At 70.4% G+C, this 55,728-nt stretch carries 57 protein-coding genes (1 of these 57 only partly in view); 15 read left to right on the top strand and 42 right to left on the bottom strand.

Going from position 1 to position 55,728, the window contains the following annotated elements:
* Both ACIG87_RS21820 and ACIG87_RS21815 read left to right on the top strand, forming a co-directional pair.
* Positions 1 to 659 carry the 3' end of a cryptochrome/photolyase family protein gene (locus tag ACIG87_RS21820; protein WP_396852729.1) on the top strand. It extends 664 nt beyond the left edge of the window, so the window shows 659 of its 1,323 coding nt (coding positions 665-1,323); the start codon falls outside the window, past its left edge; its stop codon occupies positions 657 to 659.
* Positions 660 to 744: 85 nt separating this feature from the next.
* Positions 745 to 2,226: a dihydrolipoyl dehydrogenase family protein gene (locus ACIG87_RS21815; RefSeq protein ID WP_396852727.1), complete on the top strand. Its 1,482-nt coding sequence runs from the start codon at positions 745 to 747 to the stop codon at positions 2,224 to 2,226.
* 40 nt (positions 2,227 to 2,266) lie between these two features.
* On the opposite strand, the gene ACIG87_RS21810 is transcribed toward ACIG87_RS21815, so the two are convergent.
* Entirely contained in the window at positions 2,267 to 3,022 is a 756-nt protein-coding gene (locus tag ACIG87_RS21810; protein WP_396852725.1) for a crotonase/enoyl-CoA hydratase family protein, read from the bottom strand.
* A 111-nt stretch (positions 3,023 to 3,133) separates the two neighbouring features.
* Between ACIG87_RS21810 and bluB the strand changes: the two genes are divergently transcribed.
* A complete protein-coding gene (bluB, locus tag ACIG87_RS21805; RefSeq protein WP_396852723.1) occupies positions 3,134 to 3,760 on the top strand; it encodes a 5,6-dimethylbenzimidazole synthase in 627 nt (208 codons plus the stop codon).
* Positions 3,761 to 4,025: 265 nt separating this feature from the next.
* Here bluB and ACIG87_RS21800 read toward each other — a convergent pair whose 3' ends face one another.
* Together ACIG87_RS21800 and ACIG87_RS21795 are read right to left on the bottom strand one after the other, a co-directional pair.
* The gene (locus ACIG87_RS21800; RefSeq protein WP_396852721.1) at positions 4,026 to 4,217 is read right to left on the bottom strand and encodes a DUF397 domain-containing protein; all 192 of its coding nucleotides are present in this window, start codon (positions 4,215 to 4,217) and stop codon (positions 4,026 to 4,028) included.
* Positions 4,208 to 4,975: a Scr1 family TA system antitoxin-like transcriptional regulator gene (locus ACIG87_RS21795; RefSeq protein ID WP_396852719.1), complete on the bottom strand. Its 768-nt coding sequence runs from the start codon at positions 4,973 to 4,975 to the stop codon at positions 4,208 to 4,210. The genes ACIG87_RS21800 and ACIG87_RS21795 overlap by 10 nt, the downstream gene beginning before the upstream one ends.
* 294 nt (positions 4,976 to 5,269) lie before the next feature.
* Between ACIG87_RS21795 and ACIG87_RS21790 the strand changes: the two genes are divergently transcribed.
* Positions 5,270 to 5,536: a flavin reductase gene (locus ACIG87_RS21790; RefSeq protein ID WP_396852717.1), complete on the top strand. Its 267-nt coding sequence runs from the start codon at positions 5,270 to 5,272 to the stop codon at positions 5,534 to 5,536.
* Between the two features lie 268 nt (positions 5,537 to 5,804).
* Positions 5,805 to 6,656 (top strand): Rieske 2Fe-2S domain-containing protein, encoded by an 852-nt coding sequence (locus ACIG87_RS21785; protein ID WP_396852716.1) that lies wholly within the window; start codon positions 5,805 to 5,807, stop codon positions 6,654 to 6,656.
* 184 nt (positions 6,657 to 6,840) lie between these two features.
* Here the strand turns inward: ACIG87_RS21785 and ACIG87_RS21780 are convergent, their stop codons facing one another.
* The 12 genes from ACIG87_RS21780 to ACIG87_RS21725 form a co-directional block, all read right to left on the bottom strand.
* Entirely contained in the window at positions 6,841 to 8,118 is a 1,278-nt protein-coding gene (locus ACIG87_RS21780; protein ID WP_396852714.1) for a LysM peptidoglycan-binding domain-containing protein, read from the bottom strand.
* Positions 8,119 to 8,229: 111 nt separating this feature from the next.
* Positions 8,230 to 8,661, bottom strand: coding sequence for a hypothetical protein (locus ACIG87_RS21775; RefSeq protein WP_396852713.1), 432 nt, complete (start codon positions 8,659 to 8,661; stop codon positions 8,230 to 8,232).
* Positions 8,658 to 9,131, bottom strand: a complete 474-nt coding sequence (locus ACIG87_RS21770) for a TadE/TadG family type IV pilus assembly protein (protein ID WP_396852912.1) — start codon at positions 9,129 to 9,131, stop codon at positions 8,658 to 8,660. The genes ACIG87_RS21775 and ACIG87_RS21770 overlap by 4 nt, the downstream gene beginning before the upstream one ends.
* 113 nt (positions 9,132 to 9,244) lie before the next feature.
* Positions 9,245 to 9,730: a TadE/TadG family type IV pilus assembly protein gene (locus ACIG87_RS21765; RefSeq protein ID WP_396852910.1), complete on the bottom strand. Its 486-nt coding sequence runs from the start codon at positions 9,728 to 9,730 to the stop codon at positions 9,245 to 9,247.
* Between the two features lie 32 nt (positions 9,731 to 9,762).
* Complete coding sequence (locus ACIG87_RS21760; protein WP_396852712.1) at positions 9,763 to 9,954, bottom strand: hypothetical protein; 192 nt, start codon at positions 9,952 to 9,954, stop codon at positions 9,763 to 9,765.
* 28 nt (positions 9,955 to 9,982) lie between these two features.
* Positions 9,983 to 10,843: a type II secretion system F family protein gene (locus ACIG87_RS21755; protein WP_396852908.1), complete on the bottom strand. Its 861-nt coding sequence runs from the start codon at positions 10,841 to 10,843 to the stop codon at positions 9,983 to 9,985.
* The gene (locus ACIG87_RS21750; RefSeq protein WP_396852711.1) at positions 10,843 to 11,742 is read right to left on the bottom strand and encodes a type II secretion system F family protein; all 900 of its coding nucleotides are present in this window, start codon (positions 11,740 to 11,742) and stop codon (positions 10,843 to 10,845) included. The genes ACIG87_RS21755 and ACIG87_RS21750 overlap by 1 nt, the downstream gene beginning before the upstream one ends.
* Complete coding sequence (locus tag ACIG87_RS21745; RefSeq protein ID WP_396852709.1) at positions 11,739 to 13,280, bottom strand: CpaF family protein; 1,542 nt, start codon at positions 13,278 to 13,280, stop codon at positions 11,739 to 11,741. Before ACIG87_RS21745 ends, ACIG87_RS21750 begins: the two co-directional genes overlap by 4 nt.
* A complete protein-coding gene (locus tag ACIG87_RS21740) occupies positions 13,270 to 14,073 on the bottom strand; it encodes a CpaE family protein (protein ID WP_396852708.1) in 804 nt (267 codons plus the stop codon). The genes ACIG87_RS21745 and ACIG87_RS21740 overlap by 11 nt, the downstream gene beginning before the upstream one ends.
* 2 nt (positions 14,074 to 14,075) lie before the next feature.
* Positions 14,076 to 14,726, bottom strand: a complete 651-nt coding sequence (locus ACIG87_RS21735; RefSeq protein WP_396852706.1) for an SAF domain-containing protein — start codon at positions 14,724 to 14,726, stop codon at positions 14,076 to 14,078.
* Positions 14,727 to 14,899: 173 nt separating this feature from the next.
* Positions 14,900 to 15,856 (bottom strand): hypothetical protein, encoded by a 957-nt coding sequence (locus ACIG87_RS21730; protein WP_396852906.1) that lies wholly within the window; start codon positions 15,854 to 15,856, stop codon positions 14,900 to 14,902.
* 149 nt (positions 15,857 to 16,005) lie between these two features.
* Positions 16,006 to 16,569, bottom strand: a complete 564-nt coding sequence (locus ACIG87_RS21725; protein ID WP_396852705.1) for a hypothetical protein — start codon at positions 16,567 to 16,569, stop codon at positions 16,006 to 16,008.
* A gap of 566 nt (positions 16,570 to 17,135) precedes the next feature.
* Between ACIG87_RS21725 and ACIG87_RS21720 the strand changes: the two genes are divergently transcribed.
* On the top strand, positions 17,136 to 17,837 hold the full coding sequence (locus ACIG87_RS21720; RefSeq protein WP_396852905.1) for a prepilin peptidase: 702 nt from the start codon (positions 17,136 to 17,138) through the stop codon (positions 17,835 to 17,837).
* Positions 17,838 to 17,917: 80 nt separating this feature from the next.
* On the opposite strand, the gene ACIG87_RS21715 is transcribed toward ACIG87_RS21720, so the two are convergent.
* Both ACIG87_RS21715 and ACIG87_RS21710 read right to left on the bottom strand, forming a co-directional pair.
* The gene (locus ACIG87_RS21715) at positions 17,918 to 18,547 is read right to left on the bottom strand and encodes a phosphatase PAP2 family protein (protein WP_396852704.1); all 630 of its coding nucleotides are present in this window, start codon (positions 18,545 to 18,547) and stop codon (positions 17,918 to 17,920) included.
* 116 nt (positions 18,548 to 18,663) lie between these two features.
* The gene (locus ACIG87_RS21710; RefSeq protein ID WP_396852703.1) at positions 18,664 to 18,861 is read right to left on the bottom strand and encodes a hypothetical protein; all 198 of its coding nucleotides are present in this window, start codon (positions 18,859 to 18,861) and stop codon (positions 18,664 to 18,666) included.
* Here ACIG87_RS21710 and ACIG87_RS21705 point away from each other — a divergent pair.
* Positions 18,812 to 19,723 carry a glycosyl hydrolase family 65 protein gene (locus ACIG87_RS21705; protein WP_396852904.1) on the top strand — a complete coding sequence of 304 codons (912 nt, stop codon included), beginning with the start codon at positions 18,812 to 18,814 and terminating at the stop codon, positions 19,721 to 19,723. The genes ACIG87_RS21710 and ACIG87_RS21705 overlap by 50 nt on opposite strands.
* Here ACIG87_RS21705 and ACIG87_RS21700 read toward each other — a convergent pair.
* The gene (locus tag ACIG87_RS21700; protein ID WP_396852702.1) at positions 19,688 to 20,173 is read right to left on the bottom strand and encodes a hypothetical protein; all 486 of its coding nucleotides are present in this window, start codon (positions 20,171 to 20,173) and stop codon (positions 19,688 to 19,690) included. The genes ACIG87_RS21705 and ACIG87_RS21700 overlap by 36 nt on opposite strands.
* A 189-nt stretch (positions 20,174 to 20,362) precedes the next feature.
* Here ACIG87_RS21700 and ACIG87_RS21695 point away from each other — a divergent pair, with 189 nt between their 5' ends.
* A complete protein-coding gene (locus tag ACIG87_RS21695; protein WP_396852700.1) occupies positions 20,363 to 21,145 on the top strand; it encodes an SAM-dependent methyltransferase in 783 nt (260 codons plus the stop codon).
* 128 nt (positions 21,146 to 21,273) lie between these two features.
* Here the strand turns inward: ACIG87_RS21695 and ACIG87_RS21690 are convergent, their stop codons facing one another.
* Positions 21,274 to 22,500 (bottom strand): MFS transporter, encoded by a 1,227-nt coding sequence (locus tag ACIG87_RS21690; RefSeq protein WP_396852698.1) that lies wholly within the window; start codon positions 22,498 to 22,500, stop codon positions 21,274 to 21,276.
* A gap of 179 nt (positions 22,501 to 22,679) precedes the next feature.
* Entirely contained in the window at positions 22,680 to 23,153 is a 474-nt protein-coding gene (locus ACIG87_RS21685; RefSeq protein WP_396852697.1) for an RrF2 family transcriptional regulator, read from the bottom strand.
* Positions 23,154 to 23,590: 437 nt separating this feature from the next.
* On the opposite strand from ACIG87_RS21685, the gene ACIG87_RS21680 reads away from it, so the two are divergent.
* Positions 23,591 to 23,983, top strand: a complete 393-nt coding sequence (locus ACIG87_RS21680; protein ID WP_396852696.1) for a Fur family transcriptional regulator — start codon at positions 23,591 to 23,593, stop codon at positions 23,981 to 23,983.
* A gap of 112 nt (positions 23,984 to 24,095) precedes the next feature.
* On the opposite strand, the gene ACIG87_RS21675 is transcribed toward ACIG87_RS21680, so the two are convergent.
* The 10 genes from ACIG87_RS21675 to ACIG87_RS21630 form a co-directional block, all read right to left on the bottom strand.
* Positions 24,096 to 24,488 carry an SCO5389 family protein gene (locus tag ACIG87_RS21675; RefSeq protein WP_396852695.1) on the bottom strand — a complete coding sequence of 131 codons (393 nt, stop codon included), beginning with the start codon at positions 24,486 to 24,488 and terminating at the stop codon, positions 24,096 to 24,098.
* Positions 24,489 to 24,878: 390 nt separating this feature from the next.
* Entirely contained in the window at positions 24,879 to 25,439 is a 561-nt protein-coding gene (locus ACIG87_RS21670) for a carboxymuconolactone decarboxylase family protein (protein WP_396852694.1), read from the bottom strand.
* A 318-nt stretch (positions 25,440 to 25,757) separates the two neighbouring features.
* Positions 25,758 to 26,717, bottom strand: coding sequence for an electron transfer flavoprotein subunit alpha/FixB family protein (locus tag ACIG87_RS21665; RefSeq protein ID WP_396852693.1), 960 nt, complete (start codon positions 26,715 to 26,717; stop codon positions 25,758 to 25,760).
* An 11-nt stretch (positions 26,718 to 26,728) separates the two neighbouring features.
* Positions 26,729 to 27,508, bottom strand: a complete 780-nt coding sequence (locus tag ACIG87_RS21660) for an electron transfer flavoprotein subunit beta/FixA family protein (protein WP_396852692.1) — start codon at positions 27,506 to 27,508, stop codon at positions 26,729 to 26,731.
* Between the two features lie 97 nt (positions 27,509 to 27,605).
* Positions 27,606 to 29,075 (bottom strand): Re/Si-specific NAD(P)(+) transhydrogenase subunit beta, encoded by a 1,470-nt coding sequence (pntB, locus tag ACIG87_RS21655; RefSeq protein WP_396852691.1) that lies wholly within the window; start codon positions 29,073 to 29,075, stop codon positions 27,606 to 27,608.
* A 3-nt stretch (positions 29,076 to 29,078) separates the two neighbouring features.
* Entirely contained in the window at positions 29,079 to 30,620 is a 1,542-nt protein-coding gene (locus tag ACIG87_RS21650; RefSeq protein ID WP_396852690.1) for a Re/Si-specific NAD(P)(+) transhydrogenase subunit alpha, read from the bottom strand.
* Between the two features lie 143 nt (positions 30,621 to 30,763).
* Positions 30,764 to 31,540: an SDR family NAD(P)-dependent oxidoreductase gene (locus ACIG87_RS21645; protein ID WP_396852689.1), complete on the bottom strand. Its 777-nt coding sequence runs from the start codon at positions 31,538 to 31,540 to the stop codon at positions 30,764 to 30,766.
* 103 nt (positions 31,541 to 31,643) lie between these two features.
* The gene (hutI, locus tag ACIG87_RS21640) at positions 31,644 to 32,891 is read right to left on the bottom strand and encodes an imidazolonepropionase (RefSeq protein ID WP_396852687.1); all 1,248 of its coding nucleotides are present in this window, start codon (positions 32,889 to 32,891) and stop codon (positions 31,644 to 31,646) included.
* A 12-nt stretch (positions 32,892 to 32,903) separates the two neighbouring features.
* A complete protein-coding gene (locus ACIG87_RS21635; protein ID WP_396852685.1) occupies positions 32,904 to 34,208 on the bottom strand; it encodes an NAD(P)/FAD-dependent oxidoreductase in 1,305 nt (434 codons plus the stop codon).
* 54 nt (positions 34,209 to 34,262) lie between these two features.
* The gene (locus ACIG87_RS21630; protein WP_396852683.1) at positions 34,263 to 34,664 is read right to left on the bottom strand and encodes a nuclear transport factor 2 family protein; all 402 of its coding nucleotides are present in this window, start codon (positions 34,662 to 34,664) and stop codon (positions 34,263 to 34,265) included.
* A gap of 210 nt (positions 34,665 to 34,874) precedes the next feature.
* On the opposite strand from ACIG87_RS21630, the gene ACIG87_RS21625 reads away from it, so the two are divergent.
* From ACIG87_RS21625 to ACIG87_RS21615, 3 genes are all read left to right on the top strand, one after another.
* Positions 34,875 to 36,860 carry a flavin-containing monooxygenase gene (locus ACIG87_RS21625; RefSeq protein ID WP_396852682.1) on the top strand — a complete coding sequence of 662 codons (1,986 nt, stop codon included), beginning with the start codon at positions 34,875 to 34,877 and terminating at the stop codon, positions 36,858 to 36,860.
* A 61-nt stretch (positions 36,861 to 36,921) separates the two neighbouring features.
* Positions 36,922 to 37,806, top strand: a complete 885-nt coding sequence (locus ACIG87_RS21620; RefSeq protein WP_396852681.1) for an alpha/beta fold hydrolase — start codon at positions 36,922 to 36,924, stop codon at positions 37,804 to 37,806.
* Complete coding sequence (locus ACIG87_RS21615; protein WP_396852679.1) at positions 37,803 to 38,426, top strand: HutD family protein; 624 nt, start codon at positions 37,803 to 37,805, stop codon at positions 38,424 to 38,426. The genes ACIG87_RS21620 and ACIG87_RS21615 overlap by 4 nt, the downstream gene beginning before the upstream one ends.
* Before the next feature lie 55 nt (positions 38,427 to 38,481).
* Here ACIG87_RS21615 and ACIG87_RS21610 read toward each other — a convergent pair whose 3' ends face one another.
* The 7 genes from ACIG87_RS21610 to hutH all read right to left on the bottom strand — a co-directional run bounded on the left by ACIG87_RS21610 (position 38,482) and on the right by hutH (position 46,955).
* Positions 38,482 to 39,768 carry a formimidoylglutamate deiminase gene (locus ACIG87_RS21610; protein WP_396852678.1) on the bottom strand — a complete coding sequence of 429 codons (1,287 nt, stop codon included), beginning with the start codon at positions 39,766 to 39,768 and terminating at the stop codon, positions 38,482 to 38,484.
* Complete coding sequence (locus ACIG87_RS21605) at positions 39,765 to 40,976, bottom strand: allantoate amidohydrolase (RefSeq protein WP_396852676.1); 1,212 nt, start codon at positions 40,974 to 40,976, stop codon at positions 39,765 to 39,767. Before ACIG87_RS21605 ends, ACIG87_RS21610 begins: the two co-directional genes overlap by 4 nt.
* 259 nt (positions 40,977 to 41,235) lie before the next feature.
* On the bottom strand, positions 41,236 to 42,009 hold the full coding sequence (locus tag ACIG87_RS21600) for an alpha/beta fold hydrolase (RefSeq protein ID WP_396852674.1): 774 nt from the start codon (positions 42,007 to 42,009) through the stop codon (positions 41,236 to 41,238).
* A gap of 8 nt (positions 42,010 to 42,017) precedes the next feature.
* Positions 42,018 to 42,785, bottom strand: a complete 768-nt coding sequence (locus ACIG87_RS21595; protein ID WP_396852673.1) for an amino acid ABC transporter ATP-binding protein — start codon at positions 42,783 to 42,785, stop codon at positions 42,018 to 42,020.
* Complete coding sequence (locus ACIG87_RS21590; protein WP_396852671.1) at positions 42,782 to 43,576, bottom strand: amino acid ABC transporter permease; 795 nt, start codon at positions 43,574 to 43,576, stop codon at positions 42,782 to 42,784. The genes ACIG87_RS21595 and ACIG87_RS21590 overlap by 4 nt, the downstream gene beginning before the upstream one ends.
* 345 nt (positions 43,577 to 43,921) lie before the next feature.
* Complete coding sequence (locus ACIG87_RS21585; protein WP_396852670.1) at positions 43,922 to 44,839, bottom strand: ABC transporter substrate-binding protein; 918 nt, start codon at positions 44,837 to 44,839, stop codon at positions 43,922 to 43,924.
* Positions 44,840 to 45,425: 586 nt separating this feature from the next.
* Positions 45,426 to 46,955: a histidine ammonia-lyase gene (gene hutH / locus ACIG87_RS21580; protein WP_396852668.1), complete on the bottom strand. Its 1,530-nt coding sequence runs from the start codon at positions 46,953 to 46,955 to the stop codon at positions 45,426 to 45,428.
* A gap of 198 nt (positions 46,956 to 47,153) precedes the next feature.
* Between hutH and ACIG87_RS21575 the strand changes: the two genes are divergently transcribed.
* On the top strand, positions 47,154 to 48,200 hold the full coding sequence (locus tag ACIG87_RS21575; protein ID WP_396852667.1) for an NADP-dependent oxidoreductase: 1,047 nt from the start codon (positions 47,154 to 47,156) through the stop codon (positions 48,198 to 48,200).
* 60 nt (positions 48,201 to 48,260) lie between these two features.
* On the opposite strand, the gene ACIG87_RS21570 is transcribed toward ACIG87_RS21575, so the two are convergent.
* Entirely contained in the window at positions 48,261 to 49,118 is an 858-nt protein-coding gene (locus tag ACIG87_RS21570) for a MurR/RpiR family transcriptional regulator (protein WP_396852665.1), read from the bottom strand.
* 452 nt (positions 49,119 to 49,570) lie between these two features.
* Positions 49,571 to 50,557 (bottom strand): aldo/keto reductase, encoded by a 987-nt coding sequence (locus tag ACIG87_RS21565; protein WP_396852664.1) that lies wholly within the window; start codon positions 50,555 to 50,557, stop codon positions 49,571 to 49,573.
* A 129-nt stretch (positions 50,558 to 50,686) separates the two neighbouring features.
* On the opposite strand from ACIG87_RS21565, the gene ACIG87_RS21560 reads away from it, so the two are divergent.
* A complete protein-coding gene (locus ACIG87_RS21560; RefSeq protein ID WP_396852663.1) occupies positions 50,687 to 51,535 on the top strand; it encodes a helix-turn-helix transcriptional regulator in 849 nt (282 codons plus the stop codon).
* A gap of 773 nt (positions 51,536 to 52,308) precedes the next feature.
* On the opposite strand, the gene ACIG87_RS21555 is transcribed toward ACIG87_RS21560, so the two are convergent.
* Positions 52,309 to 52,629 carry a DUF5713 family protein gene (locus ACIG87_RS21555; protein WP_396852662.1) on the bottom strand — a complete coding sequence of 107 codons (321 nt, stop codon included), beginning with the start codon at positions 52,627 to 52,629 and terminating at the stop codon, positions 52,309 to 52,311.
* Positions 52,630 to 52,950: 321 nt separating this feature from the next.
* Positions 52,951 to 54,996 carry a hypothetical protein gene (locus ACIG87_RS21550; RefSeq protein WP_396852660.1) on the bottom strand — a complete coding sequence of 682 codons (2,046 nt, stop codon included), beginning with the start codon at positions 54,994 to 54,996 and terminating at the stop codon, positions 52,951 to 52,953.
* Between the two features lie 273 nt (positions 54,997 to 55,269).
* Between ACIG87_RS21550 and ACIG87_RS21545 the strand changes: the two genes are divergently transcribed.
* Positions 55,270 to 55,419, top strand: coding sequence for a hypothetical protein (locus ACIG87_RS21545; protein ID WP_396852658.1), 150 nt, complete (start codon positions 55,270 to 55,272; stop codon positions 55,417 to 55,419).
* Between the two features lie 113 nt (positions 55,420 to 55,532).
* Here ACIG87_RS21545 and ACIG87_RS21540 read toward each other — a convergent pair.
* On the bottom strand, positions 55,533 to 55,728 hold a 196-nt coding region (locus ACIG87_RS21540), incomplete at its 5' end, for a hypothetical protein (protein WP_396852657.1).

The raw sequence follows: 55,728 nt of genomic DNA, 5'->3' as shown, positions 1-55,728 counted from the left end.
GCGACGACACCTCCCGACTCAGCCCGTACCTGCGGTTCGGCTGCCTCTCCCCGCTGGCGGTGGCGAACCGGGCAGGTGACCGGGGTAGCCCGTTCGTCCGGCAACTCTGCTGGCGGGACTTCTACTACCAGGTCACCGCCGCCTTCCCGGAGATCTCCGGCAAGGCGTACCGGCGCGGGGCCACCGAGGACTGGCGGTACGACGCGGCGGCCCTGGCCGCCTGGACCGACGGGCGGACCGGCATGCCGATCGTGGACGCCGGCATGCGCCAACTGCACGCCGAGGGCTGGATGCACAACCGGGCCCGCCTGATCACCGCCGGCTACCTGACCAAGGTGCTCGGCCTGGACTGGCGATCCGGCCTTCAGGTCTTCGCCCGCTGGCTGCTCGACGGGGACGTGGCCAACAACTCCGGCAACTGGCAGTGGGTGGCCGGCACCGGCAACGACAGCCGCCCGTACCGGGGACTCAACCCGGTACGCCAGGCCGAACGCTACGACCCCGACGGCGGCTACGTCCGCCGCTGGGTGCCCGAGCTGGCGGCGGTGGCCGGCAAGGCGGTGCACCAGCCGTGGCGGCTGCCGCCCGAGGTGCGCCGTACGCTCGACTACCCGCCGCCGCTGGAGGTGCCCGGGGCCGACCCGGTCTGGCTGCGCTGACCCCGGCTGGGTGCGGACGGTCACCGGTGCGGGAATCCGGCGCGGAGCGGTGGCCGGGCCACGGGTGGTGCGGAATGCTGACGGGATGGCAGAGCCGGAGCTGGTGGACGTGGTCGTGGTCGGGCTCGGCGTGGGGGGCGAGGAGGTGGCCGGGCGGCTCGCCGAGGCCGGCCTCACCGTCGTCGGCGTCGAACGGGACCTGGTCGGCGGGGAGTGCCCGTACTGGGGCTGCATCCCCAGCAAGATGATGATCAGGGCGGGGAACACCCTGGCCGAGGCCCGGCGGGTCAACGGGTTGGCCGGGTCGGCGCAGGTCCGACCGGACTGGGCGTTGGTGGCGAAGCGGATCCGGGAGGAGGCCACCGACACCTGGAACGACCGGGCCGCGGTGGACCGGTTCACCGGTAAGGGCGGCCGGTTCCTGCGCGGCAGCGGCCGGCTGGACGGCCCCGGTCGAGTCCGCGTCGGTGAGCAGGTCTTCCAGGCCCGGCGTGGCATCGTCCTGGGCACCGGCACCCGTCCGTCGATCCCGCCGATCGACGGGCTGGCCGACACCCCGTACTGGACCAACCACCAGGCCATCGAGGTGGCGGAGCTGCCGACGAGCCTGCTGGTCCTCGGCGGTGGGGCGATCGGGGTGGAGTTGGCGCAGGTCTTCGCCCGGTTCGGGGTCCGGGTGACCGTGCTGGAGGCGTCCGGCCGGGTGCTCGCCCTCGAAGAGCCGGAGTCGTCCGGGGTGGTCGCCGCCGCGTTGCGCGCCGACGGGGTGGAGATCGCCACCGACGTCAAGGCCGAACGGGTCGACCACGACGGGGACACGTTCACCGTGCACGCCGGCGAACGCTCGTTCAATGCCGAGCAGCTGCTGGTGGTCACCGGCCGCCGGGCCCACCTGGACGAACTGGGGCTGGACACCATCGGGGTGGACGCCACCCAGCGCTATCTGCCGGTGGACGACCGGATGCACGTCACCGACGAGGTATGGGCGGTCGGTGACGTGACCGGCGAGGGGGCGTTCACCCACATCGCCATGTACCAGGCGTCGATCGTGGTCGCCGAGGTGCTCGACCACGCCCGGCGGGCCGAGGGCGGCCCCGATGCCAGCGGCACCGCCAGCGTGGTGGGCGGCGCGATGGGCGCGGCCAGCGCGGTCGGCGGCGCGCTGGGCGCGGTCGGCCCGAGCGCCGCCGGCACCGTCCCCCGCGCCGACTACCGGGCGCTGCCCCGGGTCACCTTCACCGACCCGGAGGTGGGCGCGGTCGGGCTCACCGAGCGGCAGGCCCGCGAGCGGGGCATCAACATGCAGGTCGGGTTCACCGAGCTGTCGTCGTCCACCCGGGGCTGGATCCACCGGACGGAGCCCGGCGGCTTCATCAAGCTGATCGCCGACGCCGACCAGGGTGTGCTGATCGGTGCGACCTCGGTCGGTCCGGCCGGTGGCGAGGTGCTCTCGGCGCTGGTCGTGGCGGTGCACGCGGCCGTCCCGGTCAGCCAGCTCCGGCACATGATCTACGCGTACCCGACGTTCCACCGGGCCATCGAGAGCGCCCTGGCCGACCTGAGCTGATCCGTCGCGCGGGCCGGCCCCATCCCCGGGCCGGCCCGGTTCACCTGCCGTGCCGGCCGGCGCCGGCGGCGAAGCGGGCCGCACCGGCCAGCGCGTCCGCCGCGAGCGAATCCATTCCGTAGGCGAGTTCGATGGCGAGCGCCTCCGGCTCGGGCCGGCCGCCGCCGGCTAGCACCGACGCGCGGTCGTTGCGCAGGCAGGTCTGCGGGTGGCCGGCGATCTCGGCGGCCAGCCGCTCGGCCTCCGTGCGCGCCTCACCCGGCGCGACCACCCGATTGACCAACCCCATCGTGTACGCCTCGTCGGCGGGCACCGGTCGGCCGGTGAGGATCAGGTCCATCGCCCGGCTCTGGCCGATCAGCCGGGGCAGCCGTACCGTGCCACCGTCGATCAGTGGTACCCCCCAGCGTCGGCAGAACACCCCGAGCACCGCGTCGGACTCGGCGACCCGCAGATCGCACCAGAGGGCCAGCTCCAGGCCACCGGCCACCGCGTACCCGGAGATCGCGGCGATGACCGGCTTGGACAGTGACATCCGGGTGGGGCCCATCGGGCCGTCGCCGTCGGGCTCCACCCGGTTGCCGCTGGGCGTACCGATGGCCTTGAGATCGGCACCCGCGCAGAACGTGCCGCCGGCCCCCCAGAGCACCGCCACCCGGGCGTCCGGATCGGCCTCGAAGGCGCGGAACGCGTCGGCGAGGGCCCGCGCGGTCGGCCCGTCGACGGCGTTGCGCGACGCCGCCCGGTCGAGGATCACCGTGGTCACCGGTCCGTCGCGCGTGACGTGTACGGCCATCCGGACAGCATGCCCCGGCCGGTCCGGCCGCCGCCAGTGCCACCGTCAGTGGCGGCGATGATCACGAGGGGTCCGCCCGTCCGGGGCGGCCGAGCGCAGCGGGAGCGTGTCGTGGACCTGTACACCGCCATTCACCGTCGCCGGGACGTCCGGGCCGAGTTCACCGGGGAGCCGGTGCCGGACGCGACCCTGCGCCGAATCCTCGACGCGGCGCACGCCGCACCCAGCGTCGGCTACACCCAACCGTGGGACTTCGTCCTGGTGCGGGATGCCGACCTGCGGCACCGCTTCCACCAGCACGTCCAGCGGGAACGGGACGTCTTTGCCGCCGGCCTGACCGGGGAGGCCGCCGAACGGTTCGCCCGTATCAAGATCGACGGAGTGTTGGAGTCGTCGCTGTCGATCGTGGTCAGCTACGACGGATCGCGGGGCGGCCCGGCAGTGCTCGGTCGGCACGCCATCGCCGATGCCGGCCTCTACTCGGTGTGCCTGGCCATCCAGAACCTGTGGCTGGCGGCCACCGCCGAGGGGCTCGGTGTCGGCTGGGTCTCCTTCTACCGGGAGCCGTTCCTGGCCGATCTGCTCGGCATCCCCGCCGGCATCCGGCCGGTCGCCTGGCTCTGCGTCGGCCCCGTGACACACCTGGAACCCGTGCCCGACCTGGCCCGGCACGGCTGGCGGCAGAAGCGCCCGTTGGCCGAAGCCCTGCACACCGACCGCTGGACACCCACCCAGTGACCCGCCTGTCCGCCCGCCCGCGCTGGAACTGTTCCTGGCCCGCTGGTCCGCCTGCATGCCTGCTCGCTGGCTCGCTCGCTTGCCTGCTCGTTGGCTTGCTGGTCCCGCTTGCTCGCTGGTCCGCCCGCTCGCGCTGGCCCGCCCGTCACGGTCCCGCCGGTTGCTGTGGCGGCCGACGTCGGTCCGGTGGGCCGGTGCCGGCGTGCGACTGGATCCGGGGAGGTGCGCCCGCCCTCGGGGCGAGGGCGGGCGCTGCGGGTGGGGCTCAGGGCTGGTCGGTGACCTGGGTGAGGAAGGTGCGCCAGGCGGTGGGGGTGAAGGTCAGGGCGGGCCCGTGGGGGTTCTTGGAGTCGCGGACGGCGACCACTTCGGGCAGGTTGTCGGCGACCTCGACGCAGTTTCCGCCGTTGCCGCTGCTGCGGGTGCTCTTGCGCCAGCGCGCGTCCTTCAGTTCCATGTCTGGGCCACCTTTGTGATCAGGTCGACTGACTGCCAGTGGGACAGCGCCTCGCCGCGCACGTTCTCCCACGCTCCCATCATGGCGGCGAGGTCGTCGACATCGCTAACTACTTGTCCCTGGAGTTGATTGTCGAGATAGCCGGCCACCCGGTGATCGGGGCTGGTGGCGATCACGAAGGGGCCGTTCAATCCGGCGTACTCGCCCACGGTGGCCGGCACGACGTGCACCCTGACGTGCGGTTGGACGCATGCCTCGGTCAGGCTGAGCAGTTGTTGGTGCATGGTCTGCCGGCCGCCGACCGGTCGTCGTAGGACCGTCTCGTCGAGGACGACCGTGAACTGGGGAGGATCGTCCCGCTTCAGGATGGACTGACGGGCGAGCCGGGCCGCGAGGTGTCGATCGACGTCCCCCCGGGGCAGGGTGCCGGCGCCGGTGAGGACGGCTCGGGCATACGACTCTGTCTGAAGCAGACCGGGGATCACTACGGACTCGAATGAGCGCAGTGACACCGCCTCGCGTTCGATCTCCTGCCAGGGGCGGAACCACACCGGCTCGCGACGTCTTGAAGTGTCCGGCCAGATGTCCACGATGTCCCGCCGAAGCGCCTCCGCTGCGGCCACCCGGTGTCGGGCGTGCGGAATCCGCCCCTCGCTCAGCCAGCGCCCTACCGTCTTCGGATCGACGCCGACCCGCTCGGCGAGGGACTCGGTGGTGTATCCGGTCTCGTTCAGCGCCGAGCGCAGCGCATCGTTCACGACCGCCTCCATTGGACGTCTCGAATTCCCGCTTACCATACGCTTACGCGGTGTATCTGTCTGACCACAAAGAGGGAGGCTTCGGTGTGGGGCGGCGCGACCGGTGGAGGTGAGAGAGCCCGGCGGTCGGCGTCCAGCACGGGGTCGTCCCGCCGAGGGCGGTGGGACGAACCCGATCCACCACGACCGATCCACAGTGAAGAGGAGACTCGCCGTGCGAAACCGCAACCTGCGCCGCAGGTCGGAGCTGACCCACCCACCGCACCGCCCGCACCGGCGTGCCCGGGTGCTGACATGAGCCGGCCGGCCCGACCGCACCTGCCGATGCGTCCGCTGTGGCGGTGCCGGGGTTGCGGCGCGGAGTGGCCGTGCCAACCGGCCCGGCTCGCCCTGCTGGTCGACTACCGCGAGGACCGAACCGCCCTGCTGATCTACCTGGGCACCCTGATGGTGGAGGCCGGCACGCAACTGTCCCAGCTCAACGGGCACGTCGTACCCGAGGACCTGGCCGGGCGCTTCCTCACCTGGGCCCGCGCGCGAGGGTCGGACGGCAGTTCGTGACGCCTTGCTCGACCAGGGTCGACCAGACATCAGGTCGAAGCCGGCGAACGGCCGAGCCGCCATCAGGTCGAGGTTGGCCCGGCCGAGCAGCACGTCAGGCCGAGGTTGGCCCGGCTGAGCTGCATGTCAGGCCGAACCTGGCCCGGCTGAGCAGCATGTCAGGTCGGACCTGGCCCGGCCGGGACTGCGGAGGCGGGCGGCCTGGCCGGAGGGCAGATTCGTCCCGGCCGCCCGGTTTGCCGCCGCTTCAACCGGGAAGTCGGGGAACGTGCGAGCGTTGATGACGAAAATCGAACAAACCGCCGCGTTGGACCGGGTCGGCGACCGGTTGCAGCGCGCCGTCCAGGCGACCCTGCGCCCGCAGCGGGTCCGTGACCTGCTGCACGGCGTCTTCCTGGGCCACCCGCTGCACCCGGCCATGGTGCAGGTGCCGGTGGGTGCCTGGATCAGCGCGGCGGTGGTCGACCTGCTTCCCGGCCAGCGTCGCGCGGCCACCACGCTTGTCGCGTTGGGCACCGTGAGCGCGGTGCCCGCCGCCGTGGCCGGGCTCAACGACTGGGCGGAACTCTCCCGGGACCAGCGTCGGGTGGGGCTGGTCCACGCCGCCGCCAACACCGTCGGCCTGACCCTCTACGCCGCTTCCCTCGCGGCCCGGCTGAACGGCCGGCACGGCGTCGGCCGGGCGCTGGCGTACCTGGGGCTGGGTGCGGCGAGTGCCGGGGCGTACCTCGGTGGGCACCTGGCGTACAAGCAGGGGGCGCAGGTCAGCCAGAGCGTGTCCGAGCTGCACCGGATGAGCGACGGGTGGCAGTCGGTGGCCGACCTGGCCGGACTGCCGCAGCGGAAGTTGGTGACCCGCGAGGTGGACGACGTCTCGGTCATCCTCTACCGGCACGGCGACGAGGTCACGGTGATGTTGGAGCGCTGCCCGCACCAGAGCGGCCCGCTCGGCGAGGGTGAGGTGCAGGAGATCGACGGACATGCCTGCGTGGTCTGCCCCTGGCACGGCTCGGCGTTCCGGCTCAACGGTGGCGAGGTCGTCCACGGCCCCGCCGCCACCGACCAGCAGATCCTCCCCACCCGAGTAGTGGACGGCACTCTCCAAACCCGCCTCCCCTAACCCACCTCCCCCACCCACCCACCCACCTCCCCCACCCACCCACCCCGCCTCCCACCCCTCGCTTCGCCCGGTGATCAAGAGGTTTACGTCAAATTCGATCTTCAGGCTGACGCAAACCTCTTGATCACCAGGCGGGGGCGGGGGCGCGGGCGGGGGCGCGGGCGGGGGGAGGGGAGGGAGGGGGTTAGTCGCGGCGGTGGCGGCCGGTTACCAGGTCTCGGGCGGCGGATGCGCGGCTGCCCATGGTGCGGCCCGAGGTGCGGCCGGGGGTGGTCCGGTTGGTGGACATGCGGGCGGCGGAGATCCTCGCGGCCGACGTGCGGCCGGCCACCACGCGGACGGGTCGGCGGCGCAGGCCGAGCACGGCACCGATCTGCGCGCCGACGATGCTCGCCACCGCCAGTACCGCCGACACGGCCAGCGGTCGGTTGATCACGTCGTCCTGGTTGACCCGGGAGGCCCCGGCGGCCATCGCCGGCGGCACCCCGACCGGCCGCTCGGCCGGCGGATGCGCGGGCGGTTGGGCGGTCTGTGGGGTGGCGGTCTGCGGGGTGGCCGGCCCGACCTTCCCGGTCGGCTTCGGAGTGGCGGGCCTAGCCGGATCGGCCGGCTTACCCGGGGTGGTCGGCGAGCCCGGGTGCGGGTCGGCCTGGCCGCCCGGCGTGGTGACCGGCGGGTGCGGGGACGGCTTGCGGGGCGTGGCGGGGACCAGGTGACCGCTGGCGTGCCGGCGGGCGCCGGCGTCGTCGGCCTCGGCGGGCAGCTTGATGAGCTGACCCGGCCGGATGCGGTCGGCGTCGCGCAGGTGGTTGAGCCGAGCCACCTCCGGATAGCGGTCGAAGTCGTCCAGGTAGCGCTCCGCCACCTCACCCAGGTAGTCGCCCCGGGCCACCCGGTACACCGGCTTCGCCGCCGGCTGCTCAGCACCGGGGGCGGCACCGAGGGCGGCGCCACCGAGACCAGCACTGGGGGTAGCGCCCAGGGTGGTACCGGAGGTGTGCGGCGCGGTCAGCGTGGTCGCCACACCGGTACCGGCGGCGGCCGGCAACGGCTGGGTCAGCGTCACCGCCGCACTGGCCGCCGGACTGGCCGCGATGATCAGTGCGACCGAGCCCACCAGGGCCGCCGCCGCCCGCTGCTGCCGGCTCATCCCGGGCAGCCGGGGCGTCTGTCGGCGGGTCGCCTGGGCAGCCAGCTCCACCAGCACCGAGAAGGCGAACGTCGCCCAACCGAACCAGCCGACCAGCGCCAGCGCCCGGAGGAAGAGCTGGCCGTCGTCCCGACTGGTCAGCACGGTGCCGACCTCGGTGAGGGTGGGCAGGTGGTCCGGCAGCGGGTTGCCGGCGAAGGCGAGCAGCGCCACCGGTGCGCCGACCAGTAACGCCACCAGGACGACCAGCGACCCGAAGCCGGTGAACAACTGCCCGGTACGTCGGGCCGCGGAACCACGCGGTGCGGTCATGACGCCCTCCTTCCTACGGTCTGTCGGTGAGTGGGCTAACGGGTTCTGCCGGGTGAGCGGGCTTACGGTCTGTCGGGTGAGCGGGTCTACCAGGTCTCAGGTGAGCGGGGTCTACGGTCTGTCGGTGAGTGTCCGGGCGGTCGCCTCGGCCGAGACGGTGACGGTGCGGTCCATGCCGATCAGACCGAGCATGTGCCGGCGGTAGACGACGGTGACCCGTACCCGGATCTGCTTCTCTCCGGCCACCACCGGGAAGCTCACCTGCTGGCCGGTCACGTCGGAGTTGCCCCTCAGGTACTGGGCGACGGCGGTACGGGCACCCTGCTCGTCGATCACCTTGGGCCGCCCCTCGATCGCGGCGGCCCGGTCGATCACCTGCCCGCCACTGCGAGCCGCCTCGGCGGCCAGGTCGTCGGCGCGTTGCAGGCTGCGCAGCTGACCCGCCCCGTCGTACGCGGCGCCGATGATCGCCAGTACGCCGAGCATGGTGACGGCGAGGAAGAGGCTGATCCGGCCCTCGTCGCCGACCGGGCGCGGGGTCATCGCCGGCTCCGGTAACGGTCCAGCGGGGAGGCGAAGGTCGCCTCGACCCGCTTGTCGCCCATCGGCAGCCCGGGGAAGCGCATGCCGGCGAAGGAGACCGTGCAGCTCACCCGTACCCAGATGCTCACCGGCTCGCCCAACGGGCGGTTGAACGCCGTGCTCAGCGACGTGTGGTCGGAGTTGCGCGTCGAGCCCCAGACCGTCACCTGGGGTGCGGTGGCGCAGTTGAGGCCCCGCCAGTCGAGCTGCCGCCGGGCGGCCGACCGGGCGGCGCTCTCCGCCGTGCCGGCGCTGCGGGCGATCGAGGCGGCCCGCGCGGCGTCGTGGGCCGCCGCCTCCACCGCCTCGTCGGCCACCGCGACCCGGCCGGCCACCCCGGCCAGCATCAGCAGCGCCAGGAACGCCGGGGCCAGCACCGCCACCTCCACCGACACCGACCCCCGGGTACGCCCTCCGGCACCGCCGGTCAGGGCGTCCAGCCGGTCAGCACGGTCACCGCGACCGCTCGACACGTCGTGCCAGATGCGCCGTGCGGTGTGGACGGTCAGCGCGTCCCGCCAGGGACTCCGGGGCGGACGGGCGGTCACGGGTTCGTCCACCGCTCGACCGTGCCGTGGGCGGTCTGCCGTACCTCGAACCGGACGGCCGGGATGACGCTCAGGGACTTCCCGGTGACCGTGCAGCTGACCTCCGTGGCGGTGGTGGCGCAGGTGGTCTTCGCCCCGACCAGCCAGTCTCCGGCGGCGCTCAGGAAACGCCCGGCCCTGGCCTCGCCCGCCCCGGCCGGCGCCTGGAGGACCCGCTGCGCGTTCACCCCGCTCTGGGCGGCGTGCATCGCCGTCGACCGGGCCACGAACCAGGTGGCGATCTGGACGGAGCCGAAGAGCAGCAGCAGCACCGCCGGCATCACCACGGCCAGCTCGACGGGGTTGGCCCCCCGGTCCGTACCCCCGACGGTGAGCCTGCGGTGGACGGCCCGGCCGGCGGCGCGGAGCCGGGCCGGTCCGGTCCGCTCGGCATCGGGCGCGCGTGAGGGCTCACACCGAGACCGGACGGCGGGGGCCGTCAGATCCCGGCGTGGACTGGCCGGGGGGATGTGGATCACTTGCTCGGGATGGCGTTGATCCAGCCCTCGGCCTTCTCCTTGACCAGAAGGGTGACTGCGATGCCGGCCGTGACCAGGCCGGCGATGATCACGGCGGTGGGGACCGGGCTGTCGCCCCGCTCCGCCTCGCGGCGTAGCTCGGACAGCCGGGTCACCGTGGCGACGTACAGGAAGTTGACGAGTTGCATGGCGGGCTCCTTCTCGGGTTCGGTCTACTCAGAGGCGGGCGATGAACGGATAGAGGACGAACGCCAGCAGCACGAAGACCAGCAGCGAGCCGGGAATGTCCAGCCGGCTGGTGATGCCCTCGGCGCGGGCCAGGTTGTCGGTGCGGATCTGGTCCCGGAGCGACTCGGCGCGGCTGCGCAGCGTCTCGTGCACCTGGGCGCCCTCGCTGCCGGAGGACCGCATGATCGCCCCGACGTCACCCAGCTCCGGAATGCCGATCTTCTCGGCCAGCTCCTGAAGCTCGTCCCAGGGCGAGTGCATCTGCATCTGGGCGATCCGCAGCGACTCGCGGATGCGGGCGAAGACCCAGCCGTCGCAGACCGTCGCCGCGCGTTCCAGCGACTGCACCGGTCCGTGCGCCGCCGACAGTTGCAACGCCACCAGGTCCAGGTAGGTGCAGACCGCCGCCCGGAACTCCTCCCGAGCGGCGTCCGCCTTGGTCAGCACCGCGCGATGCGCGAGCAGCGCGCAGATCAGCGCCAACCCGAGACTGCCCAGCACCGGTACGACCACCGGTATGCCCACCCCCGCCAGGAAGAGCAGCGCCCCCGCGACCGTCGGGGTGGCCAACCCGACCAGGGCGGAGAGCAGGATCGACATGGTGTACTGCTCGGGGGTCTGGTCGAGCAGGGCGAGCTGGCGGTGCGGCGGGCTGAGCCAGCGGGAGAAGCCGCCCAGCCAGTCCGGTCCCCGTCCGGTGGCGACTGTGGTGCCGGGCGGTTGGTGCAGCCGGCGCAGCGCGGGGCCGAGTGCCGGGGAGGCCGGCAATGCCTCCCGGACCAGCAGGAACAGGCCGAGCCCGATGGCCGCCCCGCCGAGCACTGCGATGGCGAGTTGCCAGTTGAGGATCACGGGACCACCTCCGCCGGGTCGGGCGTCGGCAGGAACCGGGGCGGCGGTGGGGGCTGGCTCATCGACCGCACCCAGACCAGCAGGGCGATGAACGCCGCCCCGAGCATCGCCATCAGCACCTGACCGAAGAACGTCCCGTACGGCCGGACGTACTCGGTGTTGACCAGCCCGTACGCCAGCACGGCCAGGGTCATTCCGGTGAGGAAGCGGACCGCGAACCGGGGCTGGGTGCGTTTGGCCTCCACCTCGCGCCGGGTGGCCACCTCGGCGGAGGCGGCCGAGGCGATCGAGCCGAGCACGTCACCGAGGCGCTCACCCCGGTCGGTCAGGTGCAGGATCAACGCGGCGACCACCTGGTCGCAGACCGGGTCACCGATCTCGTCGGCGAACGCCAGCAACGCGGACCGGGCCGTCCAGCCGGCCTGGAGCCGGGCGGCGAGCACCCGTACCTCCTCCTGGATCTCGTCCGGGACGGTGGCGATGGTCGCGATGATCGCCTGCTGGAGGCCCTGCCCGGTGTTGGAGACGTCCTTGAGTCGGCGGGTCCACTCGCCGACCGCCTCGATCCGGGCGATGGCCCGCTCCTCGGCCCGGCCCACCGCGAACAGCCAGGGCACACCCGGCACCGCCACCGCCACGATCAGCCCCACCACCGGCAGCCCGGTCAGCAGGAACGCCAGCGCGCCCGCCACCGCTGCCACGCCCAGCGTGACCTGGTGGGACCGCTGGTCCCGGCGGCTCGTCCCCGAGCCGAGCCAGAGCCGGCGCAGCCCGTTGCCGGCGGCGGGGGCCGGGCGGGTGGGCTTGGTGGTGCCGAACAGCGCCACCACGGCCAGCACCAGCCCGCCGACGCAGGCCGCCCCGGAGACCACCGCGAGCAGTTCGATGGTGCTCATCGGCGCACCACCGGAGCGAGCCGGCTGTGCCGGGGACGACGCCACGCGCCCGCGCCGGCCTCGATGAAGCGGGACAGCAGCCGGGCGTCGTAGCCGACCCGCAACAGTTGACCGCGTACCCGTTCCGGCAGGTGGCGGGGGATGGCCCGGCCGTCCGGGCCGGGCCCGAAGACAGTGGTGGTGGTGATCCGGTTGGCGTCGCCGACCCCGATCACCTCCTCCACGTGGGAGACGAACCGGTGCTTGCGGCCGCCGATCGCGGTCTCGTCCTCGACCGTCACGTAGACGATCAGGTCGAGGGCGTTGCCGGCCATCCGGCGGGCCTGGTCGACGGTCATCTCCCGGCCGTGGGCCAACGCCAGCTCGATGATCCGCTCGCTCACCCCGGCCGGGGTACGGGCGTGGATGGTGCACATCGACCCACGGCTGGTCGTCATCGCCTGGAGCATCGGCACGATCTCCCGGGACCGGACCTCACCGACGATGATCCGCAGCACGCCCATCCGCAGCGACACCGGGATCAGGTCGGCGATGCTCACCTCACCGGCCGGTCGGCCGTCCATCCCGCGTTCGCCGTGCCCCTCCCGGGACTCGAAGCTCATCACCGCCCGGTGCTTGTCCCCGCGCCGGGCCGGCAGCAGCTCCCGGCTCTCCTCCAGCAGCACGTACGGCTCGTCGGGCGGGATCTCGTCCATCAGCGCCCGGATGACAGTGGTCTTCCCGGCCCCGGCCAGCCCGGCGACCATGATGTTCAACCCGGCCCGCATGGACGCCCGGAGGAAGTCACGCAGCAACGGGTCGATCATCTCGTCCAGGTCCGGGCGGCTGCCGGCCAGGTCGTCGAGGCTGACGTCCAGCGTGTTGTGCTTCCTGATCACCGCGTACGGGCGGTGGCTGACCAGGAACACCGCCGCCAACCGGCTGCCGTCGGGCAGTTGCAGGTCCAGCGTCGGCTTGGAGGTGGACAGCGACCGCTCGGTGGCCCCGGCCCGGCGGGCCGCCGCCTGGAGGATCTCCACCAGCTCGTCGTCGCTGTCGGCGATCGGCTCACCCCAGTCGACGCCGCCGCCGTGCCGGGTGATCCGCACCTGGTCGCAGCCGAGGATGTGCACCTCTTCGATGGTCTCGTCGACCAGCAGGGTCTGGAGTCGACCCAGCCCGACCAGTTCGGCGGTCACCTGGTCGAGCAGCAGCCGTTCCTCGTCGGCGCTGAGCGGGGTACCGGCCCGGCGTACCGCGTCGGCGTACCCGGAGACCACGGCGACGGCGAGCCGGGCGCGCTCGACCTCCTCGGCGTCGGCGTCGAACTCCCGGCCGCGCTGCCACTGGGTGAGCCGTTCGCTCAGCTCCCGGCGCAGCTCGCGGACCACCGCGAAGTCCACCTTCGGCCGGGGCGTCGGGGCCGGCGCGGGTGGGGCGGCGGCCGGCGGCAGGGCGGGGGCGTGAAGTCGGCCGTTCGCCAGTGGCATCGGCGGTATCGTGGAGGTGGCCCCCGGCGGCGGGGTGCGCGGGTCGTGGGAGACCGGCTCAAACCGCATCCGGCACCCCCTGGGCCGGCGTCGGCCAGGCCAACCGGGCCCGCCGCTGCTCCAGCAACGCCCGGACCGGCGTCTCCAACGCCGCCGCCGCGCGCATCAGCGGCCGTCCGGCGCGTACCGTGCCGCCGAAGCTGAGCACCTGCGCGGTACGCCGGTCCTCCGGCAGCCGGGCGATCACCGGCACGCCCAACGCCTTGCTGATCTCGCCCTTGCCGTGACCGTCGCCGACGACCACCAGCTGCAGCGTGCCCGGTGGCACCCGGTGGTTGGTGAAGTCCCGCTCGATCGCCCGGATCATCGACCGGGTGCCGGACAGGTCGGGCAGCTGAGCCCGGGTCACCAGCAACACCACGTCGGCGGCGCGCAGCAGCGGCCACGGTGGGCCGAAGACCTGGATGCGTCCACAGTCGACTATTACGTCGTAGCCGGGCCGGCCCTTCTCCAGGTTGCCGAAGAAGTCGGCGAACCGTTGCCACAGCGGGACGACGCTGCCGGCCTGCGCCGGGTCGACCACGCCGGGCAGCAGCAGCCGCTCCCGCCTCGGTGCGTCCAGGTCGACCAGCTGGGACCAGAACGTCGCCTCCAGGCTGCCGTCGCGCAGCTCACCCACGGCCAGCTCGCCAATGCCGCGTGGCCCGTCGAGCGCACCGCCCAGGTAGCCGGCGAGGACCGAGCCGCCGGCAGGGTCGCACTCGGCGAGCACCAGCCGCCGGTGCCAGCTCAGGGTGCAGGCCAGCGCCGTGGTGGTGACGCCGGGTGAACCCTTCGCCGAGACCAGCGCGATGATGGCCATGGTCAGGCCGCCTCGGTCAGCACGAGGGCGATCCGGTCCTGAGCGGCCAGCACCACCACCGCCGGGACGTCCCGTACGGCGAGCGCCAGGTAGACCACCACGTCGTCGTTCTCCGGGGCGACCGCGTCGATCACCGTGGCGGTGAACCGGGTGCCCGGCGGCTGGTTGTCGGCGTCCTCGTCCGGGGTGCTGACCAACAGCACCTTGTCGCCCGGGTGCAGCTTGCGGGCCGGCACCTTGCTGGGCTCCAGGCCCAGCGCGATCTGCTGCTGCCCCTGGCCGAGCAGCGGGGCGTCGGTGAGCTGCGCCATGGTGAGCAGCGAACCGGGGACCAGCGACACGGCGGCCCGCTTGCCGACCACCTCGTCCCGCTTCTTCGCCGGCACCGGGGACAGCCCCGCGCCGCCGGAGACCTGCACGCTGACCAGGTCGTCGGCGGTCAGGATGCGGCCCACCTCGACCTCACGGGCGACCGCCAGATAGCTGCCGGTGGCGCGGACCGAGGTGACCGCGAAGGCCGCGCCGAGGCCACCCAGCGCGATCAGCAGTACGGCGAGGCCGAGCAGGCCGGGCCGGGTACGACGCTGCCGGACCACCCTGGGCGGGGTGACCGGCGCGTCCGCCGGGATTCCGTTACGGGTAGCCAGACTCATCGGGACATCTCCGTTCGCGACTGCGGGGCTCGCAAACCCGGCTCACTCCTCGCGCTCACGGGGTGATCTCCGTTCGCGACTGCGGGGCTCGCAACACCGGCTCACTCCTCGCGCTCACGGGGTGATCTCCGTTCGCGACTGCGGGGCTCGCAAACCCGGCTCACTCCTCGCGCTCACCGGGTCACCACCTGGAGTTCCTTGATCTGGATGTCGATGACTCCGCTGGTCCGGGTCTGCGGGATGTTGCCGCTGCGGTTACCACCGACCCAGCGCACGTTCCAGAAGGTGGTGGCGGTGACCCGGTAGTTGCCGGCCTTGGCGTAGCCGTTCTCGTAGCCACAGGTCGGCGACTTCTTGCCGGCATTGGGACCGGTTGCGGAGTACGGCGTGCCGGGGCCGGTGCAGCGGACCTTATGGCCGTCGCCCATCGTCCACACGGTCCGGGCGACCGTCGCGGTGATGGTGACGGTCAGGCCCCGGTCGCTGGCCGAGGCGGTCAGCGGGCCGAAGTAGTTCCGTCCCGGGCTGGCCCACATCCAGACCGGTAGGCCGACCAGTCCGGGGCCCTTGCTGCGGCGGGGTGCGACCGACGCCCGGGGCGGCAGCAGGCTGATCGAGGCGAGCGCCCGGCGGGCCAACTCCTCCGGGTCGGGCGGGGTGCCGAACCCGGGCGGCGGCCCGTCGAGCAGCACAGTCGTCTGAGCACCCAGGTCGCCGCCGTTGCAGGTCTGGACGTACCACACCTTGCCTTCCGGGGCCTCCTGCTGGGGCTCGGCCACCTTGTAGTAGCAGCCGCTGGAGTTGTCGAACCAGCCGAGGTCCTCGCTGTAGCAGGGCAGCGGCTTGCCGTTCCACTGGCACTTGGGGGTGGCACCGGGGCCGTTGGGGCCGCCGGGGCCGGTGCCGCCGCCCGGATTGCCGGGAGTGCCCGGGTCGTCGTCCCAGACGCTGCAGTCGTTCTGCCCCGGCGGGCACTCCACCCCCGGGCCGGCCGCCTGCGCGGGCGGGGGCGTGACCACGGCGACCAGCAGGGCCAGCACCGCCCCGGCGAGCACCCGCCGGGTCAGGCCGGTGACCCGCCGCCGGGTCGCACCGGCGGGTGTCAGGCGGGCCGCATCGGCCAGCGACATCCGGGTCGCACCGGCGGGCGTCGCGCGGGCCGGGCCGGCCGGCGACATGCGGGCCGGGCCGGCGGGCGGCTCGATGAACAGCTCGGTGGGCAGCACGTGGGGTGGGTCGGCGGGGGTGGAGTGGGTCGGCACGGGCGTTCCTTCCCGGGTCAGCACGGCTGGTCCTCGTGGGCGGCACCGGAGTCGATCAGCCAGCGGCCGTCCGGGTACCGGCTCGCGGTGGCGGTCGCCAGGTGCCGGGTGCCGCCGGAACCGGGCACCACCCGCTTGTCCTTGCGGTAGACGAGCCGATAGTCGGTGGCGTCCAGGCAGTCCTGGATCTCCACGGTCGGCGGCGTGGAGTCCAGGCTGATCGAGGTGACGGTGGGGTCGGAGCGCAGCGTCCCGGTGCGTACCGCCCCGTGTCGGCGGGCGTCGCCGATGGCCACCCGGACCCGGGTGAGCAGCGGATCGCCCAGGAACTTCGTCAGCTTGGGGTGTCGGGGGTCGCTCACCTGGCTCGCCTCGCGAGAGGCGTCCAGATAGCCGGCGTACGCCGCCAGGGCGGCCCGCTCGGCGGCCCGTTCCGCCTCGGTCGGCTGCCGGGTGTCGCTCGCCGGCCGTTGGGCGGGCGCGGTGCTCGTCTCCGGCGGGTCGCCGCAGCCGGCGGTGACGCCGACCATCGCGGCGATGACCAGGCAGGTGGTCCAGCGGCGGGATGGCCCTGTACGCATTGCCGTGCCCCTCCTCGGTACCACCCGGCGGCTGCGGTCCCAGCGGCCTCCGGGTGGCGTGCGTCAGTAGGCCCGGAGGTTGCCGTTCCGGGGGCTGTCGCAGCTACCTCTGTGGATCTTAAGCACATTGTGGAGCGTGTTGTCCTGTGTGGCCTCCGACGCGGCTGCTCGGGGTTGCGTCGTCCCCAAGGGGCGAGCATAGGCTGACGTGCGCCGATACAACAGAGGCAATTCGACCGAACACTGTGAGTGATGATCGGGGGTGTCCGAAGGTGGGCGACGCGCAGGGGGGCCGGCAGGTGCCACCAGGGGCAGCCGATCGTGGGCGGGGGATCGCCGATCGGATCGGCCCGGCCGTCGAACCGGCCGCCCCACCCGAGGATATGGGACGGGTCGATCGGGCTCGCCCGATCCGTTCCCCGGGTGTCGAGGCCACCAGCCGGGAACCGTCCGGGGCGGTGACGGTCCGACCTGTGTCCACTTCGGACACCTCTCCGAGATCGGACCGTTATGGTCGCTCCGCCGGGCAGTCACCCTCCGTGTCCATCGTTCGGCGGCTGTCGGCGATGCTGCCCGTCGTACCGGCGCTCCGGCTCGCGGTCGCCCGGTACGCCGTACCCCCGGGATCGGTGAACCGGGCCGGGTGTGACGGCTGCGGCGCTCCGATCGGGCTGGACCGCCCACTGCCGGCGCTCGGCCCGACGGCCCGCTGCCCGGACTGCCGGGCCCGGGTCGGCGCGGCGCCGTTCGCGGTCGAGGCGCTGCTGGTGGTGGCGGTGGCGGTGCTCATGCTGGTGGACGGGGCGGTGGCCGAGCGGGCCGCGCTGGCCTGGTGGCTCGGCTGCGCGATCCCGCTGGTCCTGGTGGACCTGGCGGTGCACCGGCTGCCGGACCGGCTCACCTGGCCCGCCGCCGCCGGCACCTGGGCGTTGCTCGGGATCGCCGCGCTCGCCGGGGCGGGGGCCGGGCCGTGGCTGCGCGCGGTGGCGGTCGGGTCGGCGCTGGGCCTGGCCTTCGCCACCACCACGCTGCTGTTCGGCCGGCGGGGCTTCGGCCTCGGCGACGCCAAACTGGCGCTCGGGGTGGGGGCGCTGCTCGGCTGGCAGGGCTGGGGCGTGGCGGCCACCGGCCTGGTGCTGACCTTCCTGCTGTCGGCGCTGGTCAGCGTGGCCCTACTGGCGAGCCGCCGGGTCGGCTGGTCCAGCCACCTGCCCTTCGGCCCGTTCCTGGTCGCCGGCACCTGCCTCGCCCTGCTCCTGTCGCCCTGACCCCGAGCCTGCGCAGCCCGAGCCTGCCGCCCGGCGAGCCGTTGCGGCTTCCGGCCGGGGGTGAGGGCCGGGTCGGATGCTCAGTGGCGGGGGCGGGGGCCGGTGCTGACCGGTTCGCGTTCGGCCGGGGTGGCGCGGCGGCGCAGCGCCTCACCGAGGGGCCGGGCCACCAGCGGGGTGACCAGCAGGGTCACCGCCACGCCGAGGAGCAGGCCGGCGAGGACGTCGTGCGGGTAGTGCACCCCGACGAAGACCCGGGAGAACGCGGCGAGCAGGGCCAGTGGGGCGGCGAGCAGGCCCCACCGGGGGGACAGCAGCAGGATGGCGGTGGCCAGCGCGCCGGTGATGGTGGCGTGGTTGCTCGGGAAGGACCAGTCGCCGGTCGGCGGGCACTGGTCGGCCAGGATGGCGACCGCCCTGCGGCAGGGCCGGTCCTCGTCCACCACCGACTTGAGCGCCTCGCTGCACCCGTACGCCAGGACGACGGTGGCCGGAGCGACCAGGGCGAGGGCCCGGCCCCACGGGTCGGCGCGGAGCAGCCGGGGCACGGCGACGGCCACCAGCAGCAGGCCGAGCAGCAGGACCACCCCCTCGGTGAAGTGCACCGCGAACCACTGCACCGGGGCCGGGGCGGAGTCGGCCACCTCGACGACGTCGTGGTACCACTCCACGCTGATGTCGGGAATATCTGTCGTGCCGGTCTGGGTCATGACTCACCTCACCAAGAGTTCATACCGTGTTTGTCTCCGCCGGAACGTAGAAAACACCTGGACCGGCCACATCGTGCAACAGTGCAGGGTTGTCCCTGACCTTCGTCACAGCGAGTTCACAGCGGCCCCCGCGGTTGACCGTCGAGGGTCGGCTCGCGCCGGGCGAGCTGTGGGACACCGAGAGCTACGTGCTGCCGGTCCTGACGTACCTGCTGCCCGAGGTGACCCGGGGCGCGCTGCGCCGGCGCGTTCCACGTCACCGGCATCACCGGCCCCGACGAGTACGCCGCCCTGGTCGACGACGACGTCTTCACCAACCTGATGGTCCGGCGCAACCTGCGCGGCGCCGCCGACGCCGCCGAACGGCACCCGGCACGGGCGGCCACGCTGGGCGTGGACGCCGGGGAGACCGCCCGCTGGCGGGCCGCCGCCGACGCGGTGCACCTGCCCTACGACCGCAAGCGCGGGGTGCACCAGCAGGCGGCCGGCTTCACCGAGCAGCCCGAGTGGGACTTCGCGGCGATGACCGACGACGATTATCCGCTGCTGCTGCACTTCCCCTATCTGGAGTTGTACCGCAGGCAGGTGGTCAAGCAGGCCGACCTGGTGCTCGCCATGCAGCGCTGCCCGGGGGAGTTCACCGCCGAGGCCAAGGCCCGCAACTTCGCCTACTACCAGGCCCGCACCGTCCGCGACTCGTCGCTCTCCGCCGGCTCCCAGGCCGTGCTGGCCGCCGAGCTGGGCCACCTGGACCTGGCATACGACCTGTTCGCCGAGGCGGCGCTGCACGACCTCGCCGACCTCGGCGACAAGACCGGCGACGGGCTGCACCTGGCCGTGCTGGCCGGGGCGTGGACGGCGGCGGTGGAGGGCTTCGGCGGGCTGCGCGACGACACCGGCGGGCTGTCGTTCACCCCCCGACTGCCGGCCCGGATCGACCGGCTCGCCTTCCACCTGCGCTGGCACGGGCACCGGCTGCGGGTCACCCTGACCCGGGACGAGGCCCGCTACGAACTGCCCGACGCCGACCCGGCGACGGCGGTCGAGCTGCGGCACGCCGGGGAGCCGGTCACCGTCACCGGCGGGACGGCGGTGACCCGGCCGATGCCGCCGGTGCCCGACCCGGGGCCGGAACCACCGTCACCCGCCGGCCGGCGGCCGGCCCGTCGGGCCTGACCCGCCCCGCATCCGCTCCCGCACCGCCGCCAGCTCCTCGAAGGCGTACGCCCAGTTGTGGCACTTGAAGCTGCGCAGCCCGGTGATCGGGGTGTGGCAGTCGAGGCAGTGCACCCCGGCGATCGCGTCCGGGACCTCGGTGTTGACGTACCGGCGATCGCCGAGGATGACCGTGGCGATCATCGTCGGGTCGTGCACCCCCTTCAGGGCCGACGCGACGATGTCCAGCCAGGTGGCCCGGCGTCCGCACTTGGGGCAGTCCGGCTCGTCGCCGCTGACCCACAACGGTGCGCCGATGCTCTGCGCCGGCATCCCGAGCAGCTTCTCCAGCCGGCGTACGTCGTGCTCCGGGGTGGTCCAACGGTGCCGCCCCGGAAGCGAGGCGGGTGAGTCGTACACGGCCCGGAACAGGGCCGGGTCCACCTCCACGGTCTCCCGGGCAGTGTTCATCGGGTGCCTCCTCGCCGACAGTCGGTGTCACCGTCATACCGGGACGTACCGGCTCGGCGCAGCCGGATCGCCGACACGGCGGGTCAGCGGGTCATCGCCCCGGGTGCTAGACATCAGGGCGCGACGTGCTCGCCGCGCGGCGGTGGGCCGTGCCTGCGCACCGACGACCGCGAGCGGAAGGGAGGGCCGATGACCGAGCCGATCGACGCCGAGCAGGGGCCGAACGTGGCCCGGATGTACGACTACTTCCTCGGCGGGTGCCACAACTTCGCCGCCGACCGGGCCGCCGCCGAGCAGGTCCTGCGGATCTTTCCGGACACCGGCATCTCCGCCCAGGCCAACCGGCACTTCCTGCGCCGGGCCGTGCGGCACGCCGCCGAGCTGGGGGTACGCCAGTTCCTCGACATCGGCGCCGGGCTGCCCACCCAGGGCAACGTGCACGAGATCGTCCGCCGGGTCACCCCCGACTCGACAGTGGTCTACGTCGACTACGACCAGGTCGCCGTCGCGTACGCCCGGCGGCTGTTGCCGGTCGACCACCGCACCGCCGTCGTCCGGGGCGACCTGCGCCACCCGGACGAGCTGCTGACCCACCCCGACGTGCGGGCCGTGATCGACTTCGACCGGCCGGTCGCCGTGCTGCTGGTGGCGGTGCTGCACTTCGTCGCCGACGCCGAGCAGCCGTACGCCGCCGTCACCCGGCTGCGGGAGGCGACCGTGCCCGGCAGCCCGCTGATCCTCTCCCACCTCACCCTGGACGACGCCCCGCCGCTGCCCGCCCAGCAGGGCCAGGCGGTCTACCAGCGCAGCAGCGCCCCGCTGGTGCCCCGCACGTACGCCGACGTCCTGCGCTTCTTCGACGGCTACGACCTGCTCGATCCGGGACTGGTGCGGTCGGCCGAGTGGCGTCCCGACGGGGAGCCGCAGGAGCGGGTCTCCCACAGCTACGCCGGGATGGGCCTGCGCCGCTGACCGTCTGCCGCAGGCGGCACGGGTCCTGCATGACGCTCCGGCCGGGCGGGTCATGGATCTTGCATGGCGCTCCGGCCGGGCGGGGCACGGGTCCTGCGGTGCCGCTCCGGCCGGGCCGGGTGCAGCGGTCACGGTGCCACCGCCTCGGCCCGGCGGATGATCCGCCGTCCGAGCTGGAGCACCAGCAGCGCGACCAGGGCCCCGACCGTGCCGAGGGCGTACATGGCCGGCACTCCGGCGGTCAGCGCCGCCGCACCGGCCGTGGTGCCCAGGCCGATGCCGAGGTAGATGGCGGACGAGTTCAGCGACACCACCAGCGGGGCCTGCTGCGGCGCGGCGGCGATCAACCGGTGCTGCTGTGCCGGGGTCTGGCACCAGCTCGCCGCGCCCCACGCGCAGACCAGCAGTCCGACCAGAGGTGTCGGGGCGGACCCGGCGGTGCTGAGCGCGCCGAGCACACCCAGCGCGACGGCCAGCGCGGCGTACCCGACGACCAGCACCGGGACCGCGCCCCACCGGTCGGTGGCGTACCCGGAGGCGAGGTTGCCGGCGATCGCACCCACCCCGTAGAGCAGCAACATCAGGTTGACCTGGTACGCGCTGACGCCGAGCGCGCCGAGGGTCGGCACCGCGAAGGCGTACACGGTGTAGCAGGCGGTCATCCCGATCACGGTGAGCGGCAGCACGGCGAGCACGGCCGGGCGGCGCAGCGTGGTCAGCCGGGTGCGCAACGGCACCGCCGGGCCGCCGGGCAGCGCGGGCATGGCCAGCCGGACGGCCACCGCGACGGCGAGCGCCAGCAGGGCCACCGCGGTGAGCGCGGCCCGCCAGCCCAGCCACCGGCCGGTCAGCCCACCGAGCGGGACGCCGAGCGCGGTGGCGACGGTCAGCCCGCCGATCACCACCGCCAGGGCCCGCCCCCGCAGCGCGGGCGGCACCAGCGAGGTGCCGACGGCACCCGCGTTGGGGGTGTACGCGGCGGCACCGGCGGCGGCGACGACCCGGCCGACGATCAGCACCGGGAGCGTGCCGGCACCCGCCGAGACCAGGTTCCCGGCGGCGAGCACCAGCAGTGCGGCGACGAGCAGGGTACGGCGCGGCAGCCGGGCGGTCAGGGTGGACAGCACCGGGGCGAGGATCGCGTACGAGATCGCGAACACCGTCACCGACTGCCCGGCGGCGGCGGTGGAGACCCGCAGGGCGGCGGCCATGTCGGGCAGCAGGCCGGCGACCACGAACGCGTCGGTGCCGACGGCGAAGGTGCCGGCTGCGAGGATCAACGTGAACCGTAGGCCCCGGCTGGGCGGGGCCGTGGTGGCCGGCCCCGGGCCGGTGCGGGTGTGCAGGTGGGACATGAGGTCTCCGGTGTGCGGGGCAGTGTGCGGTGGTGCGGCGAACCGCGCCGGGCACGGGAGTTCGGATGCGGACAGGCCGGGCCGGGCGGCAGGGAACGCCCGACCCGCCGGCCGGACCCGCCGGCCGGTGGTTCAGCGGCGGTGGGTCGGCAGTCGCGGGGGTGGGTGCGGGTGGGGCGTCAGCCGCGCAGCAGCGCGTAGCGGCGACGGGTGCGTTCGGCCGCTTCCGGCGGAGCCGATTCGAGCAGGTCGGCCAGGGTGTGACCGGCCAACTCGCGCCGCCAGGCCAGGTCGGCACGGTGCATGACGGTGCTGATGGCACACGGCGTGCGGAATTCCGGCGCGGAGGGGTCGACCCCTGCGCCACGCTGGCGGATCTCGGTGCAGCGGAACGGGTTGTCGGCCCCGTCGATCGCCACCACCACGTCCATCACGGTCACCTCCGCCGGTTGGCGGGCGAGTCGGAACCCACCGCGCGCACCGGGCACCGACTGGAGGATGCCGGCCCTGGTCAGGGCCTGGAGGCACTTGGTGAGGTACGCCGGAGGCAGCTCGAACCACTCGGCGAGCCGGGCGGCGGGCATCGGGTGTTCGCCGCCGATCCAGGCGAGGGTGAGGCAGCAGTGCAGCCCCCACTCGACCTGCTCGCTCATCCGCATAATCAGGATAGTACACATCCTGGTTCGATCTGGTGGGTCGGCGCTGCCGGCCCGGAAACGGCGGATGCCCATCCTGGTTCTTCGGTGGGTCGGCGCTGCCGGGCCGGAAACGCGGGTGCCCATCCGACCCGTCGGTGTGCGGCGGCGTGCGTACCAGGGATGATCGCCCGGTCGCGGCACGCGGCCCCCGCCCCGGTCGCGGCTGTCGCCCGATCCACCCTCGCCGGATCGACCCGCCGTGCCGCCGGGGTGGACCCGCGCCGAGGCGGGTGGCCGTCGGTCCCGCGCCGCCAGCGGCCGTGGCGTGCCCATATGCGCACCGCATAATGGGTGTACGGCCTCCGCCCGGACCGACGGAGGCGAGGAGCAGCGACGGCCGCCGGTCGGGGGTCGAGGCGACGAGCGGAGACGGCGGTACGGTGACCCAGGCGATGCCGAACGTGACCCGGAACACGCGTCAGCGCGGTGAGGTGCTGGCGTTGCTGCGCGAGGTCGACGGTTTCCACACCGCGCAGCAACTGCACCAGATGCTGGTGGCCCGCAAGGCCCGGGTCGGGCTGACCACGGTCTACCGCACCCTGCAACTGCTCGTCGACGCCCGGGAGATCGACTCCACCCGGCTACCCGGCGGCGAGCAGTTGTTCCGCCGGTGCAGCCAGAGCCGGCACCATCACCACCTGGTCTGCCGGCAGTGCGGCAGCACGGTGGAGGTGGCCGGGCCGGCGGTCGAGCGGTGGGCCGACCAGGTCGCCGCCCAGCACGGCTTCACCGAGGTCGGGCACACCTTCGAGATCTTCGGCACCTGCGCGGAGTGCGCCCGCTGACCGGCGACGCTGCGCGTTGACGACAAGCGTTTCCATGTGCTGCGGCCTGGTGTCCGGCGGGCGGGGCGGTGTGTGACCGCACGCCGACCCGCCCACCGGAATCAGATGCGCGTCAGCAGTTCCGCAGCTCGGGGGACTGGTTCAGGAGCTGGCCACGGGTGGAGACGAAGCGTCGGTAGGGCTCCGAGTCGACCGCCGACGGGCGGAACGCGGCAACCCGATGGCAGTTCTGGAATGCCAGCTTCACCCCGAAGTGGCGCTCCAGGCTGCCTCGGATGGCGTCGCTGGCCAGTGCACGCAGCAACTGCCCGCGCTCCGCCTCGCCGGGCGGGGGCACGACGTTGTCGGCCCGGTCCGACCCGGACGACTCCAGGTCGGCGACGACCCGGCTCACGGTCTGCCAGGCGTACGGCAGGGAATCCTGTACGCAGGCGATGAAGTCCTGGTCGGTCACGGGGCCCGCTTCGGCGGCTTCCAGCAGGGTGGGCGGCACGGTGAGAGACATGATCCTCCTCAGGTGATAATGATTATGGATGTCGTTAGCGCCAACGCTGCGAGCACACCACGTCACCCCGTCGGCGTCAACGCCGACACTCCGGTCGCCCGTACGTCCCGCTCGCCGAACACGTTGTGCCCTGCCGCGTGGCGCGAGAACGGGGCACGTGGATTCCCCGCCGTCGACATCTCACGCCGGGTGCCGGGAAATGGGCAGCAGGCATGGACGTTGCCACCGGTGTCGGACGGACTGGCGCTTCTGCAACAGCTGCTTCAGCCTGGTGCGAAACCAACCCGTACACCGCCACCAGGTGCCCAGCCGGGAAGGGCCGTCAGGTGGCCACCACGGCAGCCGTCAGGGCGATGACCGGCGGAGCCTGTTCCCGGGTCGCCGGGCTACTCACCGGGGGGTGACCTCCTGCTGGAGTACGCCGAGGTAGCCGTGGGCGGCGATCCGCTTCGCCCGGTCGGTGTAGAAGTCGGGGTCGTCCGGGAGCACGGTGGCCAACCCGTCGACGTACCGGTTGAACATGCAGAACGCGGCGGCGATCAGCACCGTGTCATGGATCTCCACATCGGTGGCGCCCTCGGTCCGGGCGGCGGTCACCAGATCCTCGGTGACCTCCTTGCCACCGCGTTGGACCGCGCCGGCGACGTCGAGCAGTGCACGCATCTTGGCCGACAGCGGTGCGCCGTCCACATCGTCATGTACCTGCTCGACCAGGGCCATGCCCTCGGGAAGCTGCGCTGCCGCGTACGCCGCGTGGGCGGAGTAGCAGTACCGGCACTCGTTGAGCCCCGACACATAGGCCGCGATAAGTTCGCGTTCGCCACGGGTCAACGTGCCGGGGGCGCACAGCAACGCCTCGACCAGCCCGTTGAGCGGCAGCGCTGTCTCCGGCCTGAACCGGAACAGACCGCGAATCCCGGGTTCGTTGGTGTGGAGAGTGATGTGTGGCATGCGCACTCCTTCGCCGAACCGGTCGACACCCGGGGCTTCGTGAGACGGGCTGGCGTCCAGCCTGAGCCACGTCCATCGATCTCGTCAACGTCTCGGGTACGTCTGCCGCCGGTCTGCCCTACCTCGGCATCCGGCCCGGCGTCGATGGCGGTGCTCCCGCCGAACAGATCCGCTCCACCGACCAGAGAGATCACCGAAATCCGGCACTCGATGGTCTGCCGCGTACCCGGCGAGGGGTACGGGAACGCCCCGGGTGGCTGCCCGGGGCGTTCCGCAGTCTGCGGTCGTCAGGCTCATGCCAGCGGCAGTGCCCCCGCCTCATGTGCGTTTGCGGATCTCCTCGGTGGCTTGGGGGACGATCTTGAATAGGTCGCCGACCACGCCGTAGTCGGCCAGTTCGAAGATCGGGGCCTCGTCGTCCTTGTTCACCGCGACGATCGTCTTCGAGGTCTGCATACCGGCCCGGTGCTGGATCGCCCCGGAGATACCCAACGCGACGTACAGCTGCGGGGACACGGTCCTGCCGGTCTGCCCGACCTGGAACTGATGCGGATAGTAACCGGAATCGACAGCCGCCCGCGACGCCCCGACCGCCCCACCGAGCAGATCCGCCAACTCCTCGACCAACGCGAAGTTATCGGCGTTGCCGACACCACGACCACCCGAAACCACCACCGACGCCTCGGTCAACTCCGGACGGGAACCCTTCTGCTCGACGACCCGCTCCACGACCCGGGCCAACTTGTCGACATCCCCCACCGACACGATGAGCTGCTCCACCACCGGGCTGACCGCCGCCGGAACCGGGGTCACCGAGTTCGGCCGCACCGTCACCAACGGCAACCCCCTGGTCACCTTCGACCTGACGACGGTCGACCCGGCGAACACGACCTGCGTGGCAATACCATCAGCGTCCAAGCCGACCACATCGGTCAGGACGCCGTTGTCCAGCCTGACCGCCAACCGGGCCGCGATCTCCTTACCCTCCTGAACCGACGCCAACAACACCGCCGCCGGCCGCACCCGGCCGACCAGCTCAGCCAGCACAGCCGCCTTCGGAGCCACCAGGTACCCGTCGATCTCCTCACTCTCCGCCGCGTAGACCTTCTCCGCCCCGTACTCACCAAGCTTCGCGCTCAACGCCCCGCCGGCACCGACACCACCGAGCACCACCGCACTCGGGGTACCCAACCCACGGGCAAGGGTGAGCATCTCCAGGGTGACCTTCTTAACGCCGAACTCCCGGGTGGCTTCAACGACAACAAGAACCTCAGCCATGTTCACACCCCTCACACGAACTTCTCAGTAGCGAGGAACTCGACCAACCGCACACCGCCGGACCCCTCATCGATGACCTTCACACCACCCGAACGCGGCGGACGCCTGGAATGCCCGACCACCACACTGGTCGCACCCTCCACACCCACCTCAACCGACGCCACACCCAGATCAGCCAGGGAAAGCGTCCGCACCGGCTTCTTCTTCGCCGCCATGATCCCCTTGAACGACGGATAACGCGGCTCATTGATCGTGTCCCACACCGACACCACCGCCGGAATCGACGCGGTGACCACCTCGTAACCCTCCTCCGTCTGCCGCTCCACCGTCAGCATCCCCCCGTCGACGGTGAGCTTGCGCGCACCCGTCAACGCCGCGACCCCCCACCGCTCGGCGATCATGTGCGGCATCACCTGCACCCGACCATCAGTCGACTCCGCACCACAGATCACCAGATCAGCATCCAACTGCCCCAAAGCAGCAGCAAGCACCCTCGAGGTAGCCACCGCACAGGACCCGCGCAGAGCATCATCGAGGATGTGCACCGCAGCGTCCGGACCCATCGACAGCGCCTTACGGACCGACTCGACCGCCCGATCCGGACCCATCGTCAGGACCGTGACCTCACCACCATGCGCCTCCCTGACCTTCAACGCCTCCTCGATCGCGTACTCATCCATCTCATTGATCACATTGCTCGCCGAACCGCGATCGACAGTATGGTCGTCACCACGCAGGCTACGGTCCGCACCCGAATCAGGCACCTGCTTGACCAGTACGACGATGTTCATCGCGCTTCGATATCCCTTCTACGTTGTTCGTCGGGCCGGGCCGCGACGTATGGCTCACAGTGTGCTGAGACCTCTTCGGCCCGGACACCCGACATGGTCAGGCCAGCGCCGGACGATAGCTGGCCGCCCCGCCGACCGCCGGAACACGGTCCAGGGCTCGGACGATGTCCTCGACCCGCTCCTTGGCGTCGCCGAAGAGCATCTGGCTGTTGTCGCGGAAGAACAGCGGGTTCTGCACGCCGGCGTAGCCCGTGGCCATCGACCGTTTGAAGACGATCACGTCGTGGGCGTTCCAGACCTTCAGCACCGGCATGCCGGCGATCGGCGAGGACGGGTCCTCCGACGCGGCCGGGTTGACCGTGTCGTTGGCACCGATGACCAGAACCACGTCGGTGGTGTCGAAGTCGTCGTTGATCTCGTCCATCTCGAACACGATGTCGTAGGGCACCTTGGCCTCGGCCAGCAGCACGTTCATGTGGCCGGGCAGGCGACCCGCCACGGGGTGGATGCCGAACCGCACGTCGACGCCCCTGGCCCGGAGCTTCGCGGTCAGGTCGGCGACGGGGTACTGCGCCTGTGCCACCGCCATGCCGTAGCCGGGGGTGATGACCACCGAGGACGCGCCGGCCAGCAGTTCGGCGACGGCGTCGGCCTGGATCTCGCGGTGCTCGCCGTAGTCTTTCTCACCTCCGGGACCGGCCGCGACGCCGAAGCCACCGGCGATGACGGAGATGAAGGAACGGTTCATCGCCTTGCACATGATGTAGGACAGGTAGGCGCCGGATGAGCCGACCAACGCGCCGGTCACGATCAGCAGGTCGTTGCCGAGCAGGAACCCCGAGGCGGCTGCGGCCCAACCCGAGTAGCTGTTGAGCATCGAGACCACGACCGGCATGTCGCCGCCACCGATGGAGGCGACCAGGTGCCAGCCCAGGGCCAGAGCGAGCACCGTCAACACGACGAGGACGGCATCCTGGCCGGCGCTGTCGGCGTAGGTGGCGGTGTAGACGATGGTGAGGATCGTGAAGAGGACCAGCGAACCGATGTTGATGACGTTCTTGCCCGGCAGCATGAGCGGGGCGGACTTCATCTTTCCCGAGAGCTTCAGGTTGGCGACGATCGAGCCGGTGAAGGTGACCGCGCCGATGAAGATGCCGATCGATACCTCGGCCTCGTGGATGTTGTTGAGGCTCGCCAGAGCGTAGTGCGCGCCCGTGAGGTGGCCGTTCCAGCCGATCGCGACGGCGGCGAGTCCGACGAAACTGTGCAGCAGCGCGATGAGTTCCGGCATTCCGGTCATCTCGACGATCTTGGCCCGCCACAGGCCGATCACGGCACCGACCGCGATCGAGGCCAGCATGAGCGAGATCGACACCGTGCCGCCGTCGAGGTCGGTGGTGACGTCGACGACCAGGGCCACGGTGGCGACGAGCGCCACGGCCATGCCGACGATCCCGTAGGTCAGGCCGTTCCTGGCGGACTCGTGCTTCGACAGGCCCGCCAGCGAGAGGATGAACAACAGTGCGGCGACGATGTACGCCGCGCCAGTGGTGGAGATGATGTCCATTGCTCACAGCCCCTTCTGGAACATGCCGAGCATGCGCCGCGTGACCGCGAAGCCACCGAAGATGTTGATCGAGGCAAGCAGAGTCGCCGCAGCGGAGAGGATCCGTACGGTGGTGTCCTCCGACGCGATCTGGATCAGCGCACCGACCACGACCACACCGGAGATCGCGTTGGTGACCGACATCAGTGGCGTGTGCAGCGCGTGTGCCACCTTGCCGATGACGTAGTAACCGATCACGACCGAGAGCATCAGCGTGGTGAAGTGTCGCGGGATCGGGTCCGGCGCGGTCGCGTTGACCAGCCAGAACAGGGCGATGCCGCCCAGCACCAGGCCGACCTTCGCAGCTGCGGACAGCGGTGCCTTCTGCTCCGTGGCCGCAGCGGCAACCGTGGGAGTCGCGGTGGCGGGGGCGGCCCTGACCGGTACGGCCGGCGGCGGCCAGGTGGACTCGCCCTCCCTCACGACGGTGATGCCGCGCTGGACGACGTCGTCGAAGTCCAGCGTCAGGTTGCCGTCCTTCTCGGGGGTCAGCAGCTTGAGCAGGTTGACGATGTTGGTGCCGTACAACTGCGACGTCTGCGCGGCCAGGCGGCCGGCGAGGTCGGTGTAGCCCAGGATCGTCACGCCGTTCCCGGTGACGACCTTCTGATCCGCCACGGTGCCCGCCACGTTGCCACCGTTGGCCGCGGCCATGTCGACGATCACGGAGCCGTTCCGCATCCCGGCCACGGTCTCGGCGGTGAGCAGGCTCGGCGCCGGACGTCCGGGGATCAGCGCGGTGGTGATGACGATGTCGGCGGCGCGCGCCTCCTCGTCGTACACCGCGGCGGTCGCGGCCTGCTGCTCCGCGGTCATCTCCCTGGCATAGCCGTCGGATGACCGCTCCGCCTCGAACACGGACCTGTCCAGCTCGACGAACTGCGCGCCCACCGACTCGACCTGCTCGGCCACCTCGGGACGCACGTCGAACGCGCGCACGACCGCACCCATCGCCGACGCGGCACCGATCGCGGCCAGACCCGCGACACCGGCACCCACCACGAACACCCGGGCCGGCGGGATCTTGCCCGCCGCGGTCACCTGGCCGGTGAACATCCGGCCGAACTCGTGCGCGGCCTCGACCACGGCGCGGTAGCCCGCGACGTTCGCCATCGAGGACAGCACGTCCATCGACTGCGCGCGCGAGATCCGCGGCACAGCGTCCATGGCGAGCGCGGTCACGCCCTGCGCCTGCAGCTTCTCCAACAGTTCGGGGCTACGGCCCGGCGCCATCATCGAGATGATCGTGGCACCCCGCCGGAGCCGGCTGATCTCCTCGTGGGTGGGGGCGTTGACCTTCACGACGACGTCGGCGGCCCACACCTCCTGCGTCGTGCCGACCCGGACACCAGCGTCGGTGAACGCGCTGTCAGGCTGGTCGGCACGGTCGCCGGCGCCCGACTCGACGATCACGTCGTAGCCGAGTTTGGTCAGTGGGGACACGGTCCTGGCGGTCGCCGCGACCAGGGCACCCTGTTCCGACTCGCTCGGGATGCCGATCAGCATGAGTATCGTCCCTCTCTCGATTTCACCGTGCCCACCCTGCCCGGAAAGCCGAGGGAGCGCGGGGCGGCTGCGAGCCACCGGCCCCTGCCGTGGCCCGCGGACGACCGGTGCGATCCCGGGCCGTGACGGACGGTGGGATGTCGCTAGTAGAGAGCCTTGCCGCCATCGAGACGGATGACCGTGCCATTCAAGTAGGACGAGCACGTCGAGAGGAAGAGCAACGTCTCCGCGACGTCGTCGGCATCACCGTTGCGGAACTCGTACCGCGTCCCGACACGGTAGGTGTCGCCGTCGACGAGCGGTTCACCGCGGTAGCGACGCAGCGCGTCATTGGTGCCGTCGTCCGAGCGGAAGAACTGGGTCGGTGCCACCGCGTTGCACTGCACCGTGGGAGACAGCGCGACGGCGAGCTGCTCCATGAGCCTGATCAGGGCCGTCTTGGACAGGCCGTGCGGAATCAGGTTCGGCCATGCCTCGTTGGTCGAGTTTCCCACCAGCGCGATGATCCTGCCGCGCCCCTGCTTCTTCATGACCGCCGCTGCGGCCTGGCTGAGGAAGAACGGTCCCCGGATGTTGATCCCGAACGAGGCGTCGAAGTCGTCCTCGGTCACCTCTTCGAACTCCTTCGAGCGCAGCGAGCTGGCGTTGTGGATCAGCACGGAGAGATCGCCGCGCCAGGCCACCGCCTGGTCCACGAGCCGGCGGGCGTCCGCGGTGTTCGACACGTCCGCCTCCACGGCGATCGCCTCGCCGCCCTCGGAGCGGATGAGCTTGACGGTCTCGTCGGCGAGTGCCGTCTGCTTCCAGTGGTTAACCACCACGGCCGCCCCGGCCGCCGCGAACCTGCGCGCGAAGACGCGGCCCGCACGTTCCGCAGCGCCGGTGATGAGGACCGTCCGGCCGACGATGGATGAGTTCATGATGTCTCCAAACCAGTCAGGGTGAGGGGTGGGTGAATGCTGGTGGTCCCCGTGACGGCGACGGGCCGCAGGCGGGAGCAGAACTGTCTCGGCGGGCGGGAAGTCAGACCTGGCGGATGCCGGCCCGCCACACGGCGCTGGTGAGCGGAACCCCGGGACGGTAGGCGAGGTGGGCGACCGAGGGGGCGTCCAGCACCTGGAGGTCCGCCCGGCGGCCCGGACCGACCACCCCGACGGCCGGCTGCGCCACGCCCCTCGGATCGAGCCATCCCTCCTCGTCCATTCCCAACGCGATCGCCCCGCCCAGCGTCGCCGCGCGGACCGCCTCCTGGATGGTGAGACGCATCTGGAGCACGGCGGTGGCGACGGAGAACGCCATCGAGGTGGTGAAGGACGTCCCGGGGTTGCAGTTCGAGGCGATCGCGACGACCACGCCGGCGTCCAGGAGACGCCGGGCAGGCGCGAGCGGCATCCGGGTGGAGAGGTCGCAGGCCGGAAGGACCGTCGCGACCGTGCCTCGCCTCCCGTCCGCCCAGGAGGAGGCCAGGGCCGTGACGTCGTCGTCGGTCAGGAAGCCGAGGTGATCCACGCTGAGGGCGCCGTACTCGACGGCAAGCTGTGCCCCCGGCCCGTGCCCGAGCTGGTTGCCGTGTAGGCGACACGCCAGACCCCGCGCACCGGCCATGTCGAGGATCCGGCGCGTCGCCGTCTCGTCGAAGGCGCCGACCTCGCAGAAGACGTCCACCGCCGTCACGAAGGGAGCGACGGCGTCGAGCATCGGACCGGCGACGAGCGCGACGTACTCGTCCGGGTCCGCGCCGGCAGGCACGACGTGTGCGCCGAGGAACGTCACCGCGTCCACGTGCCGACCGGCCAGCCGGGCCGCCCGTACCTCGTCGGCCAGCGTCAGGCCGTACCCGGTCTTCGTCTCGATGGTCGTGGTCCCGCCACGGCGTGCCTCCGCTACGAGCCGCGCGACATTCGCCTCGAGATCCGTGTCGCTCGCCGCCCGCGTGGCCTGGACCGTCACGTTGATACCGCCCGCCGTGTACGGCTCGCCGGCCATCCTTGCCTCGAACTCCGCGGTCCGGTCCCCGGCGAAGACCAGATGGGTGTGGGAATCGACCCAACCCGGGAGCACCGCCCGCCCGGCCAGGTCCACCCGCCGGTCGGCCGGGGGTGCCGCACGGGACGGCCCGACCCACACGATCCGATCTCCTTCGACGACCAGCGCCGCATCGCGGACCCGCCCGCCGTTGGCCTCGTCGTTCGTGGTCAACTCCGAGATGCCGTCGAAGACGACGGCTTCCGGTGGCGCGGTCACGTCCCGGTGCCTCTGGTTGTCCCGCATCTCACCGGCCCCTCATCCCCGAAGCTGGCCCTTGCGCGGATCGCGCAACCGGGAGAACTGCGCGGTCGAATAGCTGCGCCCACTGGTCGGGGCGATGAACGGTTCTGCGGTGTGGTCGCGACCGCCCAGCTCTGTCTCCACGACATGACGAAGTAGCTCACCCACGATCGGCGCCGTCTTGAACTGGGTGCCTGAGGTCGCCATCGCGACGAACAGCCCGTCGAAGCAGGTCCGGTCGTAGATCGGCAGCCAGTCCTCGGCCGCGTCGTACAGCCCGACGACGCCGGACCGGGCACGGGGGACGCCCAGCGCCGGGATGCGCCGGGCCAGCCGCAGCGTGGTGCGTTCCCAGACGTCGGCCGTCACCAGGGGGTTGAACTCGTCGGGGTCCTCGATGACTGTCTGCTCCTCGGCGAGATCACCGTTACTACCGCCGAGGAACGCGTTGCCCAGCTCCGGACGAAAGTTGATGTTGAGGTCGCCGTCCACGAGGTGTACGCCCTGAAGCGCGAGGTTCAGTTCGGCGGGCGCGGGCACGTGGACCAGCTCCTCCCGGATCCGCCGGGTGCGGATCCGGAAGTCGGAGGTTCCGCCGATCGCGCCGACAAGGGCGTCGGAGTGCGGCCCGGCGGCGACGAGAACGGCCCCGGCCCGCAACCTGCTCCCGTCGGCCAGCGTCGCCCCCGTGACGCGGCCACCGTCGAGATCGATCCGCGCGACAGCGGTCGATCGCCGCAAGCGGGCACCCGCTCTCCGGGCCGCGTGCATCAGATTGACCGCCGCGAGGGTCGGGTCACCGACGTACCCCGACTGCGCGGTGTAGAGAGCGCCGGGCAGCAACTCTGTCGGCTCCGACCAGAACTCGTCGTCGTCCACGGGTCGGGGTGGCCCGAACCGGTGGAAGTCGAAGTACGGGAAGTGGCTGGTCATGTCGTCCAGCGACCACTCCTCGAACGAGACCTCGGCGGCTCTCATCGCCGCTGCGGCCCGGTCGGTGAACCCGGTCCCGGCGTCGAGGATCAGCGAGCCACACCGTACGAAGCGGGTGACCTCCTCGCTGCCGTCGGCACCGAGGAAGTCCCGCCAGTTGTTCCACACCGCCAGGGCGTCGGCAGCGAGCGCCGAGCTCTGCGCGTCGCTCGCGTGGACGCGGATGATGCCTGCCGACGACCCGGTCGAACCGTCTCCGACCCCGCTGTTGCGATCGACCACGAGCACGTCGTGGCCCGCCTTCGCCAGCGCGAAGGCGGCACTGGCACCGATCACCCCGGCCCCGATGATCAGCACGTCAGCGCGGTTCTCTACCTCGGTTCCCATGTTCCCTCACAGTCTGGATCAACGCGGCGCTCGGCGATCGTCGACGGCGGGGACTCAGAGGCCCCAACCGGCGTGAGGCTGAAGAGCACCCTTCTGCTTGACGAACGACTCGCGCAGGTCGGCAACCCGGTCCCCGGCGAAGGTCAGCAGGAAGTTGCCCGCGAGGGTGTACTCCTCCCCGCCCGAGCGGAGGATGGCCCACCATTCGACACCCACCCGGTCTCCCTCGATCACCGGCGTCCCGTAGCGGAAGTCGACGTCGGAGACGCCGACGAGCGCGGCCTCCCAGAACCCGGCGATGGCGTCGTGACCGACGAAGGGCTGCTCCAGCAAGGGGCTGTTCCGGTAGCTGGCGTCCTCGGTCATGATGGCCGCCGCCCCCGCCACGTCGCCTTCGCGCCAGACCCGCCCGAACTCCTCCAGCCATGCCTTGACGACCTCAGCCGAAACGCTCACTTGATCTTCCTCGCTCTCGTTGGGACGGAACCGCCCGGCCGCGGTGCCGCCGACGTCGCGGCCGGCCGTTCACCCCGGTCCGGCACAACTCTATGCGAGATGGCTCCTTCGGCATAGTATTATTCGAGCGGGATATGGCCAGCTCCGACACTGTGCAGCCGCACCGACGTCCGCTCGCCAGACCCACAGACGAGGGGGGTAGCAACCCGAATGACACCGACTCCCGAACCTGATGCTGACGAGTTCCACCGGTTCGACGACCTCTACCCGGTCGCGCAGTCCGAAGCGATCGTCGAGGACGACGTGTTCCTCAGGCAGGTGTCCGCAGACTCGGAACTGCCCGTCCTGCTCGCTGCGCTGGCGGCAGCCCTCGGCGACACGTCGATCCTGCACCCGGACCTCCGACCGCCGCTGACGCCGATGGACACGCAGCCGCACCCGCACGGGGGGATGTCGGACGATCAGCGGGAGAAGGCCGTTGCCGTCGCCCTCTCTGCGCTGACCGTCCTGCGCGAGAAGGGGATCGTCACGGTCGACGTGCTCCCGGACGAGACGGTTCGGGAGATCCTCGACTACCTCAGCGGCGGTCGAGACGAGTGGCATCGGATGCTGACCCACGAACTCGACCTCGCCGCCGACAAGGGCGGTCGGCCGTCCTGGACGTTCGGGGACGTCGCGAAGGGGCGGGAGTTCCCCACCCTCATCATCGGCGCGGGTGTCGCGGGGATCGCCGCCGCGCACCGATTCGCCCAGGCGGAGGTGCCGTTCACCCTGATCGAGGCCGGTACCTCCGTGGGAGGTACCTGGGCGAAGAACACCTATCCGGGGGTTCGCCTCGATACTCCCACTTTCGGGTACTCCTACTCGTTCGCGCAGCGTGGGGATTGGCCGCACCAGTTCGCGCAGGGCGGAGAGATCCTCGACTACCTCCGCGACGTGGCCGATCGCGCCGGCATCACCGACCGGATCGAGTTCTCGACCCGACTCCTCCGGCTGCGCTGGGACGACGACGGCAGGTTCTGGGAGGCGACCACCCGCGGGCCGAACGGCAGCGAGCAGGTACGCCGGTTCGCCGCCGTGGTCGGCGCGGTGGGCCAGCTCGACAGGCCGAACATCCCGGAGTTCGAAGGCCGGAACCTGTTCCGCGGAACGACGATGCACTCGCAGGAGTGGAATCACGACGTCGACCTGACGGGCAAGCGGGTCGCCGTCATCGGCACCGGCGCGAGCGCGTACCAGATCGTGCCCGCCATCGTCGGGGACGTGGCCGCCCTCACCGTCTTCCAACGCAGCGCGCCGTGGATGCTGCCCGCACCGAACTACCACCACCCGATGACGGACGCGTTCAACTGGCTCGTGCGGAAGGTTCCGCACTATGCGCAGTGGTACCGCCTCTGGGTGGTGCTCACGGGCATCCCCGGTCGGACCCACACCGTCACCGCGGAAGCGGACTGGCCCGGTGCGCCGTTCAGCGTCTCCGCCAAGAACCACGAGCTGAGGCAGTACCTCGTCGCCCGACTCGAAGCCCAGTTCCAGGACGCCCCGGAGGTCCTCCGGCACGTCGTCCCCACGTACCCGCCCGGTGCGAAACGCATGCTGCGGGACAACGAGGTGTGGGCCGCCGCGCTGCTCGACGAGAAGACGACGCTCGTGACCTCCGGGATCGAGCGGTTCACCGAGGACGGGATCGTCGACAACGACGGACTCCTGCACGAGGTGGACGTCATCGTGTACGCGACGGGCTTCAAGCCGTCGGACTATCTCGACGAGGTCGAAGTCCTGGGACGGAACGGACTGGAGATCCACGAGTTCTGGGACGGCGACGCACGCGCCCACAACGGCGTCATGGTCCCCGGGTTCCCCAACTTCTTCCTGATCTACGGCCCCAACGTGGGTGGCGTGGTCGCGGGCAGCCTGCACTTCATGCTGGAGCGTGCGGTCGAGTACGCACTCAAGGCGATTCACGAGGTTCTCCGCCGGGGCGTGAGCGCGATCGACGTACGCGGGGAAGCGCTCGACCGTTTCGTCGAGTGGGTCGACCAGGGCAACCGGCGGATGGCATGGGGCCAGCCGTATGTGAACACCTGGTACCAGAACCGGCATGGACGGGTGTCCCAGATCTGGCCGTACACCAACGTGGAGTACTGGGAGATCACCGAGTCGGTCGTCGAGTCCGACCACGAGTTCCTCGACTAGACCGCCGGATCGATCCCTGATGACCCTTGGCAGCATGCGCCGTTCGGCAGGAGACACCGAGATGTCGGCAATCACACGAGACCAGACCAGCATCGGCGGGCTCGTGACGAGCTTCCTGTCGGCGGGTTCCCCGTCCGCGCCCCCACTGGTGCTGCTGCACGACGGGGCATGGGGTGGATCGGCCGAGGCCAGCTGGAGCAACGTGATCCCCACCCTGGCGGAGCGCTACCGGGTGCTCGCACCGGACCTCTACGGCTACGGGGCCTCCAGCAAGCTGGTGCAGCTCGACGTCGCACCGTACGAGTTCCGACTCCGCCAGGTAGCGGCGCTGCTCGACGCGCTCGGGCTGCAGGACCGCCCCGCCCATCTCGTCGGGAACTCCTTCGGCGGCGCGATGGCCCTGCGGGCGGCGACCCTGCCCTGGTTCTCGTGGCGGATGAGCGCGGCCGTGTCGATCGCGGGAACGGGTGGCCCGTACCGCACCAAGGAGGCGTTGGCCGCGCTGTCGCACTTCGACGGCTCCCGTACGGACATGCTGCGGATCGTCGGCCTGCTCACCGGTCAGTTCCCGGCGATCGACGACCACGTCGAGCTTCGGCTACGTGACGCGCGCAACCCAGGTCACTACCGCGCCGTCGCTGCCGCCGGGCTCGCCACCCCGTTCGAGGTCGCGCCGAGGTCCCCCGACGACTACCCGCAGAGCCTCCGGACGGTCCGGACGCCGCTGGCGCTGGTGAGCGGACGCCAGGACGATCTTGTCGAGCCGGACTGGGCGCACAGGATCGCCGCGCACGCCGCCAACTGCAGGGTCTACGAGATCGATGCGAAGCACTCGCCCAACATCAGCGACCCCGGGGCGACGGCGACCCTTCTCCTGACGATCCTGGGGGAGCTCGAGAGTGACGCCGCGCCGCAGGAACACGCCGTGCCCAGGACGGATGGGTGACGCGGCGCTCGACGGCCCGCCACGGAGCCGGTCGCGTACGCGGGGATCTCGGTCGGGGGAGCGCAGACACCCCGGCGGGCGGGCCTTCCGGCGACGGCGAGGTGCCGGCCCCGCTGCGCCGGTTCCGCCAGCTCCGGCCGGTTCCCTGGGCGACGGGTGCGGGTGTCACCCGCGAGGTGGTGTCCTGTCACGAGAGCCAGGGGCTGGCCCCCGACCGGCCGCCCTGGCGACTGAGCATCGCCGACCTGACCGGGCCGGGCCCGTTCTCACGGCTGCCGGGGATCACCCGCACCTTCGTTCCGATCGACAGCTCGGTCGAGCTGCGGGTGGACGGTGAGATCCACCGCGTCGCCGCTGCCACGCCGTTCTCGTTCGCCGGTGACTCCGAGACGGTGCTGCTCCGGCTGGCGACGCCGTGCCGTGCCGTCAACCTCATGGTCGACGCCGGCGACTCCGACCCCGCTGAACTGCTGCCCTGCCGGTATCCAGGGCTGGAGTTCCCGACGGCCGCCGTGGTGATCGCCCTCACCGCTGGCCGTAGGACCAGCAGGTTCGACGTCTGGCGACCGGCGTCCGCCCTCGACGGGCTGGGGGTTCGGCGGTGGCTCGCGGTCCGGTGACCTCAGCCTGAGACCGGGGACGGCTCGCCGTCCACGGTGGTCAGCCAGGGCAGGCTCAGCGGACGGGACGTGTCAGTCGACCGCCGACGATGGTCGCCCGCACGTCACAGGCACGTGCCGCGAGTGGCAACTGCCACGGGTCGACACCTCGGACTCTCGCCGACGTCGTCTGGATCTCGACCGCGTCCCAGTGTTCGCCCACGCGCAGTCCCGGGGGAGAACCAGGATGCCGCGACAGGCCGAGGGATTCGTACCCGCCGACGGTGCCCGCCGCCCAGAGCGTGTCCGGTGCGAAGATCCCGCGCCGTCGCAGCCGCAGGCGCTGGTCGAACTCCAGCCGGCTGAGCTCCTCCAACGGATCGATCACCACGTGCTGGTCCGAACCGATGGCGAGGCGTGCCCCCGCGTCCCGGAGTTCGGGGGCAGGGCCGATCCCGTCGCCGAGATCGGCTTCGGTCGTGGGACACATCACGATCGTCGCGCCGGCGTTCCCGAGCAGGCCGATGTCGCCGGTGGTCAGGTGCGTCGCGTGCACTGCGGAGAACCGCGACGACACCAGTCCGTGATCCGCGAGCAGCCCGACCGGGGTCAGGCCGTGGGCATCGAGGCACGCCTGGTTCTCCGCGGGCTGCTCGGACACGTGGGCGTGCAGCGGCACGTCCGGGGGGAGGCCGTCGGCGATCACGGTGAGGTCGGACCGCGAGACGGCCCGGACCGAGTGGATGGCGGCCCCCAGGGTGACGAGGTCGTCACCCTGTCCGGAAAGCGCGTCGCGCAGCCGGTGCCAGCGGTCCAACCAGCGATGGGCGTCCCCGTCGCCGAACCGCCGCTGCTGCGTGCCGAGCGGCTCGTTGACGCCCCCCGACAGGTAGCAGGTGTCCAGAAGTGCCAGCCGGACGCCGGCGGAGGTCGCCGCCGCCGCCAGCGCCAGTTCCATCTCGTGACCGCCGTACGGCGTTCCGTCAGGCTGGTGGTGCAGGTAGTGGAACTCACCGACCGCCGTGTAGCCCGCGTCGCGCATCTCCGCGAAGACCCGTTCCGCGAGGACGTGGTAGCTGTCCGGCGTCAGGCGGTTGGCGACGTCGTACATCCGGTGCCGCCACTGCCAGAAGTCACCTCCGTCGGCGTGCGTACGACCGCGCAACTCCCGATGAAACGCATGGGAGTGGGCGTTTGCGAATCCCGGCACGACCGTTCCGAGCGTGACGTCGTCGGGCTGCGGCGACACGCCTGCGACGAGTCCGACGACCACGCCGTCCACCGCCTCGACCCGCACCCGCTCGACCAGGCGTCCCTCGACGAGCGCGACCTCGCAGTGGAAGCGCTGCCGTTCGCTGTTCATCCGGGGGCCTCGCCGGCGAGGTCCCGGAGAACGTTGGCGAGCGCACGCGCTCCGGCCTCGCAGTCCTCCGCACGGGCGGTCTCCTGCGGGGCGTGCGAGACGCCGGTCGGATTCCGGACGAAGATCATCGCGGTGGGGACGTAGGCGGAGAGGACACCCGCGTCGTGGCCGGCGCCTGTCGGTATCGCCGGCACGCCGCCGAGAAGACCGGCGATCCTCGCCGTGAGCGTCTCGTCGAAGAGGACCAACGGCGAGAACGACTCCTCGTGGACCTGAAGAACACAGCCCTCGGCCGCGATCCGTTCCTCGATGAGCGCTACCGTGGCGTCCAGCTGCGAGCGCACCTCCGAGTCCGAATGAGCCCGGATGTCGAGCCAGGCGTCCACCCGCGAGGCGATGACGTTCGTGCCGTTCGGGGTGACCGATATGCGGCCGACGGTGCCCCGAGCGGCCGGTCGCTCCAGCGCGATCTCACGGACTGCGAGAGCGGCCGACGAGGCGGCGACCACCGGGTCGCGGCGTCCCCGCATCGGCGTGGTCCCGGCATGGTTGCCCTCCCCGAGGATCGAGAGCCGCCACCTGCCGTGGGCCATGATCGCCGAGCCGACCGCGAGGGGGAGACCGCGCTCCTCCAGGTCGAGGCCCTGCTCGACGTGAAGCTCGAGGAACATGTCGAGGCCAGCGAGTCGGTCGGGGTCCGGGCCGATGGCGGAGACCTCCAGGCCCGCCTCCCGCCACGCCTTGTCGAGGGTGACACCACTGCGGTCGACCCGGGCGAGTGCGTCCTGCGGCGTGATCTCACCGACCATCAGGCGAGAGCCCAGGCACGGCATGCCGAAGCGGGAGCCTTCTTCCTCCGCGAACGCGCACACGGCGACCGGTCGGGTGGGAGACCAGCCTTCAGCCTTGAGGATCGCGACCGCCTCGAGTGCGCTCACCACACCGAGAGGTCCGTCGAACGCGCCTCCACCAGGGACGGAGTCCAGGTGACTGCCGGTCGCGACGGCTCCGCTCCGGGACTCACCCCACCATGCCCACAGGTTCCCGTTCCCGTCCACCTCGACGGGAAGACCCAGCGCCTCTGCTGAGTTTCTGAACCAGCCGCGCAGCGCCACCTCCGCCGGGTCCAGCAGGTGGCGCGAATAGCCGCCGCGGCTGTCGTCCCGGCCGATCGTGCTGATCTCGGCCAATCTGTCACGAACCGACACGGCGCACGCTCCTTGCGTCGACGCGCGTCACTGGTCGCCGCCGGCCGATAGCGATGTGGTCATGGAAGGCTGTACTGGGCATGAGTTCTGTCAACGTCGTTTCTATCGGAGGACGAAGGTCCTCAGTGGCATCTCGGGTCCTGCAACAGGCGAGTGCTACATCTTGCCCCCTTCGGCGCCACGACCTGACCGCACCGGCCCGGGTGGCAGAGCGGTACGGTCCGCCGCCGTCGAACGTGGCGTCACCCGCGGGAAGCGCTCACAGATCACGGAAGAAGTCGACCAGCAGGCCCGAGACGATCGCGGGCTGCTCGAGGGGTGCGGCATGCGCCGCGCCAGGAACACACTGGACAGCGCCGCGCGGAACCCCTCGGGCGAGTTCTGCCGACTTGCGTTCGGGGGCGAGCTGGTCGTGCTCGCCCCACAACGCGAGAACGCGACCGTCGATCCGTGGCAGGTCGGCGGAGACGTCATAGGCGGCCAGCGCCTCGCACGCCCACGAGTAGCTCCGGTCGTCGACGCGACGAAGTGCCTCGACCATCGCTGCCGCTCGCTCGCCGTGGTGCTCCCGGGTCGCCGGCGCGAACCAGCGCTGCAACGATCCCGCCGCCAGCGCCTCAGTCCCCTGCGAGCGCACCAGGGTGGCGCGTTCAGCCCAGTCCGCTGGCGCGTCGACGTTGGCCCCGGCGGAGATGACCGCTACTCCGTCGATCCTCTCGGCATGACGCAGGGCCAGGTCCATCCCCACGGTGCCACCGATGGAGACGCCCGCGTACGAGAACGTGGAGACCCCCCGTGCCTCGAGCTGATCGACCACCGCGTCGGACAGGTCGCTGATCGTGAACCCGCCGTCGGCGACGGGCGATGCGCCGTGCCCGGGAAGGTCCCAGATGATGACACGGAAGTGCGGTGCGAGCAATGGGACCGCGTCGGCCCAGAGGTCGGATGACGTACCCATGGAGTGGCCGAGGACCAGGCACGGAGCATCCGTTGCGCCGCGTGGCTCGTTGACCGCGATCTGAAGCTTGACCATGGCGACTCTCACTTCACGTGGTTCAGGAAGTACTTCGTGCGGTCGGACGTCGGTGAATCAATCAGCTTCTTGGCGTCGCCGATCTCGGCGATCCGTCCCTGGTCCATGAAGGCCACCCGATCGGCGACGTCCCGCGCGAACCGCATCTCGTGGGTCACCACGATCATGGTCATCCCGCGTTCGGCCACCCGACGCATCACCGACAGCACCTCCCCGACGAGCTCGGGATCCAGGGCGCTCGTCGGCTCGTCGAACAGCATGAGCTTCGGCTCCATGGCCAGCGCGCGGGCGATGGCGACACGTTGCTGCTGCCCACCGGAGAGATGACGCGGGTACGAGTGCTGCAGGTGCTCCAGTCCGACCTCGGACAGGTTCGCCCGCGCGCGGGCGACCGCCTCGCTTTTGGGGAATCCCCGGACCTTGGTGAGCCCGATGGTCACGTTCTCGAGGGCGGTCAGGTGGGAGAAGAGGTTGAAGTGCTGGAAGACCATGCCGATGCGCTGGCGGTACCTTGCGATCTCGGCCTCGCTGGGCTCGTGGAGCTCGCCGTTCCTGACCGTCGCGCCCGCGAATTCGCTCTCTACCCGGATGTAGCCGGCATCGATCTGCTCAAGGACGTTCACGCAACGAAGCAGCGTACTCTTTCCCGAACCCGACGGTCCGATCAGACACAACACCTCTCCGTGCATGACGTCGAGGTCGATGCCTTTGAGCACCTCTACCTCGCCGAAACGCTTCCGCACGTCCCGGATGGTCACAAGTGGCTGCTGGTTCACTTCGCCGCCTCCTCGACTCGAGATTTGAGGAACTTCCTCTGTGGTCCTGCGGACAGGGAGTACTTCTTCTCGAGGAAGTGCTGACCCAGGGTCGCCAGCATCACGATGGTCAGGTACCAGAAGCTGACCACCACGAGGAGCGGGATGACCTTGAAGTTGGAGCCGTAGATCTGCTGGGCGCGGGTGAGGAGGTCGCCTCCGCCGATGACTGCGACGAGCGAGCTCGCCTTGAGGAGGCTGATGAACTGGTTGCCTGTCGGCGGAATGATGACCCTGATCGACTGCGGGATGACGATGGTCCGCATAGCGAGGCTGCGCTTCATTCCCAGGACCTGGGCCGCCTCCCGCTGACCGGGATGCACCGACAGAAAGCCCGCTCGGATGATCTCGACCATGAAGGCGCCCTCATGCAGGGAGAGGCCGATCACGGCGGCGGTGAAACCGGTGATGAGGGTGTTCGTCTCCCAACTGGCTCCGCCGATCCCGATCCGCGGGACGAAGAGTGCCGCGTTGAAGCAGATCAGTAGGAGAACAAGGAGTGGCAGACCTCGGAACAATCCGACGTACGCCTTGACGAAGGTGCGGAAGACGGGATTCCGGGACTCACCGAGAAGGGCGAGCATGCAACCGATCAGCACCGCGATGAACTGGGCGGCCAACGAGAGCTTGATCGTCATCCACAAGCCCTCCAGGATGGGATCGGCGAAGAGGTAGGCGCCTACGACATCCCATTCCAGGTTCTCGTTGGTCACGAGTCCGTAGAGGAGGAAGCCCAGGATCGCAATCGCCACGAGGCCGCTGATCCAGTAGCTTGGATGTCTGCGTGGCCGGGGCTTCGCGAAAGGATCTCGCACTACGGCATCGGCTGCCGGTGGTGTCACGTTGCACCTTCTCCTGTTTCTCGCTGGCGATGATCCGAGAGGCCTGGTTGATTTCCGAGGCCGATGCTCCTCGTGTGCTCGCGACAAGCGGTCAGCGTGGACGTCAGGGTTCGCACTCGAGTCAGTTCGACCGCAGGCCCTGGTGCGGCGTGGATGTCCGCGCCGCACCAGACCCTGCGTTCCGCGATTCCACGACGAGGCATCAAAAGCTCGTCGAGAGGCTCGGGGCGACGCTGATGTCGGCGCGTGGCCAGGTCAGACGCCGCACGACCCGCAGGTCTTCGGCACCTCGAGGGGGCGCTCCGTGGCCAGGTTGATGCCGGGCTTGTCCAATGCGATGTCCTTGAGCTCCCACTCCGACATGATCTTGTCGTAGGTGCCGTCCTTGACGATTGCCTCGAGCGCGCCGAGCAGGGCCTTGGCGGTGTTGTCGGCTTCAAGGCCCACCACGATGCCGACGTAGGTACGCGACAGGAGCGGGCTCGGGATGATCTTGAATTGGCCGTCGCTGGCCTTTGCCTGCCACACCCCGGTCGCCGTGTTGGTGAAGGCGAAGTCGATCCGGCCGGACTGCAGTGCGGTGTTCTGGTCGCCGGCGGTCGGGAAGTTGGTGATCTGCAGCGCGCCCTTGCCCTCGGACTCACAGTTCTTCGAGAACAGCTCGGCGTCCTGGACGAACTCGGTTCCTGTCTGGACGCCTGCCTTCAGCCCGCAGGTGGTCAGCGGGTTGCTCGTGATGTTCTGCTTGCTCTCGGAGGTCGTGATGACGCTCTTGGTGGCGTAGGCGTAGTCGACGAACTGCACCGTCTTCTGCCGCTCCACGTTGTCGGTGATGCACTCCATCGCCGCATCAAACCGACCGCTCTGCACCCCGGGAAGCAGGCCGTCGAAGGAGATCGCCTCCTGGCGGATCTCGACGCCGAGGCGCGGCGCCATCGCCATCAGGATGTCATGGTTGAAGCCGTCGATCTTTCCGGAATCGTTGGTGAAGTCGCACGGCGGGTACTGCGGATCGGTGCCGACTGTGAAGGTGCCCGAGTCGCGCACCTTCTGCGGCAGGAGTTCATTCAGTTCCGGGACGAGCAGAGTGCTGTCCTTCGACGTGGCCTCCTCCGCCCCGCAACCGCTCAGGAGGAGCGCGGTGGCGGCAAGCAGGGAGAGGGCGGCGGTCACTGCACGGCTTCTCGACATCGTTGGCTCCTGGGGGCTGGAGGCTAAGTGTGAAAGAAATCATTCAGCACTGGCGGAACGGTATCCCCTTCCATGCAGCACGGCAACCCCCTCGTGTATGCAATCTGGGAATGGAACGCAGGTGTAACACAACCGTCTCCGGGCCGCCCTTCCGGAAGCCCGCCGGGTGACCGGTCAGGTGCCATCTGTGACGGGTGAGATGTGTCGGGTAAACTGCTACTGTCTCCGCCCTGACGCGCGGTTCGTGTCAACCCGGGCGCGGTGGGCACGATGCGCACGAAGTCTGTCCGGCGAGCTTGTCCGACCGGTGTGGTCCCGTTGATTCCGACAGGTGATCCCCATAGGGATGGTAGCCGCGCACGTGGGGAATCGGTGTGATCTTCCAGATGGCTGCGGTCGTACTCTCCGGGGCGGATGTCGCGCAATCATCTCGCGCCACCGAATGGCGCATCGGCCGGTTCACCGGGCAGCGGAAGAACGGGACACGCGACGCGATTCGGCGCGCAGTTTCGGCAGCGGGCGGCGATCCGCAGCGAATCGGAGCCGACCGGCGGCGGAGAACCGCGGGTCAGACGATCCCCTCCAGCGGACCACCGACGATCTCGAGGAACACCCCGTCCAGGACCTCCGCAGCCACGGCCTCCATCTCCCCTGCCATGATGCGGTCGTCCTGGAGGAACTCGGCTTTGGTGCGGACAAGGTCGTAGGTGGGGCGGTTCGCCGGTGCCGCAGCCCCGCCGTTGCGCAGGTCCAGGCCCTGGGCGGCGCACAACAGCTCGATCGCGACGATGTACGCCGCGTTGCGGACCATGGGGCCGAGGCGTACGGAGGCATGGGTCGCCATGCTGACGTGGTCTTCCTGGCCGGCCGAGGTCGGAATGCTGTCGACGCTGTTCGGGGTCGCCTTGGCGCGGTTCTCCGCGACGAGCGCGGCGCTGGTGACCTGAGCCATGATGAACCCCGAGTTCAGACCCGCGTTGCCGACCAGGAACGGGGCCAATCCGCTCATGGAGGCGTCCATGAGCATTGCCTGGCGGCGTTCGGAGATCGAGCCGATCTCGCAGACCGCGAGCGCGATGATGTCCGCCGCGTAGGCGATGGGCTGACCGTGGAAGTTCCCGCCCGACAGGATGACATCGTCGTCGGGGAACATCAGTGGGTTGTCGGAGACCGCGTTGACTTCCTGCTGGATGGTGTGCGCGGCGAACGTCAGAAGATCCAGCGCCGCACCCATCACCTGCGGCTGGCAGCGCAGGCAGTAGGGGTCCTGGAGGCGGCGTCCCTCGAACTCCACGTCGAGGACCGAACTGTCGGCGACCAGGCGGCGCAGGAGGCCCGCGACCCGGATCTGGCCGGCGTGCCCGCGGATCTGCTGGATGCGGTCGTCGAGGACGACCTGTCGGCCCGCCGTCGCCTCCAGCGTCAGCGCACCTGCGGCCAGGCCGGCGTTGAACACGGCCTCGGCGCCGAAGAGTCCGCGCAGGGCGATGGCGGTGGATGCCTGGACGCCGTTCAGGAGCGCCACCGCCTCCTTGGGGCCCAGTTCCACGGGGGCGAGTCCGGCCTTCGCGAGCCCCTCCACAGCGTTGTGGGTGACGCCGTTGATGCGTACGCGGCCCTCGCCCATCAGCGCGCCGGCGAGGTGCGCCAGCGGAGCCAGGTCTCCTGAGGCGCCGACGGAGCCCTGCGTGGGGATGACCGGCAGTACGTCCGCGTTGATCATGTTCACGAGCATCTCGGCGGTCTCGACGCGGATCCCGGAGTGCCCGCGCGCAAGGCCGATGAGCTTGATGACCATGATGGCGCGGACCGTCTCGTCGGGAAGCGGGTCACCCACCCCGACCATGTGGGACAGCACCGACCGGCGTTGCAGCTCCACGAGGTCCGAGGGCGAGATCCGCCGGTCCGCCAGCTTCCCGAAGCCGGTGTTCACCCCGTAGACCACATCTCCTCGACCGATCGCGTCCAGGATCACCTGGTGTGCGCGTCGGAGGTTCTGCACCGCCTGCGGGGCGAGCGCCACCCGGACAGGACCCCGGAATACGGGACGAAGCGCCTCGAGGCTCACATGCTCGCCGGTGATCGTGATGGTGCCCACGGTGATCAATCCTCCTGTAGCTGATCTCTTGAGGCTCGCCTCCGACGGTCGACCGGCGGCGGGGGCGACGGGTCGCCCGGCGGCCGGGCCCTCGACGTCGAGCGAGGACCTTGCCCTGGCTGTAGAAAATCATTCAAGTGCCTCGGGCACCGTATCCCTAGCTATGCAGTGGGGGCAACCTCCAGTTATGGTGCCCGGGTGACCCAGTCCCGAGCCGTCGTCCTCGCCTCCCGACCCGTCGGTGAGCCCGTCCGCGCGAACCTTCGCCTCGAGACGCGCGAGCTCCCGGCCGTCGGCGACGGCCAGGTGCTGCTGAGGACGATCTACCTCTCGCTGGACCCGTACATGCGGGGCCGGATGGACGCGTCGCGTTCCTACGCTAAGCCGGTGGAGGTCGGCGAGGTGATGGAAGGCGGGACCGTCTGCGAGGTTCTCGAGTCGGCGTCACCGTCCTTCAGCCCCGGGGACATCGTCCTCGCGCACTCCGGCTGGCAGACCCACGCCGTGCAGGACAGTCGTCCCCTGCGCAGGGTCGACCCGGCCAGTGCGCCCATCTCCACCGCGCTCGGGGTGCTCGGCATGCCCGGTTTCGCCGCGTACGTCGGGCTTGCCGAGATCGGCCGCGTCCGCGCGGGCGAGACGCTCGTGGTGGCGGCCGCGACGGGGGCCGTCGGGTCCGTCGTCGGTCAGATCGCCAAGATCCAGGGTGCCCGTACGGTCGGCATCGCGGGCGGCGCGAGCAAGGTGGCCTGGCTACGCGAGCTGGGCTTCGACGTGGCCCTCGACCATCGTTCACCCAACTTCAGGGACGAACTGGGCGAGGCCGTTCCGGACGGAATCGACATCTACTTCGAGAATGTCGGCGGCGCCGTGTGGGACGCCGTCCTCGCTCACCTCAACGATTTCGCACGGGTGCCCGTCTGCGGCCTGATCTCCCAGTACAACGAGACGTCCGCGCCGACGGGGCCCGACCGGCTCCCGCAGCTCATGAGCGCGATCAACATCAAGCGACTCGTCGTCCGCGGCTTCACGCAGCGAGACTTCATCTCGACCTACTACCCCGACTTCCAGCGCGACATGTCGGCGTGGCTTTCTGACGGTCGGATCAAGTACCGGGAGGATTTCGTCGACGGGCTGGAGAACGCCCCTGACGCGTTCTTCGGCCTCCTGAAGGGGAAGAACTTCGGGAAACTCATCGTCAAGGTCGCCGACGACCCCACGCGCCCCGCCCCACCCATCCGGTGACGTCGCTGGCTGCGGCACCAGGACGACCACCTCACCTGGTCACGCCGTGACGGATGGAGCTCACTCCTCGAAGACCGAGAGATCGGTGGCATGGCGCTCAAAGCGCTCGAGCCCGTCCTGTGAGGCCCCGGGGTTGGAGTCGGCCATGGCGTGCAGGAGCGCGGACGAGGCGATGTTCATCGACGCGGACGTGTCGAAGAGCAACCCGCTCCCGAACCTGACGGTGATGAGTTCATCGGTCTCGTGCCCGACTGTCGCAAACGACTCGTCACTGAGAACCGCGACCTTGAGCCCGATCTGTCTCGCGTAACGCACCAGGTCGCAGGCCTCCCTCGGATAGCGCGGGAGGATGAACGCCAGGCACCAGGTGGCCCCCTGGGCCGTCGCGCGAGCGAGGCTCTCCTTGGCCTGGGTGTCGCCGCGGTCGATCACGGAGATGTACGGGTGCACCTTGGCGCCCAGATAGGCGAAGTGGTGGGCGAACGAACGCGAGATTCGCAGCCCGATGACCGGCAGCTGCTGCGAGGACATGAGGGCGGCCCCGACCCGAGCAATCTGGTCTTCGAGGGTGGCCGACTGGCCGAGCCACTGGAGGTTGGCGACCTCGGTCCCGATCGCCTCGGCCAAAGGGCTCGCGCTCTCGCCGGAGGACGAAACGGTCGACATCTCGGAGCGGGCCCACTTCTGGAGCGCTCGCTTGAAGTCGGAGAACTTGGCGTAACCCAGCGCAGCCGCGAACCGCGAGACCGACGGCTGGCTGACGCCGACCTGCCGCGCGATGCTCTCGCTGGTCAGGAATGCCGCAGCATCACGGTGGTCGATCACGTAGCGCGCGATACGTCGTTGCGCTGGAGACAGTCGAGCGCCAGTCAAGCGATCGTAGACGTCTATCGACGCCGAAGTTGCGGTGGCGGTCATCTCAAGCATCTCCTAGCACAGATCACCAAACAGGCGGGCGGGTGCGACGCCTCGCCGGTGGGGAAGTCGGCTCTTCCCGGGCGGGCCATGCGGGCGATGTCAAGTCGCGCGAGGTTCTGGACTGGGCGCGGGCTGAAGGGGCAGAGTGGCGTGGGTCATACCCATCTCTCACCCTTCCTCCCGGAGGCGCTAGTCTCAGGCTGTGGTCGACAGTCGACCCGCCGAGCCAAACCGCATAGCTCCATGCATGCTATCAGTTATCGGCATGGAAACAATCCAGCGGGCGGCGGGTCCGGGTCGCCGTCGGCGGCCACACCAACCGCGACACCGCCACCAGGCTGCTCACCGCCGAGGCCACCGTCAAGACCCACCTGATCAACATCTACGCGAAACTCGACGTCGGCGACCGCGGCCGCGGTTGCCAAGGGCTGCAACCGCGGCCTGCTCGGCCGCTAGTTACCGACGCCGAGGCTCGACATGAACGCCGACGGGTAACGGTCACCGCGCGCGGCACCCTTCGGCACGGCCGCCTCGATCTCTTCGAGATCATCGGCCGACAGCTTCACGTCCAGCGCCGGCAACGCCTCGGCCAGCCGCTGCCGGGTACGCGCACCGACCAGCGGAACAATGGACGGGTCCTGCGCCGCCACCCACGCGATCGCCAGCTGCGCCACCGTGCACCCCTTCGCGTCGGCGACCCGGCGCAACGCCTCCACCAGGGCGAGGTTGTGCGACGCGTTCTCGGCGGAGAAGCGGGGAGCATGGTTACGGGGATCGTCCGCCCGCCCCGGCACCCAGTTCCCCGAGAGCAGGCCACGGCTCAGCACCCCGTACGCGGTCAGCCCGATGCCCAGCTCCCGCAGCGTGGGCAGCACGTCGGCCTCGACCGCCCGCGACAGCAGCGAATACTCAATCTGAAGATCAGCAACCGGATGTACGGCGTGCGCCCGCCGGACGGTCTCCGCGTCGACCTCGGAGAGCCCCACATACCGTACGTAACCGGCGTCGATCATCTCCTTGATCGCGCCGATCGTGTCCTCGATCGGCACCGACCGGTCGAGCCGGGCCGGCCGGTAGATGTCCACGTGGTCGACGCCGAGCCGGGTCAGCGAGTAGTTCAGGAAGTTCCGCACCGAATCCGGGCGGCAGTCCTGACCGGCGAACCGCATGCCCGGCCACACCTGCTGCCCGAACTTCACACTCAGCAGATAGCTGTCCCGGTCGCGTCCCCGCAACGCCTCCGACAGCAGCAGCTCGTTGTGCCCCGTGCCGTAGAAGTCGCCGGTGTCGACAAGCGTGACCCCCGCGTCCAGCGCGGCCCGCACGGTGGCGATGCTCTCCCCGCGATCGGCCGGGCCGTACGCCCCCGACATGCTCATCGCCCCCAGCCCCACCGCGGAAACCGTGGGGCCCGTGTTGCCCAGAGTGCGTGTCTGCATCGAAACTCTCCCTCGTCGGTCGATCTCGGCTCCACCCTGCGCCGCTCTCCGGCCCGCCGACAGCGGAGCGCTTATCGTGGGAGCGCCACTCCCTGGCCCGGTGCCCAGTCCCCGGGGCAGCATGGAGGCATGCAGCGTGAGCAGCTCGCCGACTTCCTGCGCCGCCGGCGCGAGGCCATCCGCCCCGCCGAGGTCGGCATCGCCGACGGCCCCCGCCGCCGCACCGCCGGCCTGCGCCGTGAGGAGGTCGCCATGCTCGCCGGCATGTCCGTCGACTACGTCGTCCGCCTCGAGCAGGGCCGCAGCAGCCAGCCGTCGACCCAGCTGCTCGGCGCCCTGGCCCGGGCCCTGCGCCTGACCGACGACGAGCGAAGCCACCTGTTCCACCTGGCCGGCCACCAGCCGCCGCCCGCCGACGGCATCGCCCGCCTGGCCCGGGCCGGCCTGGTCCGCCTGCTCGACCTGGTGGGCGACACCCCCGCCATGGTCCTGTCCGACCTCGGCGAGGTCCTGGCGCAGAACCGCATGTCGATCCTGCTCACCGGCGACCACACCGGGCTGACCGGCGACCGCCGCTACGTCGCCTACCGCTACTTCACCGACCCGGCCATCCGCGACCTCCACGGCCCCGAGGAATGGCAGCGGCACGCCCGCCAGCAGGTCGCCGACCTGCGCGCGGTGGCCGGCCGGCGGGCCGGCGACCCGGCCGTGACCGGCCTGATCGAACGGTTGCGGGCAGCGAGCGACGACTTCCGGCGGCTGTGGGCCGAGCACGAGGTGGCGGTGCGCCGGGTCGACCGTAAGACGTTCATGCACCCGCGCGTGGGCCGCATCACGATGGACTGCGAAACCCTGGTCACCCCCGACCTCGGCCAGCAGCTGCTGGTGCTGACCCCGGCCGACGCCGAGGCCCGGGAGAAACTCGAGCTGCTGCGCGTGCTGGGGGTCGAGGAGTTCCCGGCCAGCGTGCCCCACTGACAGTGCCCGCGGTGCCCCACGCCCATCGGAGCTGTGACCGACCCCGACGACGACCGGATCACCGCTCTCGCTGGCCACGCCCGCAGCGCCAGCACGAACAAGCCGCTCGCCCGACCGTGCACCCTCGACGTGGTCCCTGCCCACGGCGAGGTCCGACGTCTCATGGCACACCTGATCACCACGGTCCGCCACCAAGATCATATTTTGCAGTGGTCATGGTGGTGGCGCCGCCATCAATACCGCGCCCGAACCGTGCGGGGCCAGGTCGAACGACATGTCCGGGCCGCTGTCGGCCCACTCCTTAGCCAGTCGTCCTGCCGCAGTTGGACGGTTGTGAGATGAGCCCGGGTGGGCGCGGCGCGGCGTTGGGCTGACGGCCCGTTGCTGTACTTTGCCGCTGTACGACGCCCGCCACGGGCACAGCCTGGGAGAGCTGGTCAGAGTGGGCCGCCTGGGACTCGAACCCAGAACCTAAGGATTAAAAGTGCCCAGAAGCTGACAAGAGCGCGCTAAGTGCCGTGCGGTGTCGACGGCCCGGACTCCACAGGCGTCGTCCGGGCGTGCTCGCGCTGGTCCGCGCCCAACCTGCGTGGCGTGATGTTGCGGTGATCGTCCAACGAGGGCCCGAATCCGGGGACGGCGTGGTAAATCCGACTGATGCGGGGACGTCCGAGCACCTGTAGAGCACCCACGAGCCGACGCGGTCCGGCATCGGTGATTCCATCTGGTGGGCCGCAAGCGCCTGGGTCAGCTACCTGTTCCGCCTGGTCGAGTCACCATTCCCGGTTGGCGATAAGTCGCTCGCCGTCGGCGCCGGTGAACCCGTAGCTCGTCGCGACGAACCAAAAGTCCTCTCCGATCGCTTCACGCGCGACCGTCTCGATCTCGCTGCCGGCCGCGTCGAACTCCGCCTCGAGCAGGTTGAACTCGTCGGTCGCGGCGTCGGTGAGTGTGTAGAGGGCTGCCAAGTCCTTCGGCTGCTCCGCCTCGATCTGCTCGCACAACCGCAGCAGGATCGCTCGGCCCTTGTCGACGACGTGGTCCGGGAAGTACCCGTCCTCGTACAGCTCGTACAGGAAGGCGTACTCGGCCACCTGCTGGTTCGTAAGCGACACAGTCGAAGATCCCTTCGCGGATTTACCGGTCGATCATGCGACACGCTGCCGACATTTTCGGCCCTGCTGAAGGCGCAGCACACAACGCCTCTCGCGACACGCTTCACCCTGCCAGCCGTGAGCCTTCGGAACACGACCACTGAGTCCTGCGGGTGCGTGGCAAGGGCGGCATGGTCGTGTTGGTTCAGGTGCCTCCGAATTGGGGAGCGGCCTGTGGTCGCTCTGGCAGCATGGACGAGTGAGCCGTTCCTCTCCAATTACAACGAAGCCCAGGCGGTCTGCGCCGCCCGACCCACTCGCCTACCGCGTGTCGACGGCGAATCGCACCCCGTCAGCATCCGATATCCCGGTAAGGATCACCTTATCGCTGGCATGCTGGATCGGCTCGCCGATCGCTGCATGACTCGTTAGATCCCAGAATTGAACGGTGCCGGTCTCATCAGCCGTCGCCACAATGGTTCGACCGTCAGGTGTCGAGCCAGCGGCGACCGCCTTGACTGCTCCTCGCTGCCCGGTGTCCAAGGCCGCCAACAACTGACCGCTGTCAAGGTCCCGCACGACGAGCCTGCCCGTTGAGTGGCCGATGACTAGCGACGCTCGCTCCTCTGACGTGAACACTACTGTCATCGAACTAGCGTGCTCGTCCAACTGCAGCCGGCTTGGATGCTGACTTACTCCGTCATGCAGGGCCCAGCTAAGTATGGTCTTACCGTCGCTGATCGCGCAAAGGACGGCGCGTCTGTCAGGTAGTACGGCTGCGGCAATCGCGGTAAGCGGCGAGGTGTTGGCTGTCGGCGTCGCGGCAATCCCGTTGCCCGGACCCCAGCTCCACCATAAGGGCGTGCCATCGCTGCCGGTCGCGAGCATCACAATACGACCGTCGGCGACTGCAGCCAGCGTTAGGGCTTCGACACGGTGTGTCGGCACTTCCGAGGCGGCGCCTGAGTCGGGCGTGGGGCTATTGTCGCGCGGGTTCCAAAGACGAATGGTTCGGCGAGCGCCTTCGGTACCTACCAAAATCCCCTGACCGGTTCGATCGACTACAGCTAGATCGTTAACCGAGGCAGCAACCAGTGGAGCAGCCGTGCGGGTCAACTTCAGCCGGTCATCGACATGCCAGACGGAATACCGGGTCGGTCCTCGGTCGCGCAGCAGTCCGTCCAGTCGAATCTGGTCGCCGTCGTTGAGGTGAACCGTACGCAGCGCGTGCCGATGCTGCGTCTCGGCTCGCATCGCCAGTTGGGTATGGAGGAATGCCATGGTCTTACCGCTGCCCGTTGCCAAAATCTGCACCAGCCCGGACGAGAACGCGGAGAGGTTCGGGCCCTCTTCGGCACTATTCGCCAAGACAAAAGTCCTGCGCTGCGCAGAATCCGAACGGAGGTTGTAGGGCTCCTCCGGGGACGGCCGAGTCGGCAGCACAATCGTTCCTCGTTCCGAACTGTTTCCGAAGCACACATCGACGATCAAGACTAGTTGCTTAACTGGACTCAATGCGAGTAGGTACCGGAAATCTCGCACACTGATAGCGTCGACCGTGAACCCGTCAGCGGTGGTGGTGGTGTCAGCGGCGGCCAGGTAGACCTCGGACGTTCGGGCATCGCGTATCCCGTGACCGGTGTAATAAATGACCAGTGTCTCCCGCGTCTGGGAGGCCGCCTCGACGAACGACGACCAAAGGCGCGCCCGACTGGGATTCAACAGAAGCTCGTTGGTTGTCGACGAAGTTCCGTCACCGGAATCATGGAAGATGTCGGAGAGCTGCCTAGCTGGCGTCAGGTCGCGACGAACGACTGGCGTAGTGCCGGTTGTCAGATAGCTGTCGACGCCGACAAAAAGTGCTCGCCACTCGTCTCGAGGCGCGTCCGGGATGGAGTCGTGCACGACACCGTCATCAGAGGACGGTGCCGCCGGCTCGCCGACGGTGGGAGGTGTGCCCACTCCTCCGCCAGCTGGCCCGGCCGGGCCGGGCGGGCTGGGCCTGGCCCCAGCCGCAGGGGGATCGAAGCCTTCGTCGTCATCACTGTCAGTGCTCGTCACCGGGAAGAGATCCGGTACCTGCTCCGCCATGGCGGCTTGCCACAGGGCGTCGAAACGGTCGCACAACGCGTCTGGATCGGCCTTGCGGTCAAGCTTGGCAAGGAACTCGACGATCTTGAACAGTCGCGGCAAGTTGGGGATCTGGGGCATCGAGAAGACGTTCTTGACGAGGTTCGGACCGCAGTCGCAGGCGCGTGCGATGTCGCGGACCGATGGCCATCCGGCGCGGGCATGAAGGCGGTGCAGCTCATGGTTGAGCTGCTTCAATCCTCCGGTCAAGCCAGGAGCACGACTCAGCGCCGCCATGCCACCCCTGAAGGTCAAGGCTCACCCGCCGGGTGGCAGGCGCGATCCAGCGTAGTGACCTTCGATGTGGTGGTCGAATTGAACGCTTCCTCAGGTTATCGGTGTACCGGAATGTACCGTGGCGCCCCGGGCCGTAACCCACCGGCGGCCGAACGCACCAATCCTGTCCGGGACAGTCCATGTTGGCGCCTCCCGTAACGCAGCGTGTCTGCCGGCCTGATCCGGGCGCGAGAATTTTCGTCAGGTCCGGAAGGGTAGAAGGAGGACACGCCGATGATCAACGAGCTTTCCGGCGCGGCACTGGACGGCATCATCGAGAACTTGCCGACAGCGCTGATCATGGCCGGGCTGGCGGCGGCCATGGTTGCACGCCGTCGTAGCCGCAGGCGCAATGCGAAACGCAACGGCGAAGACGCCGTCTGATCCCGACGGGTACTCATGGCCGCCGACAAGTCGTCGGCGGCCATGAGTACCTTGCGGGTGAAGGTGTCGTGCTTGCTAACCACGCCTGCCAAGGTCCCGACTCCCGTTCCGCCTCAGCGCTGCTGGTCACCCCGGCTCCTCTCACGGGTGTCATCGCGCGACAGTGCGTCGATGGTTTCGATTTCGACCAGGTGGAGAAGACGGCGAGCGTTAACCTCGGCCCTTCGGTAAGGGCTGCCCACGGACTGGGCTGAGAACGAAGAAGTGCCTTCTGATCTGGGAAAATAGGGCTTGTCGAGAGTCCCATGT

Origin of the sequence: Micromonospora sp. NPDC051925 (assembly GCF_044548625.1) — a bacterium.
Taxonomy (GTDB): Bacteria; Actinomycetota; Actinomycetes; order Mycobacteriales; family Micromonosporaceae; genus Micromonospora.
Note: the sequence above shows the minus strand (reverse complement) of the source record. Positions and strands in the feature narration are given on the sequence as shown.

Bases quoted from the DNA above. Each gene is read 5' to 3' on its own strand.
- ACIG87_RS21815 (WP_396852727.1), top strand. From the start codon at position 745: ATGGCAGAGCCGGAGCTGGTGGACGTGGTCGTGGTCGGGCTCGGCGTG.
- ACIG87_RS21810 (WP_396852725.1), bottom strand. From the start codon at position 3,022: ATGGCCGTACACGTCACGCGCGACGGACCGGTGACCACGGTGATCCTC.
- ACIG87_RS21800 (WP_396852721.1), bottom strand. From the start codon at position 4,217: ATGGAACTGAAGGACGCGCGCTGGCGCAAGAGCACCCGCAGCAGCGGC.
- ACIG87_RS21790 (WP_396852717.1), top strand. From the start codon at position 5,270: ATGAGCCGGCCGGCCCGACCGCACCTGCCGATGCGTCCGCTGTGGCGG.
- ACIG87_RS21780 (WP_396852714.1), bottom strand. From the start codon at position 8,118: ATGACCGCACCGCGTGGTTCCGCGGCCCGACGTACCGGGCAGTTGTTC.
- ACIG87_RS21775 (WP_396852713.1), bottom strand. From the start codon at position 8,661: ATGACCCCGCGCCCGGTCGGCGACGAGGGCCGGATCAGCCTCTTCCTC.
- ACIG87_RS21760 (WP_396852712.1), bottom strand. From the start codon at position 9,954: ATGCAACTCGTCAACTTCCTGTACGTCGCCACGGTGACCCGGCTGTCC.
- ACIG87_RS21750 (WP_396852711.1), bottom strand. From the start codon at position 11,742: ATGAGCACCATCGAACTGCTCGCGGTGGTCTCCGGGGCGGCCTGCGTC.
- ACIG87_RS21745 (WP_396852709.1), bottom strand. From the start codon at position 13,280: ATGCGGTTTGAGCCGGTCTCCCACGACCCGCGCACCCCGCCGCCGGGG.
- ACIG87_RS21740 (WP_396852708.1), bottom strand. From the start codon at position 14,073: ATGGCCATCATCGCGCTGGTCTCGGCGAAGGGTTCACCCGGCGTCACC.
- ACIG87_RS21735 (WP_396852706.1), bottom strand. From the start codon at position 14,726: ATGAGTCTGGCTACCCGTAACGGAATCCCGGCGGACGCGCCGGTCACC.
- ACIG87_RS21730 (WP_396852906.1), bottom strand. From the start codon at position 15,856: ATGTCGCTGGCCGATGCGGCCCGCCTGACACCCGCCGGTGCGACCCGG.
- ACIG87_RS21725 (WP_396852705.1), bottom strand. From the start codon at position 16,569: ATGCGTACAGGGCCATCCCGCCGCTGGACCACCTGCCTGGTCATCGCC.
- ACIG87_RS21720 (WP_396852905.1), top strand. From the start codon at position 17,136: ATGCTGCCCGTCGTACCGGCGCTCCGGCTCGCGGTCGCCCGGTACGCC.
- ACIG87_RS21715 (WP_396852704.1), bottom strand. From the start codon at position 18,547: ATGACCCAGACCGGCACGACAGATATTCCCGACATCAGCGTGGAGTGG.
- ACIG87_RS21700 (WP_396852702.1), bottom strand. From the start codon at position 20,173: ATGAACACTGCCCGGGAGACCGTGGAGGTGGACCCGGCCCTGTTCCGG.
- ACIG87_RS21695 (WP_396852700.1), top strand. From the start codon at position 20,363: ATGACCGAGCCGATCGACGCCGAGCAGGGGCCGAACGTGGCCCGGATG.
- ACIG87_RS21690 (WP_396852698.1), bottom strand. From the start codon at position 22,500: ATGTCCCACCTGCACACCCGCACCGGCCCGGGGCCGGCCACCACGGCC.
- ACIG87_RS21685 (WP_396852697.1), bottom strand. From the start codon at position 23,153: ATGAGCGAGCAGGTCGAGTGGGGGCTGCACTGCTGCCTCACCCTCGCC.
- ACIG87_RS21680 (WP_396852696.1), top strand. From the start codon at position 23,591: ATGCCGAACGTGACCCGGAACACGCGTCAGCGCGGTGAGGTGCTGGCG.
- ACIG87_RS21675 (WP_396852695.1), bottom strand. From the start codon at position 24,488: ATGTCTCTCACCGTGCCGCCCACCCTGCTGGAAGCCGCCGAAGCGGGC.
- ACIG87_RS21670 (WP_396852694.1), bottom strand. From the start codon at position 25,439: ATGCCACACATCACTCTCCACACCAACGAACCCGGGATTCGCGGTCTG.
- ACIG87_RS21665 (WP_396852693.1), bottom strand. From the start codon at position 26,717: ATGGCTGAGGTTCTTGTTGTCGTTGAAGCCACCCGGGAGTTCGGCGTT.
- ACIG87_RS21660 (WP_396852692.1), bottom strand. From the start codon at position 27,508: ATGAACATCGTCGTACTGGTCAAGCAGGTGCCTGATTCGGGTGCGGAC.
- pntB (WP_396852691.1), bottom strand. From the start codon at position 29,075: ATGGACATCATCTCCACCACTGGCGCGGCGTACATCGTCGCCGCACTG.
- ACIG87_RS21650 (WP_396852690.1), bottom strand. From the start codon at position 30,620: ATGCTGATCGGCATCCCGAGCGAGTCGGAACAGGGTGCCCTGGTCGCG.
- ACIG87_RS21645 (WP_396852689.1), bottom strand. From the start codon at position 31,540: ATGAACTCATCCATCGTCGGCCGGACGGTCCTCATCACCGGCGCTGCG.
- hutI (WP_396852687.1), bottom strand. From the start codon at position 32,891: ATGCGGGACAACCAGAGGCACCGGGACGTGACCGCGCCACCGGAAGCC.
- ACIG87_RS21635 (WP_396852685.1), bottom strand. From the start codon at position 34,208: ATGGGAACCGAGGTAGAGAACCGCGCTGACGTGCTGATCATCGGGGCC.
- ACIG87_RS21625 (WP_396852682.1), top strand. From the start codon at position 34,875: ATGACACCGACTCCCGAACCTGATGCTGACGAGTTCCACCGGTTCGAC.
- ACIG87_RS21620 (WP_396852681.1), top strand. From the start codon at position 36,922: ATGTCGGCAATCACACGAGACCAGACCAGCATCGGCGGGCTCGTGACG.
- ACIG87_RS21610 (WP_396852678.1), bottom strand. From the start codon at position 39,768: ATGAACAGCGAACGGCAGCGCTTCCACTGCGAGGTCGCGCTCGTCGAG.
- ACIG87_RS21600 (WP_396852674.1), bottom strand. From the start codon at position 42,009: ATGGTCAAGCTTCAGATCGCGGTCAACGAGCCACGCGGCGCAACGGAT.
- ACIG87_RS21570 (WP_396852665.1), bottom strand. From the start codon at position 49,118: ATGACCGCCACCGCAACTTCGGCGTCGATAGACGTCTACGATCGCTTG.
- ACIG87_RS21565 (WP_396852664.1), bottom strand. From the start codon at position 50,557: ATGCAGACACGCACTCTGGGCAACACGGGCCCCACGGTTTCCGCGGTG.
- ACIG87_RS21560 (WP_396852663.1), top strand. From the start codon at position 50,687: ATGCAGCGTGAGCAGCTCGCCGACTTCCTGCGCCGCCGGCGCGAGGCC.
- ACIG87_RS21550 (WP_396852660.1), bottom strand. From the start codon at position 54,996: ATGGCGGCGCTGAGTCGTGCTCCTGGCTTGACCGGAGGATTGAAGCAG.
- ACIG87_RS21545 (WP_396852658.1), top strand. From the start codon at position 55,270: ATGATCAACGAGCTTTCCGGCGCGGCACTGGACGGCATCATCGAGAAC.